Annotated in this window: 55 protein-coding genes (1 of these 55 running past the window's edge); all 55 read left to right on the top strand. The window is 38.7% G+C overall.

The features are described from left to right. Positions 1–542 carry the 3' portion of a transcription factor FapR gene (fapR, locus tag TY15_RS02815; RefSeq protein WP_040204951.1) on the top strand. 25 nt of this gene lie to the left of the window's left edge, so the window shows 542 of its 567 coding nt (coding positions 26–567); its start codon lies off the left edge, out of view; the stop codon is at positions 540–542. Between the two features lie 12 nt (positions 543–554). Beyond that, entirely contained in the window at positions 555–1559 is a 1005-nt protein-coding gene (plsX, locus tag TY15_RS02810; RefSeq protein WP_040204952.1) for a phosphate acyltransferase PlsX, read from the top strand. An 11-nt stretch (positions 1560–1570) separates the two neighbouring features. After that, on the top strand, positions 1571–2518 hold the full coding sequence (gene fabD / locus TY15_RS02805) for an ACP S-malonyltransferase (RefSeq protein WP_040204953.1): 948 nt from the start codon (positions 1571–1573) through the stop codon (positions 2516–2518). After that, positions 2515–3258, top strand: coding sequence for a 3-oxoacyl-[acyl-carrier-protein] reductase (fabG, locus tag TY15_RS02800; RefSeq protein WP_040204955.1), 744 nt, complete (start codon positions 2515–2517; stop codon positions 3256–3258). The genes fabD and fabG overlap by 4 nt, the downstream gene beginning before the upstream one ends. A gap of 70 nt (positions 3259–3328) precedes the next feature. Beyond that, the gene (locus TY15_RS02795) at positions 3329–3562 is read left to right on the top strand and encodes an acyl carrier protein (RefSeq protein WP_040204957.1); all 234 of its coding nucleotides are present in this window, start codon (positions 3329–3331) and stop codon (positions 3560–3562) included. A 208-nt stretch (positions 3563–3770) separates the two neighbouring features. Beyond that, positions 3771–4508: a ribonuclease III gene (gene rnc / locus TY15_RS02790; RefSeq protein ID WP_040204958.1), complete on the top strand. Its 738-nt coding sequence runs from the start codon at positions 3771–3773 to the stop codon at positions 4506–4508. Between the two features lie 53 nt (positions 4509–4561). Continuing rightward, complete coding sequence (gene smc, locus TY15_RS02785; RefSeq protein WP_040204959.1) at positions 4562–8128, top strand: chromosome segregation protein SMC; 3567 nt, start codon at positions 4562–4564, stop codon at positions 8126–8128. Between the two features lie 17 nt (positions 8129–8145). Then, the gene (gene ftsY, locus TY15_RS02780) at positions 8146–9132 is read left to right on the top strand and encodes a signal recognition particle-docking protein FtsY (protein WP_040204960.1); all 987 of its coding nucleotides are present in this window, start codon (positions 8146–8148) and stop codon (positions 9130–9132) included. A 101-nt stretch (positions 9133–9233) separates the two neighbouring features. Continuing rightward, positions 9234–9566 (top strand): putative DNA-binding protein, encoded by a 333-nt coding sequence (locus tag TY15_RS02775; RefSeq protein ID WP_040205129.1) that lies wholly within the window; start codon positions 9234–9236, stop codon positions 9564–9566. Positions 9567–9578: 12 nt separating this feature from the next. Next, positions 9579–10931 carry a signal recognition particle protein gene (gene ffh, locus TY15_RS02770; RefSeq protein WP_040204962.1) on the top strand — a complete coding sequence of 451 codons (1353 nt, stop codon included), beginning with the start codon at positions 9579–9581 and terminating at the stop codon, positions 10929–10931. Positions 10932–11106: 175 nt separating this feature from the next. Further along, the gene (gene rpsP / locus TY15_RS02765) at positions 11107–11379 is read left to right on the top strand and encodes a 30S ribosomal protein S16 (RefSeq protein WP_040204963.1); all 273 of its coding nucleotides are present in this window, start codon (positions 11107–11109) and stop codon (positions 11377–11379) included. Between the two features lie 12 nt (positions 11380–11391). After that, the gene (locus TY15_RS02760; RefSeq protein ID WP_040204964.1) at positions 11392–11622 is read left to right on the top strand and encodes a KH domain-containing protein; all 231 of its coding nucleotides are present in this window, start codon (positions 11392–11394) and stop codon (positions 11620–11622) included. A gap of 213 nt (positions 11623–11835) precedes the next feature. Then, on the top strand, positions 11836–12222 hold the full coding sequence (locus TY15_RS02755; protein ID WP_040204966.1) for a YlqD family protein: 387 nt from the start codon (positions 11836–11838) through the stop codon (positions 12220–12222). Between the two features lie 11 nt (positions 12223–12233). Then, a complete protein-coding gene (gene rimM, locus TY15_RS02750; RefSeq protein ID WP_040204968.1) occupies positions 12234–12752 on the top strand; it encodes a ribosome maturation factor RimM in 519 nt (172 codons plus the stop codon). Next, positions 12752–13495, top strand: a complete 744-nt coding sequence (gene trmD / locus TY15_RS02745; protein WP_179301738.1) for a tRNA (guanosine(37)-N1)-methyltransferase TrmD — start codon at positions 12752–12754, stop codon at positions 13493–13495. Before rimM ends, trmD begins: the two co-directional genes overlap by 1 nt. A 146-nt stretch (positions 13496–13641) precedes the next feature. Further along, positions 13642–13986 (top strand): 50S ribosomal protein L19, encoded by a 345-nt coding sequence (gene rplS / locus TY15_RS02740; RefSeq protein WP_040204970.1) that lies wholly within the window; start codon positions 13642–13644, stop codon positions 13984–13986. Between the two features lie 223 nt (positions 13987–14209). Next, positions 14210–14767, top strand: a complete 558-nt coding sequence (lepB, locus tag TY15_RS02735) for a signal peptidase I (RefSeq protein ID WP_040204971.1) — start codon at positions 14210–14212, stop codon at positions 14765–14767. A 17-nt stretch (positions 14768–14784) separates the two neighbouring features. Further along, the gene (ylqF, locus tag TY15_RS02730; protein ID WP_040204973.1) at positions 14785–15657 is read left to right on the top strand and encodes a ribosome biogenesis GTPase YlqF; all 873 of its coding nucleotides are present in this window, start codon (positions 14785–14787) and stop codon (positions 15655–15657) included. Between the two features lie 65 nt (positions 15658–15722). Next, complete coding sequence (locus TY15_RS02725; protein ID WP_040204975.1) at positions 15723–16508, top strand: ribonuclease HII; 786 nt, start codon at positions 15723–15725, stop codon at positions 16506–16508. A gap of 215 nt (positions 16509–16723) precedes the next feature. Continuing rightward, the gene (sucC, locus tag TY15_RS02720; protein ID WP_040204977.1) at positions 16724–17884 is read left to right on the top strand and encodes an ADP-forming succinate--CoA ligase subunit beta; all 1161 of its coding nucleotides are present in this window, start codon (positions 16724–16726) and stop codon (positions 17882–17884) included. Positions 17885–17907: 23 nt separating this feature from the next. Then, positions 17908–18810: a succinate--CoA ligase subunit alpha gene (sucD, locus tag TY15_RS02715; protein WP_040204978.1), complete on the top strand. Its 903-nt coding sequence runs from the start codon at positions 17908–17910 to the stop codon at positions 18808–18810. A 90-nt stretch (positions 18811–18900) separates the two neighbouring features. Beyond that, entirely contained in the window at positions 18901–19800 is a 900-nt protein-coding gene (dprA, locus tag TY15_RS02710) for a DNA-processing protein DprA (protein WP_040204979.1), read from the top strand. A gap of 380 nt (positions 19801–20180) precedes the next feature. Further along, positions 20181–22259, top strand: a complete 2079-nt coding sequence (topA, locus tag TY15_RS02705) for a type I DNA topoisomerase (RefSeq protein ID WP_040204980.1) — start codon at positions 20181–20183, stop codon at positions 22257–22259. Positions 22260–22526: 267 nt separating this feature from the next. Continuing rightward, complete coding sequence (gene trmFO / locus TY15_RS02700) at positions 22527–23834, top strand: FADH(2)-oxidizing methylenetetrahydrofolate--tRNA-(uracil(54)-C(5))-methyltransferase TrmFO (protein WP_040204982.1); 1308 nt, start codon at positions 22527–22529, stop codon at positions 23832–23834. Between the two features lie 277 nt (positions 23835–24111). Beyond that, a complete protein-coding gene (gene hslV / locus TY15_RS02695; protein WP_040204983.1) occupies positions 24112–24654 on the top strand; it encodes an ATP-dependent protease subunit HslV in 543 nt (180 codons plus the stop codon). A 19-nt stretch (positions 24655–24673) separates the two neighbouring features. Continuing rightward, positions 24674–26077: an HslU--HslV peptidase ATPase subunit gene (gene hslU, locus TY15_RS02690; RefSeq protein WP_040204986.1), complete on the top strand. Its 1404-nt coding sequence runs from the start codon at positions 24674–24676 to the stop codon at positions 26075–26077. Between the two features lie 121 nt (positions 26078–26198). After that, complete coding sequence (gene codY, locus TY15_RS02685; protein WP_040204987.1) at positions 26199–26978, top strand: GTP-sensing pleiotropic transcriptional regulator CodY; 780 nt, start codon at positions 26199–26201, stop codon at positions 26976–26978. A gap of 198 nt (positions 26979–27176) precedes the next feature. Further along, positions 27177–27875 (top strand): 30S ribosomal protein S2, encoded by a 699-nt coding sequence (rpsB, locus tag TY15_RS02680; RefSeq protein WP_040204990.1) that lies wholly within the window; start codon positions 27177–27179, stop codon positions 27873–27875. 129 nt (positions 27876–28004) lie between these two features. Further along, positions 28005–28889: a translation elongation factor Ts gene (gene tsf, locus TY15_RS02675; RefSeq protein ID WP_040204992.1), complete on the top strand. Its 885-nt coding sequence runs from the start codon at positions 28005–28007 to the stop codon at positions 28887–28889. A gap of 174 nt (positions 28890–29063) precedes the next feature. After that, a complete protein-coding gene (gene pyrH / locus TY15_RS02670; RefSeq protein WP_040204994.1) occupies positions 29064–29789 on the top strand; it encodes a UMP kinase in 726 nt (241 codons plus the stop codon). Beyond that, on the top strand, positions 29789–30346 hold the full coding sequence (frr, locus tag TY15_RS02665; protein ID WP_040204997.1) for a ribosome recycling factor: 558 nt from the start codon (positions 29789–29791) through the stop codon (positions 30344–30346). Before pyrH ends, frr begins: the two co-directional genes overlap by 1 nt. Positions 30347–30599: 253 nt before the next feature. Continuing rightward, a complete protein-coding gene (locus tag TY15_RS02660) occupies positions 30600–31376 on the top strand; it encodes an isoprenyl transferase (RefSeq protein ID WP_040204999.1) in 777 nt (258 codons plus the stop codon). 72 nt (positions 31377–31448) lie between these two features. After that, a complete protein-coding gene (locus tag TY15_RS02655) occupies positions 31449–32240 on the top strand; it encodes a phosphatidate cytidylyltransferase (RefSeq protein WP_040205001.1) in 792 nt (263 codons plus the stop codon). Between the two features lie 43 nt (positions 32241–32283). Continuing rightward, complete coding sequence (gene dxr / locus TY15_RS02650) at positions 32284–33426, top strand: 1-deoxy-D-xylulose-5-phosphate reductoisomerase (protein ID WP_040205003.1); 1143 nt, start codon at positions 32284–32286, stop codon at positions 33424–33426. Positions 33427–33499: 73 nt separating this feature from the next. Further along, positions 33500–34759, top strand: coding sequence for an RIP metalloprotease RseP (rseP, locus tag TY15_RS02645; protein WP_040205005.1), 1260 nt, complete (start codon positions 33500–33502; stop codon positions 34757–34759). Between the two features lie 195 nt (positions 34760–34954). After that, the gene (locus tag TY15_RS02640; RefSeq protein ID WP_042374038.1) at positions 34955–39277 is read left to right on the top strand and encodes a PolC-type DNA polymerase III; all 4323 of its coding nucleotides are present in this window, start codon (positions 34955–34957) and stop codon (positions 39275–39277) included. A gap of 256 nt (positions 39278–39533) precedes the next feature. Next, positions 39534–40004 carry a ribosome maturation factor RimP gene (gene rimP, locus TY15_RS02635; protein WP_040205006.1) on the top strand — a complete coding sequence of 157 codons (471 nt, stop codon included), beginning with the start codon at positions 39534–39536 and terminating at the stop codon, positions 40002–40004. A gap of 33 nt (positions 40005–40037) precedes the next feature. Continuing rightward, on the top strand, positions 40038–41162 hold the full coding sequence (nusA, locus tag TY15_RS02630) for a transcription termination factor NusA (protein ID WP_040205007.1): 1125 nt from the start codon (positions 40038–40040) through the stop codon (positions 41160–41162). A gap of 16 nt (positions 41163–41178) precedes the next feature. Continuing rightward, on the top strand, positions 41179–41451 hold the full coding sequence (gene rnpM / locus TY15_RS02625; RefSeq protein ID WP_040205008.1) for an RNase P modulator RnpM: 273 nt from the start codon (positions 41179–41181) through the stop codon (positions 41449–41451). An 8-nt stretch (positions 41452–41459) separates the two neighbouring features. After that, complete coding sequence (locus TY15_RS02620) at positions 41460–41762, top strand: YlxQ family RNA-binding protein (protein ID WP_040205010.1); 303 nt, start codon at positions 41460–41462, stop codon at positions 41760–41762. 19 nt (positions 41763–41781) lie between these two features. Then, entirely contained in the window at positions 41782–44094 is a 2313-nt protein-coding gene (infB, locus tag TY15_RS02615) for a translation initiation factor IF-2 (protein WP_040205012.1), read from the top strand. Further along, a complete protein-coding gene (locus TY15_RS02610; protein ID WP_040205013.1) occupies positions 44091–44372 on the top strand; it encodes a DUF503 domain-containing protein in 282 nt (93 codons plus the stop codon). Before infB ends, TY15_RS02610 begins: the two co-directional genes overlap by 4 nt. Before the next feature lie 17 nt (positions 44373–44389). Next, on the top strand, positions 44390–44761 hold the full coding sequence (rbfA, locus tag TY15_RS02605; RefSeq protein ID WP_040205015.1) for a 30S ribosome-binding factor RbfA: 372 nt from the start codon (positions 44390–44392) through the stop codon (positions 44759–44761). Positions 44762–44847: 86 nt separating this feature from the next. After that, positions 44848–45765: a tRNA pseudouridine(55) synthase TruB gene (truB, locus tag TY15_RS02600; RefSeq protein ID WP_040205132.1), complete on the top strand. Its 918-nt coding sequence runs from the start codon at positions 44848–44850 to the stop codon at positions 45763–45765. Between the two features lie 31 nt (positions 45766–45796). Continuing rightward, positions 45797–46750: a bifunctional riboflavin kinase/FAD synthetase gene (ribF, locus tag TY15_RS02595; RefSeq protein WP_040205018.1), complete on the top strand. Its 954-nt coding sequence runs from the start codon at positions 45797–45799 to the stop codon at positions 46748–46750. A gap of 171 nt (positions 46751–46921) precedes the next feature. Then, positions 46922–47191 (top strand): 30S ribosomal protein S15, encoded by a 270-nt coding sequence (gene rpsO, locus TY15_RS02590; protein ID WP_007086827.1) that lies wholly within the window; start codon positions 46922–46924, stop codon positions 47189–47191. Positions 47192–47461: 270 nt separating this feature from the next. After that, positions 47462–49579 (top strand): polyribonucleotide nucleotidyltransferase, encoded by a 2118-nt coding sequence (pnp, locus tag TY15_RS02585; protein ID WP_040205020.1) that lies wholly within the window; start codon positions 47462–47464, stop codon positions 49577–49579. 144 nt (positions 49580–49723) lie between these two features. Continuing rightward, complete coding sequence (locus TY15_RS02580; RefSeq protein ID WP_040205022.1) at positions 49724–50671, top strand: polysaccharide deacetylase family protein; 948 nt, start codon at positions 49724–49726, stop codon at positions 50669–50671. 92 nt (positions 50672–50763) lie between these two features. Continuing rightward, entirely contained in the window at positions 50764–52002 is a 1239-nt protein-coding gene (locus TY15_RS02575) for a M16 family metallopeptidase (protein WP_040205023.1), read from the top strand. A 105-nt stretch (positions 52003–52107) separates the two neighbouring features. Then, entirely contained in the window at positions 52108–52350 is a 243-nt protein-coding gene (locus TY15_RS02570; RefSeq protein WP_040205024.1) for a YlmC/YmxH family sporulation protein, read from the top strand. Positions 52351–52674: 324 nt separating this feature from the next. Next, positions 52675–53577 (top strand): dipicolinic acid synthetase subunit A, encoded by a 903-nt coding sequence (dpaA, locus tag TY15_RS02565; protein ID WP_040205026.1) that lies wholly within the window; start codon positions 52675–52677, stop codon positions 53575–53577. Then, positions 53574–54173, top strand: a complete 600-nt coding sequence (dpaB, locus tag TY15_RS02560) for a dipicolinate synthase subunit B (RefSeq protein ID WP_040205027.1) — start codon at positions 53574–53576, stop codon at positions 54171–54173. Before dpaA ends, dpaB begins: the two co-directional genes overlap by 4 nt. A 154-nt stretch (positions 54174–54327) precedes the next feature. Then, on the top strand, positions 54328–55377 hold the full coding sequence (gene asd / locus TY15_RS02555; protein ID WP_040205029.1) for an aspartate-semialdehyde dehydrogenase: 1050 nt from the start codon (positions 54328–54330) through the stop codon (positions 55375–55377). 32 nt (positions 55378–55409) lie between these two features. Beyond that, on the top strand, positions 55410–56645 hold the full coding sequence (gene dapG, locus TY15_RS02550) for an aspartate kinase (protein WP_040205030.1): 1236 nt from the start codon (positions 55410–55412) through the stop codon (positions 56643–56645). Between the two features lie 107 nt (positions 56646–56752). Beyond that, complete coding sequence (dapA, locus tag TY15_RS02545) at positions 56753–57628, top strand: 4-hydroxy-tetrahydrodipicolinate synthase (RefSeq protein WP_040205032.1); 876 nt, start codon at positions 56753–56755, stop codon at positions 57626–57628. Positions 57629–57671 lie beyond the last annotated feature (43 nt).

The raw sequence follows: 57671 nt of genomic DNA, 5'->3' as shown, positions 1-57671 counted from the left end.
AGCAATTATTAACCTCAACGATTAAAGATAATCCCTTTATTACCGATGAGGATCTAGCAGAAAAATTTCAAGTAAGTGTGCAAACCATTCGTTTGGACCGTTTAGAATTATCGATTCCTGAACTCCGTGAACGGATTAAAACCGTTGCAGAGAAGCGCTTTGAAGATGAAGTGCGTTCATTACCACTGGAGGAAGTTATTGGAGAGATAATCGATATAGATTTGGACCAAAGTGCGATATCGATTTTTGATGTGAAAGAAGAACATGTGTTTAAACGCAATAATATTGCACGCGGACATCATGTATTCGCACAAGCTAATTCCCTTGCCGTTGCTGTAATCAATGATGAATTAGCTTTAACTGCAAAAGCAAATATCCAATTTAAACGTTCGGTTAAATTGGAGGAACGAGTCATTGCCAAAGCACGAGTAACCAATATTGATGAGCGTGTAGGCCGGACGTTTGTTGAAGTGAATAGTTTTGTGAATAATGAACTTGTTTTTACAGGAGAATTTGAAATGTACCGTTCGAAAAATAGTTAAAGGATGAGAAAAATGAGGCTAGCAATAGATGCAATGGGCGGAGATCATGCCCCAAAAGAAATCGTACTAGGTGCAATGAAGGCAGTTCAAACTTTTTCTGATATACATATTACCCTTGTTGGGGATGAAAATAAAATCAAGGAAACACTCGTAAGCCATGAAAGAATTACGATTTTACATACAACTGAGGTAATTCTTGGAACGGATGAACCAGTAAGAGCTGTTCGGCGGAAAAAAACTGCCTCAATGGTGTTAGCTGCACAGCAGGTGGCTGATGGATTAGCTGACGCCTGTATCTCGGCAGGAAATACAGGGGCGTTAATGGCCGCAGGTCTTTTTGTAGTTGGAAGAATTGAAGGAATTGATCGACCTGCCTTAGCACCAACATTGCCAACAATTGGCGGGGAAGGCTTTCTGCTTCTAGATGTCGGTGCAAATGCCGATGCAAAGCCAGAACATTTACTTCAAAATGCCATCATGGGTTCGATTTACAGTGAAAAAGTAAGAGGAATCGCTAACCCAAGAGTTGGGCTATTAAATATCGGTACGGAAGAAAAAAAGGGAAATGAACTAACAAAAAACACCTTTGATTTATTAAAGACTGCCAATTTGAATTTTGTTGGTAATGTTGAAGCAAGAGATTTACTAGATGGTGTAGCTGATGTAGTCGTAACCGATGGATTTACCGGGAATATGGTTTTGAAAACAATCGAGGGTACAGCTCTTTCGATGTTTAAAATGTTAAAAACAGCGTTAATGAGCAGTTTCACAAGTAAATTAGCTGCTGCTGTCTTGAAACCAAATTTCCAAACACTAAAAAATACAATGGATTATTCAGAATATGGCGGTGCTGCCCTATTCGGTTTAAAAGCACCGGTTATTAAAGCTCATGGATCGTCCAATGGCCAATCGATTTTTAGTGCGATTCGGCAAACAAGAGACATGGTAAGTAACGATGTAGGCCAGTTAATAAAACAAGCAGTTGAAGAATCTAATCCCGCAAATATTAAAGGGTAGGGAGTGTTAAAATGAGTAAAATTGCATTTGTATTTCCAGGACAAGGATCTCAATCAGTTGGGATGGGGAAGGAACTAGCTGACCAACACCCCGAGGTAATGGATTATTTTGTGAAAGCTGATAGGCGTTTGGATGTGAAGTTGAGTCAATTAATCTTTGAAGGACCAAAAGAAGAATTGACTCAAACCTTTAATACCCAGCCAGCCTTATTAACGACAAGTATGGCTATTTTAGAGTACTTCCAAAAATCTGGTATCAAAGCAGATTACCTTGCTGGACATAGTTTAGGTGAATACACTGCCCTCGTTGCGGCAGGGGTATTTTCCTTTGAGGATGGTGTATTTGCCGTTCGGAAACGCGGAGAGTTTATGGAGAATGCCGTTCCAAATGGTGAAGGATCAATGGCGGCTGTACTAGGTCTTGATCGTGATACGCTTGATGCGGTCACAAAAGACGTCTGCGCAGCAGGATTTCCTGTTTCATTAGCTAATTTAAACTGCCCTGGTCAAATCGTCATATCAGGTTCAAAAGAAGGTGTAGCACAAGCAGGTGCGGAAGCAAAAGCAGCTGGAGCCAAAAGGGTTCTACCGTTAGATGTAAGTGGACCGTTTCATTCCACTCTTATGAAACCGGCCGCAAATCAATTGCGTGAAGTATTGGATGCCGTTGTGATGAAGGATGCTTCTGTTCCGGTGCTCGTGAATGTTTCTGCAGAACCAATTAGCGAGGCGGCTGAAATTAAGGACAAATTAATTGAACAACTATATTCTCCAGTGCTGTGGGAAGATTCGGTTGTGAAAATGATTGCTCTTGGAGTCGATACCTTCATAGAAATTGGTCCTGGTAAAGTACTTTCTGGTTTAATCAAAAAGATTGATAAGACGGTAAAAACATATTCGGTTTCGGATGAAGCGAGTGCACATGTGGTAATAGATGACTTAAAGGAGGGTACACTATGAATTTAACAGGGAAGACAGCGCTAGTTACTGGCTCGTCGCGTGGGATTGGCAGAGAGATTGCTCTTGAGCTAGCTAGACAAGGCGCAAATGTAGCGGTTAATTTTTCTGGCAGCGAAGCCCAAGCAAACGAAGTTGTCGATGAAATTAAGGCACTTGGTCGAGATGCATTTACAATTAAATGTAATGTAGCTAATGCTGAAGAAGTATCAGAAATGGTTAAAGGAACAATTGATCGCTTCGGTAAGCTTGATATTCTCGTTAATAATGCTGGAATTACGAGGGATAATTTATTAATGAGAATGAAGGAAGAGGAATGGGATGATGTAATCAACATTAACCTGAAAGGTGTCTTCCTTTGCACAAAAGCTGTTACAAGACAAATGATGAAGCAACGTGTAGGCAGGATTATTAATATTGCATCGATTGTGGGAGTAAGCGGAAATCCTGGTCAAGCAAACTACGTAGCCGCTAAGGCAGGTGTGATTGGTTTAACCAAGACCACAGCGAAAGAACTCGCATCACGTAATATTACCGTAAATGCGATTGCTCCAGGCTTTATTACTACAGATATGACCGATAAACTTTCTGATGAAGTTAAGGCAGAAATGTTAAAACAGATTCCATTGGCTCGTTTAGGGGAACCAAAGGATATCGCGAAAATGACAGCTTTTATCGCTTCTGATGACTCTTCATATATTACAGGCCAGACATTCCATATTGATGGCGGAATGGTAATGTAAATTTAATTTAATTTTACATTTATCTTTTTAAAGAAATACTCTATAATAGCTTGAGGGGAGGTGAACAAGCATGGCAGAGGTATTAGAACGTGTTACAAAAATCATCGTTGACCGCTTAGGTGTTGATGAATCTCAAGTTACGCTTGAAGCTTCATTTAAAGATGATCTTGGCGCTGATTCCCTTGACGTTGTTGAACTAGTAATGGAATTAGAAGATGAGTTCGATATGGAAATTTCTGACGATGATGCTGAAAAAATCGGCACAGTTGGTGACGCTGTTAATTACATAAATAGCAGTAAGTAATCACGTTAGATTTTTACAAAGCTCCGTTTGAAAACGGAGCTTTATTATGTCTAGCTACGGCTTCTTGTCATGGTGACGTAGCTTTTCTTCCTGTATGATAGAACTTGGCAGAGAAAACTATCTGCCAAGTTTCTTTGCGTTTTTATCAATATTTTTTTAAACTTAGAGTAGGGTAGTATGTAAATTAGATGCAAGGTGGAGAACATTTATGCGCAAGAACAGTAAGGAAAAAGAGTTGAATCGCGCAAAAGACAATCAATTTAAAGTTTTTCTAGAGTCACTTGGAATGACGATCGATAATGAAAAATTATTAAAACAAGCATTTACTCATTCATCCTATGTGAATGAGCATCGCAGAAAGCCTTTCGAAGATAATGAAAGACTAGAATTTTTAGGAGACGCTGTCCTTGAGCTTACTGTTTCACAATTCCTTTTCAAAAAGTATCCCACAATGACAGAGGGAGAATTGACGAAACTACGGGCAGCTATTGTATGTGAGCCTTCGCTTGTAGCCTTTGCAAATGAGCTTGAATTTGGAAGACTCATTCTACTAGGTAAAGGAGAAGAGATGACTGGCGGTCGTGAACGTCCGGCATTACTGGCAGACGTATTCGAAGCCTTCATTGGCGCTCTTTATTTGGATCAAGGAATCGATAAAGTAATCATATTTCTTGAAAAAGTCGTCTTTCCTAAAATAAATGCTGGTGCTTTTTCTCATGTGATGGATTTCAAAAGCCAATTACAAGAATTAATTCAACGGGATGGAACGGGTATGATTGAATATCGTGTCCTACAAGAAAAAGGACCTGCTCATAGTAAGGAGTTTGTCTCAAAAGTATCCTTAAATGGTGAAGAATTAGGAATTGGAACTGGAAAATCAAAAAAAGAAGCGGAACAGCATGCTGCCCAAATGGCACTTAAAGTATTAAAAACAAAAACAACCTAGAATGATTAATGATTGCAGGAGAAATCCCGGTGCAACATAGGGAGGATAAAGAAATGTTTTTAAAACGGTTGGACATTATTGGCTTTAAATCATTTGCTGAACGCATTGAAGTTGATTTTGTCCCTGGAGTTACCGCAGTGGTTGGTCCAAACGGGAGTGGAAAAAGTAATATAACCGATGCCATTCGTTGGGTACTGGGTGAACAGTCTGCTAAATCACTAAGAGGCAGCAAAATGGAGGATATTATCTTTGCTGGAAGTGATACACGAAGAGCCCTCAATTTTGCCGAGGTAACCCTTACATTGGACAACACGGATCAAGGAGTAGGCTTAGATTTTAATGAAGTGAGTGTGACGAGAAGAGTTTCCCGCTCTGGTGAAAGTGATTTTTTTATTAATAAGCAATCATGCCGCCTGAAGGATATTATAGATTTATTCATGGATTCAGGTCTTGGTAGAGAAGCTTTTTCCATCATTAGCCAAGGGAAGGTTGAAGAAATCCTAAATAGCAAAGCGGAAGATCGCCGGACTATTTTTGAAGAAGCGGCCGGAGTTTTAAAATATAAAAACAGGAAGAAAAAGGCGGAGGCAAAACTATTTGAAACACAGGACAATTTAAACCGTGTGAATGATATTTTACATGAGCTTGAAGGTCAAGTAGAACCACTGAAAATTCAAGCTTCAATGGCAAAGGACTTCTTAGAGAAAAAAGAAGAACTTGAAAAAATAGAGGTAGCACTTACCGTGTATGAAATAGAAGACCTCCACCAAAAATGGGAACAATTCTCGAAACAGCTTGAAGGACATCAGCAAGAGGAACTGAAGCTTTCAACCGAATTACAAGTAAAAGAAGTAAAGCTCGTGGAAACTAGGGACAAGATTTCCGCTCTGGATGAGTCTATCACCGATCTGCAAAATGTCCTTCTTTATGCAAGTGAAGAACTTGAAAAATTGGAAGGCCGAAAAGAAGTTCTGAAAGAACGGAAGAAAAATGCGGCTCAAAACAAGGAACAATTAAAAACCAATATTTCTGAACTGACTGAACGAGTCGAACAGCTTAAGTCAAATCGTGATGCACAAGCGATATCTGTTAAAGAACTAGAGAATCAGGTGAAAGATTTACAAGCTGTACTCAAAGAAAAACAAGAAAAACTACAATTATTCGCTGAAAATATGGAGGAGAAAATAGAGACCTTAAAAAGCGAGTATATTGAACTGTTGAATGAGCAAGCTAGTGCAAAAAATGAAATAAAGTATATTGATCAACAACTAGAGCAGCAGGAGCGAAAAAACACCCGTCTGGATGCAGAAAATGAAAAATTTCTACAGGATCGGCTAGCTGCACAAAACAAAAGGGTTGAAATTCAAACTGCCTTAGATGAAATACAAACGAACTTAGCTAATCAGGTGAGTGGATTTTGTGAACAACAGCGTAGGCTTGAAACGGTAAGAAATCAGTACGAAAAGCAAGAAAAGACGTTATATCAAGCCTATCAGTTACTTCAGCAGGCAAAATCGAGAAAAGAAATGCTTGAAGAGATGGAAGAGGACTATGCAGGTTTTTTTCAAGGGGTAAAAGAAGTACTAAAAGCCCGTGACAATCAGTTAAAGGGAATCGAGGGTGCAGTTGCGGAGCTCGTTACTGTGCCAAAAGAGTATGAAACCGCTTTTGAAACGGCATTAGGTGGTGCTCTTCAGCATATTGTTGTCGATACCGAACAAAATGCACGAATGGCGATTCAATATTTAAAACAGCATTCGTATGGACGGGCTACCTTTTTACCTTTAAATGTCATCAAAGGGAGACCGCTATCTTCTGCCCAACTTTCTTCCATTCAAAACCATCCATCACTAGTCGGGCCAGCGGTTAGTCTTGTCACCTTTGATCAAAGATATAGTGAGGTTATGTCAAACCTACTTGGTAATGTTGTCATCACCAAAGATCTAAAAGGGGCAAACGAACTGGCAAAAATTCTTCAGTACCGGTGCCGTCTCGTCACATTAGATGGTGATATCGTCAATCCTGGCGGGTCGATGACTGGTGGTGCACTAAAACAAAAATCATCTTCCTTATTAACAAGAAAAGGTGAACTGGAAAGCTTAAAAGAAAAGCTTGTGATGATGGAAGAAAAAACAACCACGTTAGAGGCTACTGTAAAGACCTTAAAAGAAGCTGTCCAACAGGCAGAGAAGAAATTAGATGAGATCAGGCAAAACGGTGAAGATTTCCGACTGCGTGAACAAGCCGTGAAGGGAGATCTTCGTGAAGCAACGCTTGAGGAAAAGAATATTAATGATCGTTTAGCTATATATGATCTTGAAAAGGGACAATTTTCTGATGAAAAAAATACGCTTATAACGCGGAAAATGGAATTATCAGAAGCAATCGAGACTTACAAGATTTCGATTGTGGAGCTTGACAAGCAAATCGTCGATCTTACGGAACAAAAAACAAATAATCTTACGTCTAAAGAAGCGTTGACTAACGAAATCAATGATTTAAAAGTGGAGTTTGCCTCTAAGAATGAACAATTTATGAATTCGAAAGAGCGGTTAGCGCTCGTTTCCGAGGATTTAATAGAAAGCGAGCAGAAGTTGACAATTTTTACGGAAGATCTAAATTTATTAACTTCTGAAATGACGAACAGCTCCTCTGGTGAGGAACAGTTAGAACAAGCAGCAAAACGAAAACAGCAAGACAAGGCGGCCACTTTACAGTTAATTACAGAGAGAAGACAAGAACGCTTATCCCTTCAGGATTCACTTGAGGACACCGAGTTAGAGGCGAAAGAACTAAAACGGCTCCACAAAGGGATGATTGTTGTTTTAAAGGATGAGGAAGTTAAAATTAACCGTTTAGATGTTGAACTTGAAAACAGACTTGTACATCTCAGGGAAGAATATCTTTTATCGTTTGAAGGAGCAAAGGAGCAATTTTCTTTAACAATGCCTGTTGATGAAGCGAGGAAAAAGGTTAAATTGATCAAACTTGCGATTGAGGAAATTGGAAATGTCAATATTGGCGCTATTGAGGAATATGAACGTGTTTCCGAGCGTTATGAGTTCTTAAATGAACAAAAGACAGACCTTCAAGAAGCAAAGGATACTTTATACCAGGTGATAGAAGAAATGGATACGGAAATGAAAAGGCGCTTTGCTCAAACCTTTGAGGGGATCCGTGTGCATTTCGAACCTACATTCCGGACGCTTTTCGGAGGGGGGAGAGCGGATTTAGTTTTAACAAATCCAGAAGACCTTCTGAATACTGGAGTGGAAATCGTTGCGCAACCACCAGGTAAAAAGCTGCAAAATCTAGGTCTATTATCAGGTGGTGAACGGGCGTTAACGGCAATTGCTCTGTTGTTTTCTATTTTAAAGGTCCGACCAGTTCCTTTCTGTATACTTGATGAGGTGGAAGCAGCCTTGGATGAAGCAAATGTGTACCGTTTCAGCCAATATTTAAAGCGTTATAGTGAAGAAACGCAATTTATTGTTATTACCCACCGCAAAGGGACAATGGAGGAAGCAGATGTCCTATATGGGGTTACCATGCAGGAATCAGGCGTGTCAAAGCTAGTTTCAGTTCGTTTAGAGGATACAAATGAATTAGTTGAATCATAATGTTAGGAAGTGAAAATATGAGTTTTTTTAAAAAATTAAAAGAAAAAATTTCAAAATCGACTGATACTGTAACCGAGAAGTTTAAAGACGGGCTTTCCAAAACAAGAGATAGTTTCTCTGGAAAAGTAAACGACCTTGTTGCAAGATACCGGAAAGTGGATGAAGATTTTTTTGAAGAGTTAGAGGAAATCTTAATCCAGGCAGATGTGGGCTTTGACACGGTTATGAAGTTGATTGATGAGCTCAAAATGGAAGTGAAACGCCGAAACATTCAAGATCCACAAGAAGTGCAAAGTGTCATTTCTGAAAAGTTGGTTGAGATTTATGATGCAGGAGAAGGACAATCTGCAAAATTAAACATTCAGGAAGAGGGCTTGACTGTTATTCTCTTTGTCGGTGTAAATGGGGTTGGAAAAACGACAACTATTGGCAAGCTCGGACATAAATTTAAAAGTGAAGGAAAGAAAGTTTTGATGGCTGCAGGCGATACCTTCCGTGCGGGTGCGATTGAACAGCTCGAGGTTTGGGGTGAGCGGGTAGGTGTTGATGTCATCAAGCAGGCTGAAGGATCTGACCCAGCAGCAGTTATGTTTGATGCCATCCAGGCGGCTAAGTCTCGCAAAGCTGATATATTGCTGTGCGATACAGCTGGTCGCTTGCAAAACAAAGTAAATTTGATGAAAGAACTTGAAAAGGTAAAGCGTGTGATTGAAAGAGAAATTCCAGGTGCCCCGCATGAAGTCATTCTTGTACTCGATGCGACAACTGGTCAAAATGCTCTAATCCAGGCTAAGACGTTTAAAGAAGCTACCAACGTTAGCGGCATTGTACTGTCAAAATTGGATGGGACAGCTAAAGGCGGCATAGTTCTAGCCATTCGAAATGAATTAAAAATCCCTGTGAAATTTGTTGGTCTGGGTGAAAAAATGGATGATCTACAAGAGTTTGACGCTGAAAAATATGTATACGGGTTATTTGCTGATCAAGTAGATAAAACAGATTAAGGATGTAAAGGTATTTTCTTGACAGATAATGACTGACCCTGTAAACTACATTTGTAAAGGCTTTTCACTTAACATTAGCATTGGGGGGGAATCCTGGCATGATGCTTGAAAAAACAACACGAATGAACTATCTGTATGATTTTTACTATTCGTTGTTAACACCAAAGCAGCAAAGCTATATGTCTCTCTATTATTTAGATGATTACTCACTGGGAGAAATTGCCGAGGAGTATGCCGTCAGCCGTCAGGCCGTTTATGATAATATTAAACGGACGGAAGCAATGCTCGAGGAGTATGAGGAAAAGCTTGTATTATTTCAGAAATTTCAAGAGCGTACAAGACTTATTAAACACATGAAAGAATTGCTTACTGATGAGTATATTTCAAAGCAAGCAATGTTGGAAACTGTTACTGAGCTTGAGAAATTAGATTAGGAGGCGGCATGAATGGCGTTTGAAGGATTAGCCGACCGACTGCAGAATACAATTCAAAAAATCCGCGGAAAAGGGAAGGTCTCGGAAGCGGATGTAAAAGAAATGATGCGCGAAGTTCGTCTTGCCTTACTTGAAGCGGATGTTAACTTCAAAGTCGTTAAAGATTTCGTTAAAAAAGTCAGTGAACGAGCAGTTGGGCAAGAAGTATTGCAAAGTCTAACTCCAGGCCAGCAGATCATTAAGATTGTCAATGAGGAATTGACTGCGTTAATGGGGGGCGAGCAAAGTATAATCGCTGCCTCAAATCGGCCGCCGACCGTTATTATGATGGTTGGGTTACAAGGGGCAGGTAAAACCACGACAACTGGTAAGCTTTCGCTCTTGCTTCGTAAGAAGTATAATCGAAGCCCATTGCTTGTTGCTGCAGATATTTATCGTCCAGCCGCCATCAAGCAGCTTCAAACTCTTGGTAAACAATTAGATATGCCTGTTTTTTCCCTTGGCGATCAAGTTAGTCCAGTGGAAATTGCCAAGCAGGCCATTGCCAAGGCAAAAGAGGAACACCATGACTATGTCTTAATTGATACAGCCGGAAGACTTCATGTAGATGAGACCTTAATGGACGAGCTAAAGGACATTAAAGAGCTTACTAAACCAGATGAGATTTTTCTTGTTGTCGATGCCATGACCGGTCAGGATGCTGTCAACGTTGCCCAAAGTTTTAATGAACAGCTTGGTTTAACTGGAGTTGTTTTAACAAAGCTTGATGGGGATACAAGAGGTGGAGCAGCCCTTTCTATTCGTGCTGTCACGCAAACACCGATAAAATTTGTCGGTCTTGGCGAGAAGATGGATGCATTGGAGCCGTTTCATCCTGAGCGGATGGCTTCAAGAATTTTAGGCATGGGTGATGTGCTGACATTGATTGAAAAGGCACAAGCAAATGTTGACGAACAAAAGGCAAAAGAGTTAGAACAAAAAATGCGGACAGCAACATTTACGCTCGATGACTTTTTGGAACAGCTCGGTCAAGTTCGAAATCTAGGTCCTCTGGATGAATTATTAAAAATGATGCCTGGTGCAAACAAAATCAAGGGTTTGAATAATCTTCAAATTGATGAAAAACAAATTGGTCATGTAGAAGCAATCATCAGGTCAATGACCATGGCAGAGAAAAACAATCCAGAAATTTTAAATGCAAAACGGAAGAATCGGATTGCCAAAGGCAGCGGTCGTTCTGTCACGGAGGTTAACCGTTTGCTAAAGCAGTTTGAAGATATGAAAAAAATGATGAAGCAAATGACCGGAATGCAGCAAAAAGGGAAGAAAAAAGGCGGATTTAAATTTCCATTTAAACCGTTTTAACCTAAAAACATAGTACGATAGTACTATGCAGAATGCTGATCTAAGGTCAAAAAGATCTTGAATTTTTCTGATAAAAATTGGTAATAATGACTGTAAAGAAAAAACACTTTACAAATGATTTAATAATTGATATTATACTATCTTGTGTGAAACTATTCGGAGGTGCTTATTTAAAATGGCAGTTAAAATTCGTTTAAAACGTATGGGAGCAAATAAAACTCCTTTCTATCGTATTGTTGTAGCAGATTCTCGTTCACCACGTGATGGCCGTTTCATTGAAACAGTTGGAACTTACAATCCAGTTGCTGAGCCAGCATTAGTTGAAATTAACGAAGAATTAGCTCTTAAATGGTTAAAAGACGGTGCGAAACCATCTGATACAGTTCGTAACCTTTTCTCGAACCAAGGCATCATGGAAAAATTCCATAATGCAAAATTAAACAAGTAATCGTAGGCGATTATGAAACAATTAATCGAAACGATTGTTAAGCCCATTGTTGATTTTCCTGAAGATGTTCAAGTGGATGTCATGGAAGATGACCACCGTGTTATCTACCAGCTATCTGTGAATAAAACAGATATGGGAAAAGTAATTGGCAAGCAAGGGCGTGTTGCAAAGGCCATAAGAACTGTTGTATATGCAGCAGGATCATCACAACAAAAGAAAATATTTCTAGAGATTGGTGAATAGCTTTTTGCATCGAGATAAAAGGGAGGAATCATTTCCTCCCTTTTTTGCTATACGAAAAGCGAAAGCGCCTTGCTCAGGGGCGACAGGCATAAGACGAGCCGGCGAGAAGATTGTTCTTTAATCTTCTTGACGGATTGGCTTATGATCCCGAGCCCCTAGGCGCTGTAGCTAGACAATCTCAAAGTTCTTTAAGAACGCGGGGAGGCGAATCTTTTGCAGCTTATTCAAACTGTTGTGGTGAAACAAATATTAACTGATAAGAGTCGACAGGATCTTCATGAAAAATTCAAGGCGAAAATTCTCCAGTTGACAAAGGAATGCAATCAGCTTCAGTTCGAAATGAAGCGGATGGAGAAAACAAAAACATTGCCACCTACTGCCATAAAATCACAATTTGAAAAAGAAATTCAAACACGCATGGAAAAAATAAAACTAGTTGAGTTTCAAATTGAACAACTACATATCCTACCGTTAGGCAGTGAAATGAAAGAAAGGGAAGTCCAGGCGCTTACAGAAATCAAGATTGGTGACATATGGGACGAGCGGCTTGGGCAACCTATCATTATTATTAAGGACGGAATAATAGAAGATATACGCTAGAGGTGTGAAAAATGGAAAAATGGTTTAATGTCGGAAAAATTGTCAATACGCAAGGTATTAAAGGAGAAGTTCGTGTTATTTCCAAAACGGACTTCCCTGAGAAAAGGTATAAATCAGGTAATGTCTTATATTTATTTATGCCGAATTCAAATCAGCCAATTGAACTAACAGTCAAAAGTCACCGCACTCATAAAAACTTTGAACTACTTACATTTGAAGGCTTTACAAATATCAATGAAGTAGAAAAATTCAGAGATGGAATTTTGAAAGTTCCTGATACACAGTTAGGTGCATTAGAGGAAAATGAATTTTATTATCATGAAATTATTGGCTGTCTTGTTGCAACAACAAGTGGAGAGGAAATTGGCAAGGTATATGAAATTCTATCTCCTGGTGCCAATGATGTCTGGGTTGTCAAAGGAAAAGGGGGTAAGGACATCCTCATTCCTTATATTGATGAGGTAGTCAAAAAAGTAGATGTTAAGGAGAAAGTGATCTTAATCGATCCAATGGAAGGGTTACTTTCATGATGCAGATTGATATTCTAACCTTATTCCCAGAGATGTTTTCAGGAGTATTTGGACAATCCATTTTGCAAAAGGCAACGGAGAAATCTGCCGTCCATTATAATGTCGTTAATTTTCGAGAATATGCGGATAACAAACACTCTACAGTTGATGATTACCCCTATGGCGGCGGGGCAGGAATGGTACTACAACCACAGCCTATTTTTGATGCAGTTACGGCACTTAAGGAACAAGCCAATAGCAAGAAGCAGCCACGGGTTATCCTTCTTTGTCCGCAAGGGGAACGATATGGGCAAAAAAAGGCGGAGGAACTGGCCAAAGAGGAGCACTTAATTTTCATTTGCGGACATTATGAGGGCTATGATGAACGAATTCGAGAGCATGTCGTAACAGACGAAATATCAATTGGTGATTATGTATTGACTGGCGGTGAGCTGGGAGCAATGGTTGTAGTAGACAGCGTTGTGCGATTATTACCGGAGGTATTAGGTAATCAGGAGTCCCATATGAAGGACTCATTTAGTACAGGGCTCTTAGAACATCCTCATTACACAAGACCAGCAGATTTTCGTGGGCTAAAAGTTCCGGATGTTTTACTATCAGGAAATCATAAGCTAATAGAAGAATGGCGTAATAAAGAAGCATTACGAAGAACACTATTACGACGGCCTGATTTATTTGAAAACATCCAATTAACCTCAGAACAAGAGAAATGGCTAAAAGAAGTAAAAAAAGATTACGAGTAATATTGCGGGCTCACAATAAATATGGTATGATACTTCTTGTGACTTGAGCTGATATACTATCAGAAGGAAGTCTTATAACGATGTTCCGCTGCAAGATTTAAGGAAATATGATGTGCATGAGCATCTGTTGGAAGGAGTTGAAAACGATGCATAAATTAATCGAAGAAATCACAAAAGAACAACTTCGTTCTGATCTACCTTCGTTCCGTCCTGGTGATACTGTACGTGTACACGTTAAAGTTATCGAGGGTACTCGCGAGCGTATTCAGTTATTCGAAGGCGTAGTGATTAAGCGTCGTGGTGGTGGAATTAGCGAAACTTTTACAGTTCGTAAAATTTCTTACGGAGTAGGCGTTGAGCGTACTTTCCCAGTACACACACCAAAAATTGCGAAGCTAGAAGTACTTCGTCGCGGTAAAGTTCGCCGTGCTAAGCTTTACTACTTGCGTAACCTTCGCGGTAAAAAAGCAAGAATTAAAGAGATTCGATAATATGAAAAAGAGAGGGCTTGCTCGAGAGCAGGCTCTTTTTTTATACATAACAATGCCAATGATTGTAAATTATATGAATCAGATTGATCAAATTGTTACTATTTTTTAAACAAATGATTAAAGTTTGATTAAAATGCGTTATCCCATCGTGTTAATTATGTTTAAGTTATGTAAAATAGGCTGTATAAAACATTTTTTTATAAGTGATTGGTGGGGACAGTGTATGACAAAAAAGAAAAACGAATTATGGGAATGGACGAAGGCCCTCTTGATTGCGGTAATCTTAGCTGCCGTCATCCGGTACTTTCTCTTTGCTCCAATTGTTGTTGATGGTGCATCAATGATGCCAACATTGAAAGATCAAGATCGAATGATCATGAACAAATTCAGTTATGAGATTGGGGAACCCAAGCGTTTTGATATAATTGTATTTCATGCTCCAGAGAAAAAGGATTACATAAAGCGTGTAATCGGACTTCCTGGTGATACTATTGAGTATAAAGATGATACGTTATATGTGAATGGAAAGGCGTATAAGGAACCTTATTTAGACGAATATAAAAAGCAAGTAGAGGACGGCCCATTAACAGGCTCGTTTACTTTAGAAGAAAAGATTGGTCGTAAAACTGTTCCAAAAGGTGAACTGTTTGTCATGGGAGATAATCGCCGGTTCAGTAAAGACTCAAGGCATATCGGAACCGTACCAATGAGTAAAGTCATCGGTAAGACAAGTATTGTTTTTTGGCCGATTAAAGATGCTCATATTGTAACCGTGAAATAGAAATAGGAGGTGGCGCTTTGACGATCCAATGGTTTCCTGGCCACATGGCAAAGGCTCGCAGAGAGGTCACGGAAAAGTTAAAATTAGTTGATATCATCTTTGAATTAGTGGATGCGAGAATTCCGTACTCTTCAAGAAATCCAATGATAGATGAAATTATTCAACATAAACCTAGATTGGTTTTATTAAATAAAGCCGATATGGCAGATAAAGAAGTAACAAGAGAATGGATTGCCTTTTTTGCGGAAAAAGGCATAAAGGCGTTGGCAATCAATTCCCAAGCAGGTGAGGGCATGAAAAGTATTGTCCAGGCCTCCAATGAAATTTTGAAAGAAAAGTTTGATCGCCTTAGAGCAAAAGGTGTGAATCCAAGAGCTATTCGGGCGATGATAGTTGGTATTCCAAATGCTGGTAAATCAACTCTGATTAATAGATTAGCAAAGAAAAATATTGCTAAGACAGGAAATACCCCAGGAGTAACAAAATCACAACAGTGGATTAAAGTAGGAAAAGAAATGGAACTGCTCGATACTCCAGGAATCCTATGGCCAAAATTTGAAGACCAAGAGGTTGGAATGAAGCTGGCCATCACAGGAGCGATTAAAGATACTTTATTGAATTTACAGGACTTAACTATCTATTCGTTATCATTTCTGCAACGGGCCTATCCAGAACGCTTTCAAGAGCGTTATAAGCTTACTGAAATTCCGGATGATGTGGTAGAGTTATTTGACCATATCGGCAAGCTTAGAGGCTGTCTCGCGGGCGGAGGAATGGTTGATTACGATAAAGTCTCAGAATTAGTCATCAGGGAAATCCGCTCTGAGAAATTTGGCCGCTTATCTTTTGAACGCCCAACGGATTTTCAATTAGCAGATGTTCAAAATTAACTCAAAATCAAAACTAGCTCTCCATTTGGGGAGCTATATTTTTCGAACAAAAACAGGTGAAGCAGATGAAAAGATTATCAATCGCAGAAATTGAAGCAAAATTGGACACCATTTTAGATGATTCTAATCCTTTTCTTGAGGAACTTGGAAATGATGAAAGAAAAGGAGTTCAGAGATGCTTAACAAAATGGAAGAGACAACGGGAACAAGAAAAAAAATTACAAGTTAAATTTGATGAAATGAATCACTTTGAACGAAAATGTCGTGCTGAAGGATTCCGATTCATTGCCGGAATTGACGAAGTAGGAAGAGGACCACTTGCTGGTCCAGTTGTGGCTGCTGCCGTTATCCTACCAGGGGACTTTTATCTAGCCGGGATTGATGACTCAAAAAAACTGTCGGAAAAGAGACGCCAAGAATACGATATAATTATTCGCAGAGAAGCAATAGCTTACAGTATTTCGATGATTCATGCAGATGTAATTGACGAGATTAATATTTATGAAGCGACAAAAAAAGCAATGAATGCAGCCGTGGCCTCACTTAAACCGAATCCAGATTTTTTGTTAATAGACGCAATGAAGCTTGAGACACCATACCCATCAGAGTCAATTTTTAAAGGGGACGCAAAAAGCATTTCGATTGCCGCTGCTTCAATCGTCGCAAAGGTAGCAAGAGATGAGTTGATGAAGGAACTTTCAATTACATATCCCGACTATGGTTTCCAGCAGAATATGGGATATGGAACAAAAGAACATATTGACGCGATAAAGCAGTTTGGGATTACCTCCTATCATCGTAAAAGCTTTGCACCAGTAAAAGATTATATGAAAATACTATATAGCAAATAAAAAACAGGTTAGTGCCTGTTTTTTTGTTTTGTAAAAAAATATTAACGGTTGTTTGATATGGAAAATCCTTATTAAATGGTGGATTTAGCCATTAACTTTTCTGAATTTTTGAAAGATGAATATAATTTTTTTGCTTAATGGTGGACAAGGTTTGTGTCATTATATAAAATGAAAACGGAGTCAATTTTTTGAAGAGTTTGATAGGAGGATGGGAAATGAATATCCATGAGTATCAAGGGAAAGAGATCCTCAGAAAATATGGGGTTGCCGTTCCTAACGGAAAAGTGGCATTCACGGTTGAAGAAGCAGTTGAGGCCGCACAAGAACTAGGAACACAGGTATGTGTAGTTAAGGCGCAAATTCATGCAGGCGGACGGGGGAAAGCCGGCGGAGTAAAAGTTGCGAAAAACCTTGAAGAGGTTCGTACATATGCAAGCGAAATCCTAGGTAAAACGTTAGTAACACACCAAACAGGCCCTGAAGGCAAAGAAGTGAAACGTTTGCTGATTGAAGAAGGCTGTGATATTAAAAAGGAATACTATGTTGGTCTAGTATTAGACCGTGCCACTTCACATGTTGTTTTAATGGCTTCAGAAGAAGGCGGTACGGAAATTGAAGAAGTTGCAGCTAAAACGCCAGAGAAAATTTTCAAAGAAGAAATTGATCCTGCCATCGGCCTACAGCCGTTCCAAGCACGCCGGATTGCTTTCAATATTAATATACCAAATGAGTTAGTTAATCAAGCTGTAAAGTTTATGATGGGCTTATACAATGCCTATATTGAAAAAGATTGTTCTATTGCTGAAATCAATCCACTCGTTGTTACGGGTGATGGAAAAGTAATGGCACTAGATGCAAAATTAAATTTTGATTCTAATGCATTATATCGTCAAAAGGATGTTTTAGCATATCGGGATCTAGAAGAAGAAGATGCAAAAGAAATCGAAGCATCTAAATATGATTTAAGCTATGTTGCTTTAGATGGAAATATCGGCTGTATGGTTAATGGTGCCGGACTTGCTATGTCAACGATGGATATTATTAAACATTATGGCGGTGATCCCGCTAACTTCCTTGATGTTGGGGGCGGCGCAACAGCGGAAAAAGTTACAGAGGCATTCAAAATTATCCTTTCTGATCCAAACGTAAAAGGTATTTTTGTCAATATCTTTGGTGGAATCATGAAGTGTGATGTTATTGCTGAGGGTGTTGTAGAAGCAGCTAAGCAAGTCGGACTAAGTGTGCCGCTTGTTGTTCGCTTAGAAGGAACAAATGTTGACTTAGGGAAGAAAATTCTTGCTGAGTCAAGTGTAGACATTATTGCTGCTGAATCCATGGCTGATGGCGCACAAAAAATCGTTTCATTAGTGAAATAGGATCAAGAGAAAGGGGAATTAACGTGAGCGTTTTTATTAATAAAGATACGAAAGTTATTGTTCAAGGTATTACAGGCGGAACTGCCCGTTTTCATACAAAGCAAATGCTTGAATATGGAACAAAAATTGTCGGCGGTACATCTCCTGGTAAAGGCGGTCAAGAAGTAGAAGGTGTACCTGTCTTTAACACAGTCAAAGATGCGGTTGAAGCTACTGGTGCTAATGCCTCGGTTATCTATGTTCCAGCTCCATTTGCTGCCGATTCTATCATTGAAGCAGTTGATGCTGAGTTAGATCTTGTTATTTGTATTACTGAGCATATTCCTGTATTGGATATGGTAAAAGTAAAACGTTATATGGAAGGCAAGAAGACACGTTTAGTAGGTCCTAACTGCCCGGGAGTTATTACGGCAGATGAGTGTAAAATTGGGATTATGCCAGGCTACATTCATACAAAAGGACATGTTGGCGTAGTTTCCCGCTCCGGAACATTAACATATGAAGCTGTACACCAGCTTACACAAGCAGGACTTGGTCAAACTACAGCGGTTGGTATCGGTGGAGATCCAGTGAATGGAACAAATTTCATCGACGTTCTAAAAGCATTTAATGAAGATCCTGAAACCTACGCTGTTATTATGATTGGTGAAATCGGTGGCACTGCTGAAGAAGAAGCTGCTGAATGGGTGAAGGCAAACATGACTAAACCAGTTGTTGGTTTTATTGGCGGCCGTACAGCCCCTCCTGGAAAGCGTATGGGTCACGCTGGTGCGATTATTTCGGGCGGAAAAGGCACTGCAGATGAAAAAATTCGCGTCATGAATGAATGTGGTATTAAAGTGGCGGATACACCATCAGTGATGGGAGAAACTTTAATTGGGGTATTGAAAGAACAAGGCCTTTATGAAAAATGTAAAACCCACTAATCGAAAACAACACTTGATGATGACAGATAGTCCCTCAATAGAGAGGGGCTATTTGTCCATTCAAAAAAATAAATGGAGGTTTGTTATTAAATGGACGATTTCAAAGAAAAGCTGATTCATTTGTTACACTACCCAAACGTTTCTTGGACCTTTGTTTTTAACTTGTTAAAGAGAGATCCCACACTTCAGTCTTTATATCAGCTCCAAATACCAACATCCAAACAACAAAATTTCTTGGTTCGAGCAATAAACCACGATAACCCTTCCGCACAAACTTCGATCTTACTTCATCCCGAAATTATTCATGAACAAATTCGCCAATATAAAACAAATGATATTGCAGTCATTACCATCTTTGATAAGGAATATCCCAATAATTTAAAAGAAATTTACCAGCCGCCATGGGCATTATTTGCTAAAGGTGATTTAACACTACTAGAAAAGGAGCCAAAGCTTGCGGTGGTTGGTTCTCGTCAGGCAACACAGTATGGTAAAAATGCAATCCGATTAATCTTCCCCGAGCTTATTGAACAAGGCGTCCTTATCGTTAGCGGGCTAGCAATGGGGATAGATACATTAGCACATGAACATGCCATCAAAAATGGCGGGCAAACGATCGCTGTTATTGCTGGAGGCATCTATCATATTTACCCAAAGGAAAATATCAGCCTTGCAGTAAACATGATGAAGACTCAGCTTGTCCTCTCAGAATACCCACCAGATACAAAGCCTCAGAGGTGGCATTTTCCCTCTCGGAATCGAATTATTAGTGGTTTAGCAGCTGGAACGCTTATTATAGAAGCAAAGCGAAAAAGTGGATCGCTGATCACGGCTAATTTTGCCGTTAATGAAGGAAGGGATGTTTTTTCCTTACCAGGGAGTATTTTCAATCCATATTCAGGAGGAACAAACGAGCTAATCCAGCAAGGGGCAAAACTTGTCACAAATGCTAAGGATATATTGGAGGAAATTAGAATCGATCATCATTAATCAAAATTCTTATTTTGAACTGGTTATTTTTGCAGGTTTTTTCGATAAAATGGAGAAATTAGCTAAAAAAGGTTGCAAAATTTTCTATTATGTTATACATTTTCCAACAGAAGTTCAAAAAACGTGGTAGAGATTCTTTACCTATACAAATTCAATAATAACTTTTATAAAGTAAGAATAGATTGAGACTCAGTAAATAATATTGTAACTAACATATATAATTGAAAAAATTTGGGATAAGAAGTTTTGTAAAGTATTTTCTCCTGATAAAGTTGTTAAAACTGGAAATTAGGAAAACTTCTCAAATCGTTAGCAACTTAGAAGCGGCTATTGCCAAATTTGAGGCGCTTTCACACTTTCCCTCTTAAGGAGGATATTGAATGGCAGAATTTCTGGTAATCGTAGAGTCGCCAGCAAAAGCGAAAACAATCGAACGATATTTAGGGAACAAATATAAAGTTAAAGCATCCATGGGACACATCCGTGATTTGCCACGGAGCCAAATGGGGGTCAATGTTGAAAATAGCTTTGAGCCAAAATATATAACCATCCGTGGCAAGGGCCCTGTTTTAAAAGAATTAAAAACGGCTGCTAAAAAGGCGAAAAAAGTATATCTCGCAGCTGACCCGGATCGCGAAGGTGAAGCAATTGCTTGGCATTTAGCGCATAGCTTGGATGTTGATATACACTCAGATTGCCGTGTTGTTTTTAATGAAATTACAAAGGATGCTATTAAAGAATCCTTTAAGCATCCGCGCCCAATTAATATGGATTTGGTCGATGCTCAGCAGGCCCGCAGAATTTTAGACCGGCTTGTCGGTTATAATATCAGCCCGTTACTTTGGAAAAAAGTAAAAAAGGGGTTAAGTGCAGGACGGGTTCAATCAGTTGCAACACGTTTGATTATTGATAGAGAAAAAGAGATAAAAGCATTTACGCCTGAAGAATACTGGACGATTGAAGGCGAATTTTTAAAGGGAAAAGATCAATTTAGCGCCGCTTTCTATTCCTTAGTGGGTCAAGATAAAAGGGAATTAGGATCCGAAGATGATGTTCAATCAGTGTTAAAGCAATTAAAGGATAATAAATTCAAAGTAATCTCAGTGACGAAAAAAGAACGTCGTCGAAACCCGGCACCACCTTTTATTACCTCATCCTTGCAGCAGGAAGCAGCAAGAAAGCTTAACTTCCGAGCGAAGAAAACGATGATGCTTGCCCAACAGCTTTACGAAGGAATTGAGCTTGGAAAAGAAGGAACAGTTGGGCTTATCACGTATATGAGAACGGATTCAACGAGAATATCAGAGATTGCACAAGCCGAGGCTGCGAGTTATATAAAATCTGAATATGGCGAGAATTATTTAAAAGAAGAACAAAGAAAAGAAAAAAAGCAAGCAAATGCGCAGGATGCCCATGAAGCAATCCGTCCAACAAGTACATTAAGGGATCCAAACAGCCTGAAGGAATTTCTTTCTCGTGATCAGCTCCGTTTATACAAATTAATTTGGGAACGCTTTTTAGCAAGTCAAATGGCACAGGCTATTATGGATACGATGAGTGTTGATTTGCAGAATGGAAATGTTATCTTCCGAGCTACCGGTTCCAAAGTAAAGTTTCCCGGCTTTATGAAACTTTATGTTGAGGGATCAGATGATCAAGCAGACGGGCCTAATAAAATGCTTCCAGACCTTAAAGAAGGAGATGAAGTGTTTAAAAAGGACATTGAGCCAAAACAGCACTTCACACAGCCACCGCCACGATACACGGAAGCAAGACTTGTCAAAACGTTAGAAGAGTTGGGAATTGGCCGACCTTCAACATATGCACCTACTTTGGATACCATTCAAAAACGGGGCTATGTTGCGTTGGATAATAAACGCTTTATCCCAACTGAACTAGGCGAAATTATTAATGAGCTAATTCTAGAATTCTTCCCTGAAATTCTTGATGTAGAATTCACGGCAAAAATGGAGCAGGGATTAGATCATGTTGAAGATGGAAAAGTTAGCTGGGTACAAATAATCGATGAATTCTATCGTGATTTTGAAACTCATTTAGAAAAAGCTGAAAAAGAAATGCAATCAATTGAAATTAAGGATGAGCCTGCTGGTGAAGATTGTGAAAACTGTGGAAACCCAATGGTTTTTAAAATGGGTAGATATGGTAAATTTATGGCATGCAGTAATTTCCCTGATTGTCGGAATACGAAACCGATTGTGAAAGAAATTGGTGTTACCTGTCCCAATTGTAAAGAAGGCCAGATAATTGAAAGAAAAAGTAAGAAAAAACGATTGTTTTATGGTTGTACTCGATATCCTGAATGTGAATTCATCTCTTGGGATAAACCACTACCAAGACCCTGTCCTAAATGTGAAGGTCTTTTAGTAGAAAAGAAGTTGAAAAAAGGTGTTCAGGTTCAATGTACGGCTTGTGACTATAAGGAAGAACAACAGAGTTAAAAAGAGTGGGATACTCCACTCTTTTTATTTGTCGATAGGCAAGTAATCTTCCTTTCCCGTATAAGAGTAACTACGCCTTTGTCTTCGCCCTTGGGGGGCTCGCCAATTGTGAGTTTTTCTCTATGTAGAATAAAAACCTTTTTTGTTTTGCATTCGTATAGTACAATGCAAGATGGACTTAATTGTGGGAAAGGTATATATAAAGTACTTTTTTAACCAAAATGTAATGAAACAATAGGTTTAGGAAAAAATTCAGGAGGTTACTAAATGAAAGACGTAACAATAAATGTCATTGGTGCTGGCTTGGCTGGAAGTGAAGCTGCATGGCAGATTGCTAAACGAGGTGTAAAGGTTCGACTTTACGAAATGCGTCCGGTAAAACAAACACCAGCTCATCACACTGATAAATTTGCTGAATTAGTTTGTAGTAATTCATTGCGGGCCAATACATTAACGAATGCAGTTGGGGTCTTAAAGGAGGAAATGAGAAAACTTGATTCAGTCATCATTGCTGCTGCAGATGCCTGTTCTGTTCCTGCTGGTGGTGCCTTAGCGGTAGATCGACATGAATTTGCTGCTAAAGTAACAGAGATGGTCAAAAACCATGAAAATGTGACGGTTGTAAATGAAGAGGTTACGGAAATTCCTGAAGGACCAACTATTATTGCAACGGGTCCATTAACAAGTCCAGGTCTTTCTGCACAGCTTAAAAGCTTGACTGGGGAAGATTATTTATATTTTTATGATGCTGCTGCCCCAATTTTAGAAAAAGAAAGCATTAACATGGATAAGGTATATTTAAAATCCCGTTATGATAAAGGCGAAGCGGCGTATTTGAATTGTCCGATGACAGAAGAGGAGTTTAATCAGTTTTACGAAGCACTCATTACTGCAGAGACGGTGCCTTTGAAGGAATTTGAAAAAGAAGTTTTTTTTGAGGGCTGTATGCCAATTGAAGTAATGGCGAGCAGAGGGAAGAAAACGATGCTTTTTGGACCGTTAAAACCTGTTGGCTTAGAAGACCCGAAAACAGGGAAAAGACCATTTGCAGTAGTGCAACTTCGTCAAGATGATGCTGCTGGAACTTTATTTAATATTGTTGGTTTTCAGACACATTTAAAGTGGGGGGCACAAAAGGAAGTTATCCAATTAATTCCTGGTCTTGAAAATGCAGAGATCATTCGCTATGGCGTCATGCATCGAAATACGTTTATTAATTCGCCTAAGGTTTTAAAGGCCACTTATCAGTTCCGAAATCGCGAAGATTTATTTTTTGCAGGTCAAATGACTGGAGTAGAAGGATATGTTGAATCAGCAGCAAGTGGGCTAATTGCCGGAATCAATGCTGCTCGTCTAGCAAATGACATGGAGACCGTGGAGTTTCCTGTTGAAACGGCTATTGGAAGTATGGCGCGTTACATTACAACCGCAAATCCTGATAACTTTCAGCCGATGAATGCAAATTTTGGGTTATTTCCTGAACTGCCAGTTAGAATAAAAGGGAAACAGGAAAGAAATTTACAGCATGCCAATCGGGCGCTGGAAACAATTCAGAACTTTGTGAAAGTTTTGTAAAATTTATTGCATGGACTGTTGAAGTGTGTTACTATTTAGTAGCTCTTGGCAGGGAATAGTATGATAAATGTGAATTTTTTATTAAATTTACTGCTTGAGTGTTTACAAATAAAGAGGAATTACGCAAAATAAACAATTGAACATTAACAACTTGATTGCAGTGATTTCGTTTTATCCATTTGTTGAAGTTATTGATGTCGACCCATTAATTAAACCCATTATTTACATACCAGATGTGTTTATTAACGATAATTACTCCAGAAGGAGGAAGATTTTCATGAATCAATTCCACGCGACAACGATATTTGCAGTCCATCATAACGGTGAATGCTCCATGTCAGGTGATGGCCAAGTGACATTTGGAAACGCAGTAGTGATGAAACACACAGCAAAAAAGGTTCGTAAGATATTTAATGGAAAAGTATTGGCTGGCTTCGCCGGTTCTGTTGCTGATGCTTTTACACTATTTGAACTGTTTGAAGCAAAGTTAGAGGAATATAACGGAAACCTTCAAAGAGCAGCTGTCGAACTCGCTAAAGAGTGGAGAAACGACAAAATGCTGCGCAAGTTGGAAGCGATGTTAATTGTTATGAACCGAGAAAGTCTGCTTCTTGTGTCCGGTACTGGTGAAGTGATCGAACCTGATGATGGTATTCTTGCGATTGGATCTGGTGGTAATTACGCTTTAGCTGCAGGACGCTCACTGAAGAAATATGCTGGTGACCACTTGTCTGCGAAAGAAATCGCAAAAGCTTCTTTAGAAATAGCTGCGGAAATATGTGTTTATACGAACAATAACATTATCGTGGAAGAGCTATAACGGAAGGAGATAGAAGAGAATGGGAAAAATAACTAATTTAACTCCTCGTCAAATTGTCGAAAGACTTGATCAGTATATTATTGGACAAAAAGATGCCAAGAAAGCCGTTGCTGTTGCGTTACGGAATCGTTACAGAAGGGGATTATTGAATGATAAACTCCGGGAAGAAATTATTCCAAAGAACATTTTGATGATTGGCCCAACTGGTGTTGGGAAAACGGAAATTGCCAGAAGGATCGCCAAGCTTGTTGGTGCTCCGTTTATTAAAGTGGAAGCAACTAAATTTACAGAAGTAGGCTATGTTGGTCGTGATGTTGAATCGATGGTTAGAGACTTAGCTGAAACTTCCGTTCGCTTAGTGAAAGAAGACCGGATGCAAAGTGTGAAGGAACTAGCCGAAGAAAATGCAAACAGCAGGCTAGTGGATTTACTTGTACCATCTGGTAAAAAATCTTCTGGTTATAAAAATCCACTCGAAATGTTATTTGGCGGCGGAAATTCCTCTTCAGAACAAGAAACACATCAAGAAGATTATTCCGTTCAAGAAAAACGGAAAATTGTTAAAGAAAAACTAGCTCTCGGTCAGTTAGAAGATGAAATGGTAACGGTCGAAGTGGAAGAGCAAACGCCGTCTATGTTTGATATGCTTCAAGGTTCTGGCATTGAGCAAATGGGAATGAATATGCAGGATGCCCTCAGCAATTTAATGCCGAAAAAACGGAAGAAAAGAAAATTAACTGTCCACGAAGCAAGAAAGGTTTTAACAACTGAAGAAGCTGCAAAGTTAATTGACATGGATGAGGTAACATCAGAGGCAATTTATCGAGCAGAACAATCCGGAATTATTTTTATTGATGAAATCGATAAAATCGCAAGTAAAAATTCTGGGGGATCTTCAGCAGATGTATCTCGAGAAGGTGTTCAACGGGATATTTTACCAGTAGTAGAAGGGTCAACAGTCGTGACGAAATATGGATCAATCAAAACAGATCATATTTTATTTATTGCTGCAGGTGCTTTTCATATGGCAAAGCCATCAGATTTAATTCCGGAACTGCAAGGACGTTTCCCGATTCGTGTTGAACTAACTAAACTGACAGTTGAGGATTTCTTCAGGATTTTGATTGAACCGGATAATGCCTTAATTAAACAATATCAAGCATTATTGGAAACAGAAGGTATACAAATTGAATTTTCTGACGATGCTATTCGTAGAATTGCTGAAGTAGCATTTGAAGTGAATCAAAATACAGATAATATCGGTGCTAGAAGACTCCATACGATATTAGAAAAGCTATTAGAAGATTTATCTTTTGAAGCTCCAGATATCTCCATGGAAAAAATCTCTATCACCCCACAATATGTTGATGATAAACTTGGTGCAATTTCTAAAAATAAAGATTTATCCCAATTTATCCTTTAAGAATGTCTGTTTTTCGAATCTCGATAAACACATTCTATATCAATACCTAATACATCGAAAAGATTGTATTAATTGAGTGAAAATTCAATAATGGTTGTAGTCAATTAGGAGGAAGAAACAGATGGATTTACTTACAAAAACTAGAAGAATTAATGTGTTATTACAAAAAGCGGCTGGAAAGCCTGTGAACTTCAAGGAAATGTCTGAAGTATTGAGTGAAGTAATTGAAGCTAATGTTTACATTGTTAGCCGTCGTGGAAAGCTTCTTGGGTTTTCAATACATCAGCAAATCGAAAATGAAAGAATGAAAAAAATGTTCGAGGATCGTCAATTTCCTGAAGAATACACAAAAGGTTTGTTTAATATTCAAGAAACTTCATCAAATCTTGATATTGATAGCCAATATACAGCTTTTCCAGTGGAAAACGGCGAATTATTCCGTGAAGGGTTAACTACCATTGTTCCAATTATTGGCGGCGGTGAGCGTCTTGGTACATTAATTTTGGCAAGATTGCAAGAGAAATTCCAAGATGATGATCTTATCCTCGGTGAATACGGTGCCACTGTTGTTGGTATGGAAATTTTGCGTGAAAAAGCAGAGGAAATTGAAGAAGAAGCAAGAAGCAAGGCGGTTGTTCAAATGGCCATTAGTTCATTATCTTATAGTGAACTAGAAGCAATTGAACATATTTTTGAAGAATTAAATGGCAAAGAAGGTTTACTTGTTGCTTCCAAAATCGCAGACCGTGTCGGTATTACACGCTCTGTTATTGTAAATGCATTAAGAAAGCTTGAGAGTGCTGGGGTTATTGAATCTCGTTCTCTTGGTATGAAAGGAACATATATTAAAGTATTAAATGATAAGTTCCTTGTTGAACTTGATAAATTAAGATCAAACTAAAATATAAATCCCCAGTTCATTCTGGGGATTTTATTATTTTTCTACAACAATACTTGATTGTTTTAAATTCTTGTGCTATATTATTTCATGGTGTTAATACACACGCCTTTTGATTTAAACGGACGGTGCTGTTAATAACAGTTTCTGTTTAAAAATGATAGAGGCGGAGGCAAACAAACCATTAGGAGGAAAAGAAACATGTCAGTAATTTCAATGAAACAATTGCTTGAAGCTGGTGTACATTTTGGACACCAAACTCGCCGTTGGAACCCAAAAATGAAGAAATATATCTTCACAGAGCGTAACGGTATCTACATCATCGACCTACAAAAAACAGTTAAAAAAGTTGAAGAAGCTTATAACTGGGTTAAGGAACTTGCTGGTAACGGCGGAACTGTTCTTTTTGTTGGTACAAAGAAACAAGCTCAAGATTCTGTTAAAGAAGAAGCAGGTCGTTCTGGTATGTACTATGTTAACCAACGTTGGTTAGGTGGTACATTAACAAACTTTGAAACAATCCAAAAGCGTATTAGCCGCTTAAAAGATATCGAAAGAATGTCTGAAGACGGTACTTTCGAAGTATTACCGAAAAAAGAAGTTGTTCAATTAAAGAAACAACAAGAACGTCTTGAAAAATTCCTAGGCGGAATTAAAGACATGAAACAACTTCCAGATGCGTTATTCATCATCGACCCTCGTAAAGAGCGTATCGCAGTAGCAGAAGCTAAAAAATTAAACATTCCTATCGTAGGTATTGTTGATACAAACTGTGATCCAGATGAAATCGATGTTGTAATTCCTGCTAACGACGATGCTATTCGTGCCGTTAAACTTTTAACTGGTAAAATGGCTGATGCGATTCTTGAAGCAAAACAAGGCGAAGAAGTACAAGCGTAAGATAGGGTAGTAATTAAAAAAGGTGATAAGAGGGAGCACCCTTTATCACCTTTTTTTAAGAAATGTTTATCTCAAGCGTGAATGGCTATGATATGAGTATAGTACATAGATTAAAGGAGGATATTTATTATGGCAGTTACTGCTCAAATGGTTAAAGAACTACGTGAAAAAACTGGCGCAGGTATGATGGATTGTAAAAAGGCGCTTACAGCAACAGAAGGTGATATGGATAAGGCAATTGATTTCTTACGTGAAAAAGGAATTGCTAAAGCTGCAAACAAAGCTGACCGTATTGCTGCAGAAGGATTAACTTCAATCGTAACAGCAGGTAATGAGGCTGTTATCCTTGAAGTAAACTCTGAAACAGACTTCGTTGCTAAGAATGAAGGATTCCTAACTCTTGTTAAAGAGCTAGCATCTCACTTATTAAACAACAAGCCAGCTACTGTTGAAGAAGCATTAGTTCAAACAATGGAAAATGGTGCAACTGTTGCTGACCATATCAATGCTGCAATTGCTAAGATTGGTGAAAAACTTACTCTACGTCGTTTTGCTGTTGTTGCAAAAACGGATAATGATGCATTTGGTGCATATCTTCACATGGGTGGCCGTATCAGCGTATTAACTGTTCTTGAAGGAACAACTGACGAAGCTGCTGCAAAAGATGTTTCAATGCACATTGCTGCATTAAAACCAAAATATGTTTCTCGCGATCAAGTTTCTCAAGAAGAAGTTGAACATGAGCGTCAAGTATTAACTCAACAAGCTCTAAACGAAGGAAAACCAGCTAACATTGTTGAGAAAATGGTTGAAGGCCGTCTTGGTAAATACTTTGAAGATGTTTGTGTAAATGACCAAGCATTTGTTAAAAATCCTGATCAAAAGGTTCGTCAATTTGTTGAGTCAAAGGGAGCTACCATTCGCGAATTCGTACGTTTTGAAGTAGGAGAAGGCATCGAAAAACGTGAAGATAACTTTGCTGAAGAAGTTATGAACCAAGTAAATAAACAATAGTCAAATATTCTCTAGCTAAAATTAACACATGTTGTAAGGGAATGTTATTGTAATAGGTTTTTGAATAGGGGACACGGAGTGTTCCCTATTTTTGAAGAACGAGCATTGAAAAATAGTTAAGTACAAGTGCCTATTCAAGGCGCTTGTACTTAAAAAATACATATGGAGGTTTATATGAGCGGTCCTAAGTACAAACGCGTAGTATTAAAATTGAGCGGAGAAGCACTTGCTGGTGAGTCTAGCTTTGGAATTAAACCTTCTGTTATCAAGTCAATTGCAGAACAAGTAAAAGAAGTGGCGGAACTTGGTGTTGAAGTAGCAGTCGTTGTCGGCGGAGGGAATATTTGGCGCGGGAAAATCGGCAGTGAGATGGGCATGGACAGAGCCACTGCTGACTATATGGGGATGCTAGCTACAGTGATGAATTCTCTAGCACTTCAAGATAGTTTAGAACAATTAGGAATTGAATCACGTGTACAAACATCGATTGAAATGCGCCAGGTTGCTGAACCATATATTCGTCGACGCGCGATGCGACATTTAGAAAAGCAAAGGGTAGTAATCTTTGCAGCAGGTACAGGTAACCCTTACTTCTCAACAGATACAACTGCAGCATTACGTGCTGCGGAGATTGATGCAGAAGTGATTTTAATGGCAAAAAATAATGTCGATGGTGTTTATTCAGCTGACCCAAGAATAGATGATACGGCCACTAAGTATGATGACCTCACATTCTTGGATGTTATTAAGGAAGGATTAGCAGTCATGGATTCAACTGCTTCCTCGTTATGTATGGATAATGATATTCCATTGATCGTTTTCTCAATTATGGAACAAGGTAATATTAAAAGAGCAGTTATGGGAGAAAAAATCGGTACAATTGTTAGGGGGAAAAATTAATGCCAAAACAAGTTATTTCTTCTACAAAAGATCGTATGACAAAAGCGATTCAAGCATATTCACGTGAGCTTGCCAGCATCCGTGCGGGAAGAGCTAGCGCATCATTACTTGATCGTCTTACGTTTGAATATTATGGTGCTCCTACACCTGTGAACCAAATGGCGGGGATTACAACACCAGAAGCGCGTCTACTTGTGATTCAACCCTATGATAAATCTATTCTTGGCGATATTGAAAAAGCAATCTTAAAGTCGGATTTAGGTTTAAATCCTTCCAACGATGGAACTGTGATTCGTATTGCCATTCCACAATTAACAGAAGAACGTCGGAAAGAACTAGTGAAACTAGTCAAAAAAGAATCAGAAGAAGCAAAGGTGGCGATTCGCAACATTCGCCGTGATGCAAATGATGATTTGAAAAAGCTAGAAAAAAATGGGGAAATTACGGAAGATGCTCTTCGTGGATATTCTGATGATATTCAGAAAATCACGGATGAAAATATTCAAAAAATCGACCAAATTACGAAAGAGAAAGAAAAAGAAATCTTAGAAGTGTAGACACATGAATAGACCCTCTTCTTAGGGGGTTTTTTTTCACTGTTGTGAGGCTTCAGATAGTGAAGATATTCCTAGGGATTTCCGAACATTATTCTTAATTCCTTTTGTTTTACATAAGTTATTAATAGAGATATCTTTTTAGTTTTTTGGTAAGATAAAAACATCTATTCTAAAATACTTTTACATATAGCTGTACATGGTTTAGATTGATTTATTATCGGAGGAAATGATTAACTAATTGAGGAGCAATGTTATGTTAAATAAATTTAGGCTATGGAAGAAGTCAACCACCTCTTCCACACTCCGAGATAAAATAAATGAAATAAAAGAATTGCCTGTTCCTGAGCATGTTGCCATCATTATGGACGGCAATGGACGTTGGGCCAAGAAGAGGGCTTTACCGCGAATAGCCGGACATCATGAAGGGATGAAGGTTGTTCGGAAAACGACGATGCTGGCGAATGACCTTGGGGTAAAGACGTTAACTCTATATGCATTTTCAACTGAGAACTGGAAACGTCCGAAAAACGAGGTAGAATACATAATGAAGTTACCGGCAGAATTTTTAGGAACGTTTCTCCCTGAATTAGTTAAGAACAATGTTCAGGTTAAAATGATGGGGTATAAGGATCAGTTACCTGTACATACCTTAAGGGCAATTGAAAAAGCTATTGAGGAAACAAAAAATAATAATGGGCTTGTTTTGAACTTTGCCTTGAATTATGGAAGCAGAGCAGAGATCCTTGATGCAGTAAAGTTAGTCTTAAATGATAGTAAAAATGGTATACTAAAGGAAGCGGATTTAAATGAAGAAGTCTTTTCATCCTATTTAATGACTTCAGATTTTGCAGATCCGGATTTGTTAATCCGAACAAGTGGCGAAATTCGCTTAAGTAACTTTATGCTTTGGCAATTGGCGTATTCAGAGTTATGGTTTACAGAAGTATTATGGCCAGATTTCAATGAGGAACATTTGCTAGAAGCGATTGAGGTGTTTCAAAAACGCCAACGTCGTTTCGGCGGAATTTAAGCGCTTATTGTGTCGTCATACAGGCGGAGTAGCAATCCCTTCCTTAGAACTTTAAAGGTGTTGAATTAGTAGATGAAGCAAAGAATCATTACAGCAGTCGTAGCAGCGGCATTATTTTTACCAATTGTATTTTATGGTGGTCTACCATTTGTTTTGTTAACGTATTTTCTTGCAACCATTGGTTTGTATGAGCTATTAAAAATGAAAAAATTTAACCTTTTTTCAATAAACGGTTTACTATCACTTTTATTTTTGTGGATTATCATTTTCCCTAAGCAATACGACCATTTTTTTACCAGCTTTTATTATTCAAAAACAGAACTTGGTATTGTGATAATTCTTTTATTGTTGGCCTATTCTGTGGTTACCAAAAATCGTTTTACATTTGAAGATGTATCTTTTTCTATTCTGTCTGCAGTTTATGTTGGGATTGGTTTCTATTTCTTTATGGAAACACGTGAAGCTGGTCTTGTGTATATTTTTTATTCTTTATTTATTATTTGGGCTACGGATTCAGGTGCCTACTTTATTGGTAAATCCATGGGCAGAAATAAACTTTGGCCGGAAATCAGCCCAAATAAAACCGTTGAAGGGTCATTAGGTGGGGTAGTTTGCGCCGTTATTGTAGCTATTTTATTTGTTCTTTTCACGGAGATCTCTGCAGGTATGCTGACGTTAATTGGAATAACGATTGTCCTTTCTGTTTTTGGACAAATTGGTGATTTAGTCCAATCAGCGTTCAAACGCCATTTTAATGTGAAAGATTCAGGAAAGATCTTACCTGGCCATGGAGGAATCCTTGACCGTTTTGATAGTCTCTTATTTGTCTGGCCGATTTTAAACTTATTTCACCTTTGGTTATAAACAGAACAAATGTGTATGTGCTTTTTATAGGAGTTGAATATTTTTGAAAGTTATTAGTTTATTGGGTGCAACAGGCTCAGTTGGGATGCAGACCATTGATATTATTCGAGAGCATCCAACTGAATTTAAATTATCAGCCTTTTCGGTTGGGAAAAATATAAACTTGGCACGGCAATTAATTATTGAATTAAAACCAGAGCTTGTTTCAGTGCAAGACCATGGTGATTGTCAAACACTTAAAGCGGAATTTCCACAAACAAAGATAACCTATGGACATGAAGGGTTGATCGAAGTGGCCGTTTATGAGAAATCGGATATCCTCGTTAATGCCGTTTTAGGTAGTGTTGGGCTTCATCCTACCTTACAAGCGATTGAATGTGGCAAGGTAATCGCCATTGCCAATAAGGAGACACTAGTGACGGCAGGACACTTAGTGATGGAAGCCGCTAAAAAGAATAATGTGCCTTTACTCCCAGTTGATAGTGAACATTCAGCGATTTTCCAAGCCTTACAGGGGGAAAAGGATAAAAATATTGAAAGACTAATTATAACGGCATCTGGAGGGAGCTTTCGTGACCGGACACGCACCGAGTTAGCATATGTGACCGTGGAAGAGGCCTTAAACCATCCTAATTGGTCAATGGGTGCAAAAATTACAATTGACTCCGCCAGTATGATGAATAAAGGATTAGAGGTAATTGAGGCACATTGGTTGTTCGATATGCCATATGAGCAAATCGATGTCTTGCTCCACAAAGAAAGTATCATTCACTCCATGGTGGAATTTCATGATTCAAGTATCATTGCCCAGCTAGGTACACCTGATATGAGAGTACCCATTCAATATGCACTTTCCTACCCTGATCGCCTGCCGTTGCCATCGGCAAACCGTTTGAACTTGGCAAGTATTGGCAAATTGCACTTTCAGGAAATGGATCTAGATCGGTTCCGTTGTTTACAGTTTGCCTATATGGCTGGTAAGCAAGGGGGAACAATGCCGACAGTCTTGAATGCTGCCAATGAAGTCGCCGTTGCTGCCTTTTTGGAAGGCAAAATTCGGTTTTTGCAAATTGAAGATCTAATTGAAAAGGCACTACTCTCCCATCAAACAATTGAAAGTCCAAGTTTAGCTTTGATAGAAGAAGTAGATCAGGAAACAAGACAATTTGTGCTTTCACTTTTATAATGAAATTGGAAGGGCTCGTTTAGCGACGAAGTAAGAAGATATTTCCCTATCCTGAAAAAAGGTGGTTTTAAATTTGACTACAGTTATTGCCTTTATTGTGATTTTTGGCGCACTAGTCTTCTTTCATGAATTAGGTCATTTTATTTTCGCTAAAAGAGCAGGAATTCTCTGCCGTGAATTTGCGATAGGAATGGGTCCTAAGGTATTCACACACAAGAAAGGCGAGACTACCTATACGATCCGTTTATTACCTATCGGCGGATTTGTCCGTATGGCGGGAGAAGATCCGGAAATGGTTGAAATCAAACCGGGATATAGAATTGGTCTTATGTTTGACAATGACAACAACGTTAACAAGATTATCTTAAACAATAAAGAAAAATTCCCTAATTGTCGGATTGTTGAAGTAGAATATGCTGATATCGAAAAGGATTTAGTCATTAAGGGATTCCCAGAAGATGAAAATGAAAGCTTACAGACTTTCGTTATTAATCCAAAAGCAGTCCTCGTTGAAAATGGGATTGAATCACAGCTGGCTCCGCTTGATCGACAATTTGGTTCAAAAACCTTAGCACAAAGATTTATGGCCATTTTTGCTGGTCCAATGATGAATTTTGTTTTAGCGTTTGTTCTCTTTATTATCATAGCCTTATTGCAAGGCGTACCTTCGAATGAACCGAAATTGGGTGTTATTACTCCTGACGGTGCAGCAAAATCAGCAGGTCTTCAAAAAGGGGATATCGTTCAGAGTATTAATGGTTCGGAAATCTCAAGCTGGTCTGATGTGGTTGAAATCATTCGAAAAAACCCAAATCAAAAACTTGAATTTTTGGTTATTCGTGATGGGAAAGAAAGTGAAATTCAAGTTACTCCACAAGAAAAAACAGTCGAGGGTAGTAAAATGGGGATTATAGGTGTCTATAGCCCCGTCGAAAAGTCGCCCATTCAGGCTATTAAGTCTGGGTTTACAGAAACCTATTTTTGGACAAAGCAAATTTTTGTGATGCTTGGTAAATTAGTAACTGGTCAATTTTCAATTGATGCATTGTCAGGACCAGTCGGAATTTACAAATCGACGGATGAGGTCGCTAAATCTGGTATTTATTATCTGATGAAGTGGGCAGGGATCTTAAGTATTAACTTAGGTATTATGAATTTATTGCCAATTCCAGCTCTTGATGGTGGAAGATTGATGTTTTTTGCTGTCGAAGCAGTTAGAGGAAAGCCGATCGATCGTCAAAAGGAAGGCATGGTTCATTTTATTGGATTTGCCTTGCTTATGCTACTGATGTTGGTCGTCACCTGGAATGATATTCAAAGATTCTTCTTGTGAAAAATGAAAAATATATTCTTAACAGAAATATCCGAAAAGGGATCGCAGTTGCGGTCCCTATTTAAATGGAAAAAGCATGATGAAATGGATGAAGTTTTATGTCGAATTAAGCCGAATCACCCGGTAACATATGCTATAATTATTTGTTGAGGTAGAAAGAATAGAAAAGATTTTCATATAGATGGGAGAGAGACGATGAGCGAACAGGCCGTAGGCAATAAAGAGCGATTCCAACTCTTGCTCCAACAGTTGCAATTAATAGAAGACGCGATAGTGGTCCATTTTAACAATGCGCAAATTGAAAGACTACTAGTAGAAAAAAAAGCAAGGAAGTGGCATTTTCAATTTTTATTTGAAAAAGTCCTGCCCTTCAATGTGTATTTAAAGTTTACCACACAGCTAGAAAGAACCTTTTCAAACATCGCTACGATTTCATATAGTATCCAGGTAACAAATCAAATCATCACCCCTGAATTATTACGCGATTATTGGAGCTATTGCATTCAACAAATTGATGGCATTTCACCGCCGCTTCTTAAACTATTAAATGAACAGGTACCGGAAGCAAGCGGTAATAAACTGACGATTACCGTTAGAAATGAGACAGAAGGATTAGCCTTAAAACGAAAATATGGACCAGTGATTGGAAATATTTATCAATCATTTGGATTTCCATTGCTTGCAATCGATACAGAAATAAAAAATGAAGAAAAAAATGATGAATACGAGAAATTTTTACTCGCTAAACAAAAGGAAGATCAAGAACGCGCCCTTATGGCGATGGTTGAGATGCAAAAGAAAGAGGCCGAAAAGGAATCGGGAATTGATGTTCCAAGTGGCCCACTAACAATTGGTTTAACAATTAAAGATGATCAAGACTTTCGTAGCCTCATAGATATAGTGGATGAGGAAAGAAGGATCGCTGTGGAAGGCTATATCTTTGATGCTGAAATCAGAGAATTAAGAAGCGGGCGCTCACTGCTAACTTTTAAAATTACGGATTATACAAGTTCCATATTGGTGAAAATGTTTTCAAGAGATAAAGAGGACGCTGCCCTATTCCAACTTGTCAAAAAAGGGATGTGGGTTAGGGTTCGCGGCAGTATTCAAAACGATACCTTTGTCCGTGACCTAGTTATGATTGGAAACGATATTAATGAAATTAAACCAGCAGGACGGAAGGATACAGCACCAGAGGATGAAAAACGTGTTGAACTTCATCTTCATACGCCAATGAGTCAAATGGATGCAGTCACTCCGGTAAGTGCATTGGTTGCTCAAGCTAAGAAGTGGGGTCATAAAGCAATTGCGGTAACTGACCATGCCGGCGCACAGTCCTTTCCTGAGGCATATGGGGCAGGAAAAAAGAATGATATTAAAATACTATACGGGGTTGAAGTAAACCTTGTTGATGATGGGGTACCAATCGCCTATAATGATGCCCACCGAATGTTAGAGGAAGATACTTTTGTTATTTTTGACGTGGAAACAACTGGGCTTTCTGCGGTATACGATACGATTATTGAGCTTGCAGCCGTTAAAGTAAAAGATGGGGAAATTATTGATCGCTTTGAATCTTTTGCTAACCCACATCATCGCTTGTCAGCGACAACGATCAACTTGACAGGTATCACGGATGATATGGTACAGTCGGCTCCAGAAGTCGGTGAAGTGATTCAGAAATTCCATGACTGGGTTGGGGATGATGTCCTTGTAGCCCATAACGCATCCTTTGATATGGGATTTCTTAATGTTGGTTATACAAAAATAGGACTGGAAAAGGCAAAAAATCCAGTAATAGATACACTCGAATTGGGGCGTTTTCTATATCCAGAAATGAAAAACCATCGTCTAAATACATTAACGAAGAAGTTTGATATTGAACTGACCCAGCATCACCGTGCTATTTATGATGCAGAAGCAACGGGCTATTTACTTTTAAAAATGTTAAAAGATGCTCTTGAAAAGGGGATCAAGTACCATGATGAATTTAACGATCATATGGGAAAAGGGAATGCCTATCAACGCGCTCGACCATACCATTGCACACTTTTAGCTCAAACTGAAGCAGGTTTGAAAAACTTGTTTAAACTTGTTTCCATTTCTCATATTGAGTATTTTTATCGAGTACCAAGACTACCTAGATCAGTTCTTCAAAAGTATCGGGAAGGTATTCTTGTTGGTTCAGGCTGTAATAAAGGTGAAGTATTTGAAGGGATGATGCAAAAGTCTCCAGATGAAGTCGAAGCACACGCCCGGTTTTATGACTATTTAGAAGTTATGCCGAAAGAAGTGAATGCACCGTTAATTGAAATGGAATTAGTCCGCGATGAAAAAGCCATGGAGGATATTATTAGTAAAATAATCACCCTTGGTGATAAATTGAACATTCCTGTGGTTGCAACGGGTAATGTCCACTATCTAAATGAAAATGATAAAATCTATCGAAAAATATTAGTTAATTCTCAAGGTGGAGCGAATCCATTGAATCGGCACGAACTTCCCGATGTCCACTTTAGGACAACCAATGAGATGTTAGATGCTTTTTCGTTTTTAGGCAAGGAGAAGGCAAAAGAAATTGTCGTCACCAATACCAACAAAATCGCTGATATGATTGATGACATTAAACCGATTAAAGATGATTTATATACCCCGCGTATCGAAGGGGCAGAAGAAGAAATGCGTGAAATGAGTTATGCAATGGCCCGGAGGATATATGGAGAGACTCTTCCGGAAATTGTGGAAGCCCGCCTCGAAAAAGAACTTAAAAGCATCATCGGACACGGGTTTGCGGTAATTTATCTGATTTCACATAAGCTCGTTAAAAAATCTTTGGATGATGGATACCTTGTTGGTTCACGGGGATCTGTCGGTTCTTCCTTGGTTGCCACTATGACAGAGATAACAGAAGTAAATCCACTGCCGCCACATTATGTGTGTCCTACATGTAAGCATTCTGAATTCTTTAATGATGGATCGGTTGGTTCTGGATTTGATTTACCTGATAAAGACTGTCCAAATTGTGGTGATAAATATACGAAGGATGGCCACGATATCCCATTTGAAACGTTCCTTGGCTTTAAGGGAGATAAAGTTCCCGATATAGATTTGAATTTCTCTGGTGAATACCAGCCACGTGCACATAACTATACGAAGGTCTTGTTTGGAGAAGACAAAGTGTTTCGTGCCGGAACGATTGGTACTGTAGCAGATAAGACAGCTTTTGGTTATGTCAAGGCCTACCAGCAAGATAATAATTTACAAATGCGTGGGGCAGAAATTGAACGTCTTGCTTCTGGCTGTACAGGGGTAAAAAGAACCACTGGGCAGCATCCAGGCGGGATTATCGTTATTCCAGATTATATGGATGTGTACGATTTTTCACCGATTCAATTCCCAGCAGATGATCGAAACTCGGAGTGGAAAACGACCCATTTTGATTTCCATTCTATTCACGACAACGTCCTTAAACTGGATATTCTGGGACACGACGACCCAACCGTTATTCGAATGCTTCAAGATCTCAGCGGGATGGATCCAAAAACGATTCCCACAGATGATCCAGAAGTGATGAAAATTTTTAGTAGCCCAGAATCGTTAGGCGTTACGGCACAACAAATCATGTGCAAAACCGGAACATTGGGTATTCCGGAATTTGGAACGCGGTTTGTTCGCCAAATGCTTGAAGACACAAAGCCGACTACCTTTTCTGAACTTGTTCAGATTTCAGGCCTATCACATGGAACGGATGTATGGCTTGGAAATGCACAGGAATTAATTCATAATCAGACCTGTAATTTAAGTGAAGTAATTGGTTGTCGTGATGATATCATGGTTTACTTAATTTACCAGGGGCTTGACCCATCCTTCGCATTTAAAATTATGGAATCTGTCCGTAAAGGGAAAGGTTTAAGCGAAGAAATGGAAGCAGAGATGCGGAAAAATGAAGTTCCGGAATGGTACATTGACTCTTGTAAAAAGATTAAATACATGTTTCCTAAAGCTCACGCCGCGGCCTATGTATTAATGGCTGTCAGGATCGCTTATTTTAAAGTACATCTACCGCTTCTTTATTACGCTGCCTATTTCACTGTTCGTGCCGAGGACTTTGATATTGAAGCCATGTCGCGAGGATCTGAATCGATTCGTGCCAAACTAGAAGAAATTAATGCAAAAGGTCTTGAAGCGTCAAATAAAGAGAAAAACCTATTAACGGTACTTGAACTAGCGCTAGAAATGACCGAAAGAGGTTTTACATTCCAAAATTATGATTTATATAAATCGGATGCTTCCGAGTTTATTATTGATGGAAATTCCTTAATACCTCCATTTAACTCTATTCCAGGCTTAGGAACAAACGCTGCTTTCAATATTGTGAAGGCTAGGGGTGATGGTGAATTCTTATCAAAAGAAGACTTACAGCAACGCGGGAAGGTATCTAAGACTATTCTCGAATATTTAGACAAACAAGGCTGCCTTGCATCACTACCAGAGCAAAACCAGCTATCGTTGTTTTAAAAAAGGATAACCTTGCTGGACTATCTGCACCGTGAATGAGTTTGCATATAAATCTTGGTTATGGTATAGTTTTATTGGAAATACTAAGAAATACTCTCGTGTTCAAGAGTGGGGAAACCCACTCTTTCGTTATGTAATCAAGCTGCGGGTAACCGCATCTTGGTTTTGTTTACTAATGTTTTTTAGAGTTACTTGATAAAACTATCCGTGAACTACATAGAATATGGGTGAAATAATATAGAGAAGGAGGTAGAGCATGAGCAAAGTAACGGAAGTTGTAGAAGAGCTAGCTGAACCTATTTTTCAAGAACTAGGCCTTGAATTAGTGGAAATTGAGTATGTGAAGGAAGGAAAAAGTTGGTTTCTTCGCGTATATATTGATTCAGATAAAGGTGTTGATATTGAGGACTGCGGTGTAGTGAGCGAGCGACTAAGTGAAAAACTCGATGAGATTGACCCCATTCCCCATAACTACTTTCTTGAAGTGTCATCACCAGGTGCGGAGCGTCCATTAAAAAAGGAAAAGGACTTTGAAAAGGCAATCGGTAAAAATGTCTTTATCAAAACCTATGAACCAATTGATGGGGAAAAAAGCTTCGAGGGTACCTTACTCGAATTTAATGGTCAATATCTAAAAATTGAAGTGAAAATTAAAACTCGTAAAAAAACTGTTGAAATTCCATATGAAAAAGTAGCAAATGCACGATTAGCTGTTATTTTTTCATAAAAAAATTGAATATGATTAGGGGGATACAAGCAAATGAGCAGCGAATTATTAGATGCTCTTACAATACTGGAAAGAGAAAAAGGTATTTCTAGAGATATTTTAATTGAAGCAATCGAGGCAGCACTTGTATCGGCATACCGCCGTAATTTTAATCAAGCCCAAAATGTCCGTATTGACATGAATTTAAAAGTGGGCGCTATGCGTGTTTTTGCACGAAAAGAAGTAGTAGATCAAGTATTTGATCCACGCCTTGAAATTTCTTTAGAAGATGCACAGCAAATTAATCCTAACTACAACGTTGAAGATGTAGTTGAAATGGAAGTTACGCCAAAAGATTTTGGCAGGATTGCTGCCCAAACTGCTAAGCAAGTGGTCACACAACGTGTCAGAGAAGCTGAGAGAGGTATTATTTATTCAGAGTTTATTGACCGTGAAGAAGATATCATGACCGGGATTGTTCAAAGGCTGGATTCTAAATTTATATATGTCAGCCTAGGTAAGATTGAAGCATTATTACCTGTTAGTGAACAAATGCCTAATGAACGATATAAGCCACATGATCGCATCAAGGTATTTATCACCAAGGTTGAAAAGACAACAAAAGGTCCGCAAATATTCGTGTCTCGGACCCATCCAGGATTGTTAAAACGCCTTTTTGAAATAGAAGTTCCTGAAATTTATGATGGAACAGTCGAGATTAAATCAGTTGCTCGAGAAGCGGGAGATCGTTCGAAGATTTCCGTTCATTCAGATAATCATGAGGTCGATCCAGTTGGATCTTGTGTTGGACCGAAAGGAACAAGGGTTCAGGCAGTTGTTAATGAATTAAAGGGTGAAAAGATCGATATTGTGAAATGGTCAGATGATCCCGTTGTTTTTGTTGCCAATTCCTTAAGTCCTTCTAAAGTGCTTGATGTAATGGTGAGCGAAAATGAAAAAGCAACAACCGTCGTTGTTCCAGATTATCAGCTTTCTTTGGCAATTGGTAAACGAGGCCAAAATGCCCGCCTTGCAGCAAAATTAACAGGCTGGAAAATTGATATTAAATCAGAAACAGAAGCACGAGAACTGGGAATTTATCCACGTGAAGAAACAATCAGACTGTTTGATGATCAGGTTGAGACTGATTTTGATTTTGAAGATGAGTTAGACGATTAGGTGAGGTGAATGGCGAGTGAACACAAAGAAAAAAGTTCCAATGCGCAAATGTGTGGCAACCGGTGAAATGAAGCCGAAAAAAGAACTCGTTCGCATCGTTCGTTCTAAAGAAGGGGAAGTATCCATCGACTTAACCGGTAAAAAATCCGGCAGAGGTGCATACCTTTCAAAGGACAAGGAAGCTGTCCTACTAGCCAAGAAAAAAAATACCTTGTCTAATCATTTAGAGGTTCCGATAAATGATTCTATTTATGAAGAATTACTTGAGCTAATAGAGAAGGAGAATTGACTATCCAAATGAGACAGAATCAATGGATGTCATTACTTGGCTTGGCCAATCGAGCGCGTAAAATCATATCGGGTGAAGAGCTTGCCGTTAAGGAAATCCGAAACGGAAAAGCAAAGCTCGTTTTATTAGCTGCAGATGCATCTGCAAATACGACTAAAAAAATTACAGATAAATGTAATTCCTATCAAGTTCCATTCAAATTGGTGGAAGATCGTCATCTTCTTGGTCAAGCAATTGGCAAAGAAGCCCGCGTAGTTGTAGCTGTTATGGATGATGGATTTGCAAAAAAACTGGTTACGTTGCTCGATTAAATCTAGCGGGGGTGAAATAATGAGTAAAGTCCGTGTTTATGAATACGCTAAGAAACACAATATATCCAGTAAAGAAATTATCAATAAATTAAAAGAAATGAATATAGAGGTCTCCAATCATATGGCAACAATAGAAGATGAAGATATAAAAAAACTCGATGCAACTTATAATAAAAAAGAAACCAATTCATCACAGCAAAAACAGAATCACAATAGCCAGCAAAATCGCAACAATACCCGTCCTGCTGGACAGCAAAATCGTTCAACTCAAAGACCAGCACAGTCAGGTCAAAAACCGCAGGTACAGGCTAAAACACCTAAAGCATTTGAGGAAGCTGCAGATAAAAATACCGATCCTAGCAAGGTAAAGGTTGCCTCAGCTCCAAAAAAGGTGGAAGGCAAGAAACAAAATCAAGAAACTCAAACAAAAGAAAATAAAGTTTTTAATAACGCTGATAAAGCAAAGGCAAGACCTTATAATAATAACCAAAATCGTCATAACAATAATAATAATAAAAAGAAAAAAGCTCATACTCCTGTCCAAAATACACAGCCAGTGAAGAAAAAGGAGAAAGAGCTTCCAGCTAAAATTACTTTTAGCGAATCACTAACGGTTGGAGAATTAGCGAAAAAGATCTATCGTGAGCCTTCAGAAATCATTAAAAAGCTCTTCTTACTTGGCGTTATGGCAACCATTAACCAAGTTTTAGATAAAGATGCGATTGAATTGATTGCCGGAGAATATGGTGTCGAAGTGGAAGAAGAAATTAAAATCGATACGACTGATTTAGAAGTGTATTTTACTGAGGATCCTAAGGAAGACTTAGTGGAAAGACCTTCGGTTGTTACAATCATGGGGCACGTTGACCATGGAAAAACAACATTACTTGATTCGATTCGAAATACAAAGGTAACAGAAGGTGAAGCTGGAGGAATTACACAGCATATCGGAGCTTACCAGGTCGTTGAAAATGGAAAGAAAATTACTTTCTTAGATACGCCGGGACATGCTGCCTTTACAACTATGCGTGCTCGAGGTGCGAAAATTACTGACATCACCATTCTTGTTGTTGCAGCAGATGATGGTGTTATGCCACAAACGGTTGAAGCAATTAACCACGCGAAAGCGGCTGAGGTTCCAATTATTGTTGCCGTTAATAAAATGGATAAAGAAGCAGCAAATGCTGACAGAGTTATGCAAGAATTGACTGAGCATGGATTAGTATCGGAAGCTTGGGGTGGGGATACCATATTTGTCCCATTATCCGCAAAAACCGGAGAGGGCATTGATAGCCTTCTTGAAATGATTCTCCTTGTAGGTGAGGTAGAAGAATACAAGGCCAATCCTAATCGTAAAGCTGTTGGTACAGTAATTGAGGCACAATTAGATAAGGGTCGTGGATCGGTTGCAACTTTACTAGTTCAAAACGGTACCTTAAAAATTGGCGATCCAATCGTTGTAGGAAACACCTTTGGTCGTGTTCGTGCGATGGTAAATGATAAAGGACGTCGTGTTAAAGAAGCTGGCCCATCGACTCCAGTTGAAATCACAGGTTTAAATGACGTTCCACAAGCTGGTGACCGTTTCGTCGTATTTGAAGATGAAAAGACCGCACGTCAAGTTGGGGAAGCACGTGCACAATCTGCATTAGTTGCCCAACGTGGTGAAAAATCTATTGTTAGTCTTGAAACGCTCTTTGATCAATTGAAGCTAGGGGAAATGAAGGATCTAAACATCATCTTAAAAGCTGATGTTCAAGGTTCTGCAGAGGCCGTTGCTGCTTCATTACAAAAAATTGACGTTCAAGGTGTCAACATTAAAATTATTCATAGTGGCGCAGGAGCCATTAATGAGTCAGATATTACACTTGCAGCTGCATCGAATGCTATTGTTATCGGCTTTAACGTGCGTCCTGATGTTAATGCGAAGCGTGCAGCTGAGGCTGAAAAGGTTGACGTTCGTCTTCACCGCATCATCTATAAAGTGATTGAAGAGATTGAAGCGGCTATGAAGGGTATGCTTGATCCAGAATTCCAAGAAAAGATTATTGGTCAGGCTGAAATCCGTCAAACCTTCAAAGTTTCTAAGGTGGGTACTATTGCCGGTTCTTATGTAACCGATGGTAAAATTACACGTGATAGCGGTATTCGCTTAATTCGTAACGGTGTCGTCATTTTCGAAGGACAAATTGATGCCTTAAAACGTTTTAAAGACGATGCAAAAGAGGTTTCACAAGGATATGAATGTGGAATTACCATTAAAAACTTTAATGATGTTAAAGAAGGAGATATCATTGAAGCATATGTAATGGAAGAAATTGAACGAAAATGATCATCGGTGTAGCCGAATGTGAATGCATGATTTATAATGCTCATTCTTTAAAAGAGAAACGCGCTGTCTTGCAGCGTATCCTTACTCGATTAAAACAAAAATTTAATGTATCCGTGGCAGAGGTTGGCTATCAGGACGTATGGCAAAGAACAACAATTGCCATTGCTGTTGTTACCTCTACACGGGTATCGACTGAGCATGAATTGCAAAATGCACTAAAACTAATCGACTCATTTCCAGAAATAGAAAGAACGATCACCGAGATTGATTGGCTTTAAGTTAAGAGGTGAATGTGATGAGCCACAGAGCAAACCGTGTTGGAGAACAAATGAAAAAAGAACTTGGTGACATCATCGGTCGTAAAATTAAAGATCCTCGGATCGGCTTTGTGACAGTTACTGATGTTCAAGTAACAGGAGATCTGCAACAGGCAAAAGTATATATATCTGTATTAGGTGATGAAGAGCAAAGGGAAAATACCTTAAAGGGACTAGCAAAAGCCAAAGGTTTTATTCGAACCGAAATTGGCCAGCGTATTCGCCTTCGCAAAACACCTGAAATTATCTTTGAATGGGACGAATCAATCGATTACGGCAATCGAATTGAAACATTACTTCATTCATTGCATGCAGATGATAAACCAATGGAAAAAAATGAAGAAGAATAGAGGATAGACAATTGTCTATCCCTTTTTTTAATGGGTTTTCCTTAGGAGACTTTCTCCTTAAATTGAGTGTAGAAAGAAGGGATAAGATGGAAGGGATATTACCATTATTTAAACCAGCAGGGTTAACTTCTCACGATTGTGTTTTTAAATTGAGAAAAATTTTAAAAACAAAAAAAGTTGGCCATACAGGCACACTTGATCCTGATGTGACGGGCGTATTACCTATTTGTATTGGGAAAGCAACTAAGGTAGCGGAGTACATAACGGATGCAGGTAAAGCTTATGTTGGTGAAGTTACACTGGGCTTTTCCACAACTACTGAAGATGCATCCGGCGAAGTCGTAGAAAAAAAAACTGTAAACCGGACTATTTCTAGAGCAGAGATTATGAAGGTACTCCAATCATTGACCGGAGAAATTGAACAAACTCCTCCGATGTTTTCAGCAGTGAAAATAGGTGGGGTCCGCCTTTACGAATATGCACGAAAAGGAATCGAAGTAGAGCGACCGACAAGAAAGGTTACCATCTATTCAATCGAGATGCTTGATGATCGGGAACATTTTGAAGGAGAACTTATTTCATTCCGCTTTAGAGTTAGCTGCAGTAAAGGTACCTATATCCGTACATTGGCTGTCATGATTGGTGAGTCACTTGGTTTTCCAGCGCATATGTCCTACTTACAGAGAGTTCAATCGGCTAATTTCACCTTGGAGAATTGTTTGACCTTTGAAGAGGTTGAAAAACATATGGAGGAAGGAACGATTTTCAGTGTGTTACAACCACTAGAAACGGCACTTTCTCATTTGCCGAAATTACTGATTAATGATAAAGTAGCAGAGAAAGTGAAAAATGGTGCACTATTACAAATACCAGAAGATTTTAATACTAGTAACGGACCGATTATTGCTGAAACAGTTGATGGAATGGCTCTGGCTATTTATTCAAAGCATCCTAATAAGCCAGGTCTACTGAAACCTGTGAAGGTATTACGTAACGATATATAAGAAGGTACGGTATAGAAAAGGTGAGTTTCATTTGGAAATAAAAAGGCTTAATTTCCCATATCAAGATGTAAGTAATGAGTTTCCACCTGTTGCAATTGCTTTAGGTTATTTTGACGGTGTTCATCGTGGTCATCAACAAGTCATTCTTGAGGCAAAAAATCAGGCAGAAAAGAATGGCATTTCTAGTGCGGTCATGACATTTGACCCTCATCCTTCTGTTGTATTAGGGAAAAATGAAAAGCATGTTCAATATATTACACCGTTAGAAGAGAAAATAAAGATAATTGAAGAATTAGGTATTGATTATTTATATATCATTCACTTTACTCCCGAATTTGCAAACCTGCTCCCACAGGAATTTATCGATCAGTATGTGATAGGGTTAAATGTCCAACACGTTGTGGCTGGGTTTGATTTTTCCTATGGAAGAATGGGGAAAGGGACTATGGAAACCTTACCATTTCATTCACGAGACAAATTTTCTTATACGGTTGTATCGAAATTTGTACAAGGTGATGAAAAGGTCAGTTCCACAAGAATTCGTCACCTCTTAAAGGAAGGCAAAACTGAGCAGCTTCCTACACTACTTGGCAGAAACTATACAACAACGGGGGAAGTTATTCACGGTGATAAGCGAGGCAGAACCATCGGGTTTCCAACTGCTAATATTCATATAAATGAGGAATATATCATTCCACCGACCGGGGTTTACGCAGTTAGAATGAGAGTTCGCGATAGCTGGTATGAAGGTGTTTGTAATGTGGGCTATAAGCCAACATTCAATAAAGATTCATTAAAGCTTTCCGTGGAAGTTCATTTGTTTGACTTTCAGCTAGATATTTATGACGAAGAAGTGACCGTTGAATGGCATCTTTATCTAAGAACAGAACAAAAATTTTCAGGTATCGATCAACTTGTCAATCAAATAGAAAAAGATAAACAAAACGCCTTACACTATTTTGAAATAAATCGACATACTTCCTGATAATAATGCGAACGAGAAGTTTTTTCTTGCAATATTATCAGGTTTCTACTTGCAATTTGCCGTAAAACAATGTATTCTTAAGTACGTATTACAAACAACCTTTGCTTGGCAAGTCGAGTCACCGACGCTTGCTCGGTAACAGGGGATATGAAAATTTAGGAGGTGAACTGGATGGCAATCACTCAAGAACGTAAAAATGAACTTATCAATGAGTACAAAACTCATGAAGGCGACACTGGATCTGCAGAAGTTCAAATCGCTGTCCTTACTGAATCAATTAACAATTTGAACGAGCATTTACGTACACATAAGAAAGATCACCACTCACGTCGCGGTCTTTTGAAAATGGTTGGTAAACGTCGTAATCTTTTGACTTTCCTACGTAATAAAGACGTTCAACGTTACCGTGTGTTAATTAATAAGCTTGGTCTACGTCGTTAGTCTACAGAAGCGGGAATTTTCCCGCTTTTTTATTAGGCTAAAAAAGATAAAAACTTGTTAGTGGACATGCTATTGACACATATGTCATAAATAAATTTTTATACATAATTTTAAGTCTAGGCCTTTTTGTGCATACTATAAATAATTTGGTTTAAACAGAAAGCTTCCTAGGCTTTTTTTATATTAGCTAGAATTAGTTTGATGATAATAACGAAAGGTCATTCTCTCGTATCATCATGCTTAGGGATTTAGATAGAGAGGGGTAAAAATATGGAACAAATGAAACATGAATATTCTATGGATTGGGCTGGTCGTAAATTATCAGTTGAGATTGGTCAGTTAGCAAAACAAGCAAATGGTGCAGTCCTAGTTCGCTATGGTGATACTGCCGTATTAAGCACGGCAACTGCTTCAAAAGAACCGAAAAACCTAGATTTTTTCCCGTTAACTGTAAATTACGAAGAGAGATTATATGCTGTTGGTAAAATCCCTGGAGGTTTTATTAAACGTGAAGGTCGTCCAAGTGAAAAAGCTATTTTAGCGAGCCGCTTGATTGACCGTCCGATCCGTCCGCTTTTCGCTGATGGTTTTAGAAATGACGTTCAAGTAATCAGTATCGTTATGAGTGTGGATCAAGATTGTTCCACTGAAATGGCGGCAATGTTCGGATCATCCTTAGCGTTAAGCACTTCAGATATACCATTTGAGGGGCCGATTGCTGGTGTTGTTGTAGGAAGAGTAAACAATGAATTTGTCATTAATCCAACCGTTGAGCAAGCCGAAAAAAGTGATATTCACTTAACGGTGGCGGGTACAAAAGATGCGATTAACATGGTTGAGGCAGGAGCACTTGAAGTCCCTGAAGAAATCATGCTTGAGGCGATTATGTTTGGCCATGATGAAATCAAACGCTTGATTGAATTCCAAGAAAAAATTGTCGCCGAAATTGGTAAAGAAAAAAGAGAAATTACTTTATATGAAATTGATCAAGAACTTGAAGCAGAAGTCAGATCACTTTGCGAAACCGATATGGTAAAAGCGATCCAAGTTCAAGAAAAGCATGCACGTGAGGACGCAATCAAAGTAGTTAAGAACCAAGTAATCGCGAAATTTGAAGAACATGAAGCAACAGATGATGATATGAAACAAGTGAAGCAAATTTTGGACAAGATTGTGAAGGGTGAAGTTCGCCGCTTAATTACAGTGGAGAAAGTTCGTCCGGATGGTCGTAAAATAGATGAAATTCGTCCGTTATCTTCTCAAGTAGGAATATTACCTCGTACACACGGTTCAGGATTATTTACACGCGGACAAACGCAGGCACTAAGTATTTGTACTCTTGGAGCTATGGGGGATGTACAAATTCTTGATGGTCTTGGGATTGAGGAAGAAAAACGCTTTATGCATCATTATAACTTCCCGCAATTCAGTGTGGGTGAAACCGGTCCAATTCGTGGACCAGGTCGTCGTGAAATTGGACATGGTGCCCTTGGTGAACGTGCACTTGAACCGATTGTTCCATCTGAAAAGGATTTTCCATATACAATTCGCCTAGTATCTGAAGTGCTTGAATCTAATGGTTCCACTTCACAAGCTAGTATTTGTGCTAGTACACTAGCGATGATGGATGCTGGGGTACCGATCAAAGCTCCAGTAGCAGGTATTGCAATGGGACTTGTAAAATCTGGCGAACACTATACCGTTTTATCGGATATTCAAGGGATGGAAGACCATCTTGGCGATATGGATTTTAAAGTAGCAGGAACAGCTAAAGGTGTTACGGCACTCCAAATGGATATTAAAATTGAAGGTCTTTCACGAGAAATTTTAGAGGAAGCTCTTCAACAGGCAAAAGTTGGCAGAATGCATATCCTAGATTCGATGCTTGCTACCATCACGGAACCAAGAGGTGAACTATCACAGTTTGCACCGAAAATTCTAACAATGACAATTAATCCTGATAAGATTCGTGATGTTATTGGACCAAGCGGAAAACAAATCAATAAGATTATTGAAGAAACTGGCGTTAAAATTGATATCGAGCAGGATGGTACTGTATTTATTGCCTCAACAAATCAAGAAATGAACCAAAAAGCTAAGAAAATCATCGAAGATATTGTTCGTGAAGTTCAAGTAGGCGAAATGTATCTTGGTAAGGTAAAACGAATTGAAAAATTCGGTTGCTTTGTTGAAATCTTTGCTGGAAAAGATGGTCTCGTTCATATTTCTGAACTTGCTGAAGAACGTGTAGGCAAAGTGGAAGATGTTGTGAAGATCGGCGACGAGCTTTTAGTGAAAGTAACTGAAATTGATAAACAAGGCCGTGTAAACTTATCACGAAAAGCTGTAATTAAAGAAGAGCGTGAAAAAGCAGAACAAAAAAATTAATCAGACTAGTCTGAGCTAAAAAAGTCAGGGACACTCCCTGACTTTTTTATGTACAATAACACAATTGCTGAAGCTGTCAGTAGCTTTTCTCAGTTCTACCTTGTCCTTTCGATACATAACCTGTAATGGAAGGGGGCAAGGTAGATGAAAAAGGTTATGATCCTAGTTGGTATATGTTTAATTGCTTGGAGTTTAGTAAATAATTCTATAATGAATCATTATGTATCAACTTTAAAGGAAACTGTACTTCCGGCCATGAAACAGAGTGATCCACTTTATCAAAGCATTGTGAAGAATGCATCTACATATGAAATTCCGCCTTCTGATGCAAAGATTGATTCGGTTTGGAAGGCCATTCCAGGATATAATGGACTAAAAGTTGATTTGCTTGCTTCATATAAGAATATGAAGAAAAAGGGCGAATTTAATGAAAAAAAACTAGTTTATACTCAGACAAAACCAAAGATTCATCTAGAAGATCTACCCCCCTCACCGATTTATAAAGGTCACCCGGAAAAACCAATGGTTACTTTTATTATTAATGTAGCCTGGGGGAATGAGTATTTATCTTCAATCCTTGCTACATTAAAGAAACATAATGTCTCTGCATCCTTTTTTCTTGAAGGAAATTGGGTGAAAAAGAATCCAGAACTAGCAAAAATGATCGTGAGCGCTGGTCATGAGGTAGGAAATCATTCATACTCACACCCAGATATGAAGAAGTTGACAGCACATTTGGCAAGAGAACAATTGAGCAAAACAAACGAAATTATTGAAGCTGCAACAGGGGTGAAGTGTGTTTGGTTCGCACCACCTAGTGGCAGTTATCGGGATGAGACAATTAAAATTGCTAATGAGCTAAACATGAAGACCGTTATGTGGACAGTTGATACAGTGGATTGGAGAAAGCCTTCACCTGAAATCCTGATTAATCGAGTGATGTCTAAAATTGAAAATGGTTCAATGGTCTTAATGCATCCAACCGAAGCAACTGCGAAGTCACTTGATCAATTAATTACTTTAATTAAGCAAAAAGGATTAGAAATTGGGACAGTTACGGAATTAATGAATGAGGAAAGAATTATTAAATAATTGGAGAGATATATCTGAAAATTGGAGAAAATACTTTTTAGAAGTATAATATATAATTGGAGTCGTTTCACTGTATAGTCAGGAGGAAGTTTATGATTAATAAGTACACTTGCCAAAATGGAGTAAGAATTGTTTTAGAAAAAATTCCAACAGTAAGATCTGTTGCCATCGGAGTATGGATTGGGACAGGTTCAAGAAATGAGGTTCCAGAAACGAATGGTATCTCCCATTTTCTTGAGCATATGTTTTTTAAAGGTACTAAAACACGATCTGCTAAGGAAATTGCGGAATCATTTGATAGCATTGGCGGTCAGGTGAACGCCTTTACATCAAAAGAATATACTTGCTATTATGCAAAAGTTCTCGACACGCATTCTAAATACGCCTTAGATGTGTTAGCTGATATGTTCTTTAATTCTACGTTTGTAGAAGAGGAACTAAATAAGGAAAGAAATGTCGTTTTGGAAGAAATAAAAATGTACGAAGATACCCCGGATGACATCGTTCATGATTTATTAAGCAGAGCGGTATTTGAGGATCATCCCCTAGGCTATCCAATTTTAGGGACAGAAGAGACACTAAATACATTTACAGGGAATTCACTGAAGGAATATATTCAAGAAAGATATACTCCTGAAAATGTTGTCATTTCAATTGCGGGCAATGTTTCTGAAAGTTTTATCCAAGAAGTCGAGAAATACTTTGGTTCTTACCAAGGAGAATCAACAGAAATCCCTGAAAATGTCCCAACTTTTCATACCAATCGAATCTCTAGGAAAAAGGATATTGAGCAAGCCCATCTATGTATCGGGTTTGAAGGATTAAAGGTTGGACATGAGGATATTTACAGTTTAATTACCCTTAATAATATTTTAGGGGGCAGCATGAGCTCACGCTTATTCCAAGAGGTTCGCGAACAGAGGGGATTAGCCTACTCTGTATTCTCTTACCATTCAGCATATCAGGATAGTGGAATTGTAACGGTATATGGTGGAACGGGAGCAAAACAATTAGATGTGTTGTTTGAAACTATTCAAGAAACACTTGATAAGTTAAAGCAAAATGGAATTACCGAAAAAGAATTGACTAATAGTAAAGAGCAACTTAAAGGAAGTCTAATGTTAAGTTTAGAAAGTACAAATAGCCGGATGAGCCGTAATGGTAAAAATGAACTGCTATTGAAACGCCATCGTTCTCTCGACGAAATAATTGAACAAATTGATGCCGTATCTAAAAACAGTGTTGACGAAATGGCAAGAACTGTTTTTACAGACAATTATTCAGTCACGTTAATTAGTCCAGATGGAGAATTTCCTAATAAAATGGTATAGGTTGGAGAGGTAATCCATATAAATGGTTTACCTCTTTTCTTTAGTCTAAATCTTGACCTCGCCCTATAAACTAATAGAAAAGGGATTGTAGGGGGTTCGATTGCGATGAGGTTAAGTGAGTTGAGTGGAAAAGAAATAGTCGATGTAAAAAAGGCAGAGCGACTTGGAGTACTTGGACAAACTGATTTAGAAATTAATGAGGGTACAGGGCAAATACAGGCGCTATTAATTCCCTCATTGAAATGGTTTGGATTTCGAAAACAAGGGGATGAAATCAGGGTACCATGGCAACATATTAAAAAAATTGGTTCGGATATGATCATTATTGATGTTCCTGAAGAGGATTAGTAATTTATACGAAGAAGGCCCAAGCAAATAGACTGTTGCTTGGGCTTTTTTTATAAGATAAGAAAGTATAAATTTTGACTTTGAGAATTGTCCAGCTCCAGGCGCCATCGGCTCGAGGTCACAAGCCAATCCGACCAAAAGGTTAAAGAACAACCTTTCGGCCGGCTCGTCTTGTGCTTGTCGACGATTACGGGCGCCTTGCGCTTTTCTTATTTCTATAAATGGAAAACTCACCGAATGCCCCGTTCCTACATAGAATGTTGAAGTGATAAAAAGAAATAGGAATTCCTAGTTGGAGTTTAAAAAAAGAAGGTGAATGTTTTCATGCTGACAGGGATGCAGATAGCCGTGATTGGCGGTGATGCCAGACAGCTGGAAATCATCCGTAAGTTAACTGAATTAGATGCGAGGTTATCGCTTATTGGTTTTGAACAGCTTGATCATGCCTTCACTGGTGCGGTCAAAGAAAAGTTGGAAGAAGTCGATTTTTCAAATATTGATGCCATTATCTTACCAGTGCCAGGCACTAATTTAGAAGGACATGTGGAAACGATCTTTTCGAATGAGAAGGTTATTTTGACAAGCGACATTCTGAGCAAAACTCCGGACCATTGTACGATTTATTCAGGGATCAGTAATCCCTATTTAAATGGTATTACCAAGGAGGCAAATCGAACTCTTCTTCAATTATTTGAAAGAGATGATGTAGCTATTTATAATTCAATCCCCACTGTAGAGGGAACGATTATGATGGCAATCCAACATACCGATTTTACGATACACGGTTCAAATATAACTGTTTTAGGTTTAGGAAGAGTTGGAATGAGTGTGGCCAGGACGTTTGCAGCAATGGGTGCCAAGGTAAAGGTTGGAGCACGAAAAAGTGAGCATTTGGCTAGAATTACGGAAATGGGCTTAATCCCTTTCCACTTAAATAATTTGGTGAACGAAGTGAAGGAAACTGATATTTTAATCAATACTGCACCACATTTAGTTGTTACCGCTATGGTCATTTCAAAATTACCAACCCATACGCTCATTATTGATCTTGCCTCAAAGCCGGGTGGAACCGATTTTAGATATGCTGAAAAAAGAGGAATAAAGGCTCTACTAGCACCAGGGCTGCCAGGAATTGTGGCCCCAAAAACAGCTGGTCAAATTCTGGCCAATGTTCTAGCACAACTACTTCAAGATGATGTAAGAAAGCGAAAGGGGAAAGTAAAATGAGTTTACAAGGTAAAAGAATTGGCTTCGGTCTTACCGGTTCCCATTGTACGTATGATGCTGTCTTCCCAGAAATAGAAAAATTAGTTCAGGCCGGAGCAGAGGTAATGCCAGTTGTGACTTTTACAGTTCAAAATACAAATACCCGTTTTGGTAAAGGGGAAGATTGGATTCAAAGAATTGAGGATTTAACAGGAAATAAAGTGATTGATTCGATAGTCAAAGCAGAGCCGCTTGGACCGAAGATCCCTTTAGATTGCATGGTCATTGCCCCGTTAACGGGGGGATCCATGAGTAAATTCGCCAACGCTATTAATGATAGCCCTGTTTTAATGGCAGCAAAGGCAACACTTAGAAATTTAAAACCTGTCGTCCTTGGAATCTCAACAAATGATGCCCTGGGTTTAAACGGTGTAAATTTAATGAGACTAATGGCAACAAAACATATTTATTTCATTCCGTATGGTCAAGACGATCCAGTAAAAAAACCTAATTCAATGGTTGCAAGAATGACGTTACTTTCTGAAACAGTGGAAGCAGCTATTCAAGGGAAACAGCTTCAACCTGTGTTAGTAGAAAGGTATAAAGATTCTGACTAAATTTCCTTCCCTCTTTCGGCAAAAAAGGTTATTTCTTGATAAGAATATGGTAAAATAAATTAATCTTTCATCAGAGGGGCAAGACCCTTCTGATGTCAAATTAATAAGATATGATCAGAAATATACAGTTGTTAGATTGAAAGGGGAACTAGATATGAATCAGCAAGACGGATTTCACGTTGCCGTTGTCGGGGCAACTGGAGCGGTTGGACAACAAATGATCCAAACATTAGTGAATGAAAAATTTCCAATTAGTAAACTAACCCTCTTATCATCCGCACGGTCAGCGGGAAAAAGAGTAGAAGTAAATGGTCAGGAAATAACGATTGAGGAAGCAAAGCCTGAAAGCTTTGAAGGGGTCGATATTGCCTTGTTTAGTGCTGGAGGTGGTGTTTCAAAGGAACTTGCTCCAGAGGCAGTTAAACGTGGTGCAATCGTCGTGGACAATACGAGTGCCTTTAGAATGGATGCTGATAAGCCATTAGTAGTTCCAGAAGTGAACGAATTGGACTTGCATCAACATAATGGAATTATTGCCAATCCTAATTGTTCCACTATTCAAATGGTAGTTGCGTTAGAACCTATTCGTCAAAAATATGGTTTGAAAAAGGTTATTGTTTCGACTTACCAAGCTGTTTCGGGTGCAGGTGCTTCAGCTGTAGAGGAACTAATAGAGCAAACGAAATCGATTTTAAATAATGAAACCATTGAACCGCAAATTTTACCTGTAAAATCAGACAATAACCATTATCAAATTGCATTTAACGCGATTCCACAAATTGATAAATTCCAAGATAATGGCTATACATTTGAAGAAATGAAAATGATAAATGAGACAAAAAAAATTATGCATTTACCGGAATTACAGGTTTCTGCAACTTGTGTAAGATTGCCAGTAGCTGTAGGTCACTCAGAATCCGTTTATTTTGAAATTGAAGCTGGGGATGTAAGTGCTAATGATATCAAAGCTTTATTAAAGGATGCTCCAGGTGTTGTCCTTCAGGATGATCCAGAAAACCAAATATATCCGATGCCAGCAAACTGTGTTGGCAAGAATGATGTTTTTGTAGGACGGATTCGAAAAGATATCGATGAAGACCGTGGTTTCCATATGTGGGTAGTTTCTGATAACTTACTCAAAGGAGCAGCATGGAATTCCGTTCAAATAGCGGAGCGTTTAGTAAAATTAGGATTAGTTAAATAAAGTTACCTAAAAAGGTAGGTTATGGTATCACAATGAAAATTATTGTTCAAAAATTTGGCGGAACATCTGTAAAAGATGAAAATAGTAGAAAACATGCACAAGGCCATATCGAAAAGGCGTTGGCAGATGGTTATAAGGTAGTTGTGGTTGTTTCTGCAATGGGCAGAAAGGGCGACCCCTATGCAACAGATACCCTTTTATCATTAATTGGTGGCAATTTAAGTAAAATCTCAAAACGGGAACTCGATTTACTTTTAGCCTGTGGTGAGATTATTTCTAGTGTGGTCTTTTCAAATATGCTTCTAGAGAGTGGAATTAATGCGGTTGCCTTAACTGGAGCTCAGGCCGGTTTTCGTACAAATACGGACCATACAAATGCAAAAATCAATGAAATGAAATGTGATCGGCTTCTTCGAGAACTTGAAAACCACGATGTTGTAGTTGTGGCAGGGTTTCAAGGAGCTTCGAAAAATGGTGATGTAACCACGATTGGGCGTGGGGGAAGTGATACTTCTGCTGCAGCATTAGGAGCTGCCCTTAATGCTGAATGGATTGATATTTTTACGGATGTGGAAGGTGTGATGACGGCTGATCCACGGATCGCTGAAAATGCGCGACCACTATCTGTTGTCACCTATACGGAAGTGTGCAATTTGGCGTATCAAGGAGCAAAGGTCATTCATCCAAGAGCAGTAGAGATTGCGATGCAAGCGAAGGTACCAATTCGTATTCGCTCCACTTATTCTGATAATTTAGGAACATTAGTGACTACCCTTAATAAGGATAATCGCGGCAGTGACATTAGAGAGCGTCTTGTTACAGGGATTGCTCACGTTTCCAATGTAACGCAAATAAAAGTGTTTGCGAAAAAGGATCAATACAATCTTCAAGCAGAAGTATTTAAAGCGATGGCAAATGAAGCTATTAGTGTTGATTTTATTAATATCTCCCCTAATGGAGTTATATACACCGTAACGGAGGAAATGGCCAATAAAGCAATTAAAGTCTTAAACGATTTGGGGCATGATCCTGTCGTTGAGCGCAATTGTGCCAAGGTTTCTGTTGTAGGGGCAGGTATTGCTGGGGTCCCTGGAGTTACCTTTAAAATTGTGAATGCTTTATCAGACCAGGGCATTCGCATCTTGCAATCAGCGGACAGCCATACGACTATTTGGGTATTGGTCAAACAGGAAGATTTAGTTAAATCAGTGAATTCTCTCCATGATGCCTTTCAACTAGAGGATGAATCGGTAGAATTTAAATATTAAATGTATTCCGCACATAAACACTTAAGAAAAATGTATTTTTAAATGGAATTAAACACGATACTACGGTTTGGAGTTATTATTCCGTATGTATTGAAAGGAGTAGGAAAATGGTTCATTTCGGGCGAGTTCCCACAGCAATGGTGACCCCTTTTGATAAAAAAGGGCATATTGACTTTGCAAAGACAACTCAATTGGTAAATTACCTGATAGAAAATGGAACTGACTCCTTCGTAGTTGCAGGTACCACTGGTGAATCACCAACGTTATCTAAAGAAGAAAAATTAGCCTTATTTGCTCATGTGGTAAAAGTCGTAAAAGGGCGTGTTCCAGTTATTGCTGGGACTGGGAGCAATAATACGTATGCCTCGATAGAATTGACCAAAAAAGCTGAACAACTGGGTGTGGACGCGATCATGGTCGTGGCTCCATATTATAATAAACCAAATCAAGAGGGGTTGTATCAACATTTCAAGGCAGTAGCAGAAGCTACCTCTCTACCAGTAATGGTGTATAATATTCCGGGCAGATCGGCGGTAAATATACATCCTGATACCATCATTCGCCTTTCCAAGATTCCTAATATAGTTGCAGTGAAGGAAGCCAGCGGCGATTTAAATGCTATGACAAAGATAATTGCGAATACAGATGATGATTTTGTTTTATACAGTGGGGATGATAGTTTAACTATTCCGGTTCTTTCTATTGGTGGGGTAGGTGTTGTCTCAGTAGCATCGCATGTAATTGGAAATCAAATGCAAGAAATGATTAAAGCTTTTTTTGATGGTGACATCGTCAAGTCTGCCAAATTACATCAGCAGTTACTTCCAATTATGAAGGGGCTATTCACTGCGCCAAGCCCAGCCCCAGTAAAAACAGCCTTACAGGTTAATGGATTCGATGTTGGTTCCGTACGCCTGCCACTAGTGGGCTTATCTGAACAAGAACGAACAACCTTGATTTCTTTATTAAAAAATAAATTATAATCAAAAGAGCTAACCGAAATGATGAAAATCGGTTAGCTTTTTT

The sequence above is a fragment of the Neobacillus jeddahensis genome (assembly GCF_000612625.1).
Classification (GTDB): domain Bacteria; phylum Bacillota; class Bacilli; order Bacillales; family Cytobacillaceae; genus Neobacillus; species Neobacillus jeddahensis.
Note: the sequence above shows the minus strand (reverse complement) of the source record. Positions and strands in the feature narration are given on the sequence as shown.

Coding starts and splice junctions, on each gene's coding strand:
- plsX (WP_040204952.1), top strand. CDS start 555: ATGAGGCTAGCAATAGATGCAATGGGCGGAGATCATGCCCCAAAAGAA.
- fabD (WP_040204953.1), top strand. CDS start 1,571: ATGAGTAAAATTGCATTTGTATTTCCAGGACAAGGATCTCAATCAGTT.
- fabG (WP_040204955.1), top strand. CDS start 2,515: ATGAATTTAACAGGGAAGACAGCGCTAGTTACTGGCTCGTCGCGTGGG.
- TY15_RS02795 (WP_040204957.1), top strand. CDS start 3,329: ATGGCAGAGGTATTAGAACGTGTTACAAAAATCATCGTTGACCGCTTA.
- rnc (WP_040204958.1), top strand. CDS start 3,771: ATGCGCAAGAACAGTAAGGAAAAAGAGTTGAATCGCGCAAAAGACAAT.
- smc (WP_040204959.1), top strand. CDS start 4,562: ATGTTTTTAAAACGGTTGGACATTATTGGCTTTAAATCATTTGCTGAA.
- ftsY (WP_040204960.1), top strand. CDS start 8,146: ATGAGTTTTTTTAAAAAATTAAAAGAAAAAATTTCAAAATCGACTGAT.
- TY15_RS02775 (WP_040205129.1), top strand. CDS start 9,234: ATGCTTGAAAAAACAACACGAATGAACTATCTGTATGATTTTTACTAT.
- ffh (WP_040204962.1), top strand. CDS start 9,579: ATGGCGTTTGAAGGATTAGCCGACCGACTGCAGAATACAATTCAAAAA.
- rpsP (WP_040204963.1), top strand. CDS start 11,107: ATGGCAGTTAAAATTCGTTTAAAACGTATGGGAGCAAATAAAACTCCT.
- TY15_RS02760 (WP_040204964.1), top strand. CDS start 11,392: ATGAAACAATTAATCGAAACGATTGTTAAGCCCATTGTTGATTTTCCT.
- rimM (WP_040204968.1), top strand. CDS start 12,234: ATGGAAAAATGGTTTAATGTCGGAAAAATTGTCAATACGCAAGGTATT.
- trmD (WP_179301738.1), top strand. CDS start 12,752: ATGCAGATTGATATTCTAACCTTATTCCCAGAGATGTTTTCAGGAGTA.
- rplS (WP_040204970.1), top strand. CDS start 13,642: ATGCATAAATTAATCGAAGAAATCACAAAAGAACAACTTCGTTCTGAT.
- lepB (WP_040204971.1), top strand. CDS start 14,210: ATGACAAAAAAGAAAAACGAATTATGGGAATGGACGAAGGCCCTCTTG.
- TY15_RS02725 (WP_040204975.1), top strand. CDS start 15,723: ATGAAAAGATTATCAATCGCAGAAATTGAAGCAAAATTGGACACCATT.
- sucC (WP_040204977.1), top strand. CDS start 16,724: ATGAATATCCATGAGTATCAAGGGAAAGAGATCCTCAGAAAATATGGG.
- dprA (WP_040204979.1), top strand. CDS start 18,901: ATGGACGATTTCAAAGAAAAGCTGATTCATTTGTTACACTACCCAAAC.
- topA (WP_040204980.1), top strand. CDS start 20,181: ATGGCAGAATTTCTGGTAATCGTAGAGTCGCCAGCAAAAGCGAAAACA.
- trmFO (WP_040204982.1), top strand. CDS start 22,527: ATGAAAGACGTAACAATAAATGTCATTGGTGCTGGCTTGGCTGGAAGT.
- hslV (WP_040204983.1), top strand. CDS start 24,112: ATGAATCAATTCCACGCGACAACGATATTTGCAGTCCATCATAACGGT.
- hslU (WP_040204986.1), top strand. CDS start 24,674: ATGGGAAAAATAACTAATTTAACTCCTCGTCAAATTGTCGAAAGACTT.
- codY (WP_040204987.1), top strand. CDS start 26,199: ATGGATTTACTTACAAAAACTAGAAGAATTAATGTGTTATTACAAAAA.
- rpsB (WP_040204990.1), top strand. CDS start 27,177: ATGTCAGTAATTTCAATGAAACAATTGCTTGAAGCTGGTGTACATTTT.
- tsf (WP_040204992.1), top strand. CDS start 28,005: ATGGCAGTTACTGCTCAAATGGTTAAAGAACTACGTGAAAAAACTGGC.
- pyrH (WP_040204994.1), top strand. CDS start 29,064: ATGAGCGGTCCTAAGTACAAACGCGTAGTATTAAAATTGAGCGGAGAA.
- frr (WP_040204997.1), top strand. CDS start 29,789: ATGCCAAAACAAGTTATTTCTTCTACAAAAGATCGTATGACAAAAGCG.
- TY15_RS02660 (WP_040204999.1), top strand. CDS start 30,600: ATGTTAAATAAATTTAGGCTATGGAAGAAGTCAACCACCTCTTCCACA.
- TY15_RS02655 (WP_040205001.1), top strand. CDS start 31,449: ATGAAGCAAAGAATCATTACAGCAGTCGTAGCAGCGGCATTATTTTTA.
- TY15_RS02640 (WP_042374038.1), top strand. CDS start 34,955: ATGAGCGAACAGGCCGTAGGCAATAAAGAGCGATTCCAACTCTTGCTC.
- rimP (WP_040205006.1), top strand. CDS start 39,534: ATGAGCAAAGTAACGGAAGTTGTAGAAGAGCTAGCTGAACCTATTTTT.
- nusA (WP_040205007.1), top strand. CDS start 40,038: ATGAGCAGCGAATTATTAGATGCTCTTACAATACTGGAAAGAGAAAAA.
- TY15_RS02620 (WP_040205010.1), top strand. CDS start 41,460: ATGAGACAGAATCAATGGATGTCATTACTTGGCTTGGCCAATCGAGCG.
- infB (WP_040205012.1), top strand. CDS start 41,782: ATGAGTAAAGTCCGTGTTTATGAATACGCTAAGAAACACAATATATCC.
- TY15_RS02610 (WP_040205013.1), top strand. CDS start 44,091: ATGATCATCGGTGTAGCCGAATGTGAATGCATGATTTATAATGCTCAT.
- rbfA (WP_040205015.1), top strand. CDS start 44,390: ATGAGCCACAGAGCAAACCGTGTTGGAGAACAAATGAAAAAAGAACTT.
- truB (WP_040205132.1), top strand. CDS start 44,848: ATGGAAGGGATATTACCATTATTTAAACCAGCAGGGTTAACTTCTCAC.
- rpsO (WP_007086827.1), top strand. CDS start 46,922: ATGGCAATCACTCAAGAACGTAAAAATGAACTTATCAATGAGTACAAA.
- pnp (WP_040205020.1), top strand. CDS start 47,462: ATGGAACAAATGAAACATGAATATTCTATGGATTGGGCTGGTCGTAAA.
- TY15_RS02580 (WP_040205022.1), top strand. CDS start 49,724: ATGAAAAAGGTTATGATCCTAGTTGGTATATGTTTAATTGCTTGGAGT.
- TY15_RS02575 (WP_040205023.1), top strand. CDS start 50,764: ATGATTAATAAGTACACTTGCCAAAATGGAGTAAGAATTGTTTTAGAA.
- TY15_RS02570 (WP_040205024.1), top strand. CDS start 52,108: ATGAGGTTAAGTGAGTTGAGTGGAAAAGAAATAGTCGATGTAAAAAAG.
- dpaA (WP_040205026.1), top strand. CDS start 52,675: ATGCTGACAGGGATGCAGATAGCCGTGATTGGCGGTGATGCCAGACAG.
- dpaB (WP_040205027.1), top strand. CDS start 53,574: ATGAGTTTACAAGGTAAAAGAATTGGCTTCGGTCTTACCGGTTCCCAT.
- asd (WP_040205029.1), top strand. CDS start 54,328: ATGAATCAGCAAGACGGATTTCACGTTGCCGTTGTCGGGGCAACTGGA.
- dapG (WP_040205030.1), top strand. CDS start 55,410: ATGAAAATTATTGTTCAAAAATTTGGCGGAACATCTGTAAAAGATGAA.
- dapA (WP_040205032.1), top strand. CDS start 56,753: ATGGTTCATTTCGGGCGAGTTCCCACAGCAATGGTGACCCCTTTTGAT.